Annotated in this window: 32 protein-coding genes and 2 pseudogenes (1 of these 34 running past the window's edge); 13 read left to right on the top strand and 21 right to left on the bottom strand. The window is 42.1% G+C overall.

Annotated elements, in window-relative coordinates; genetic code table 11:
- From BHV72_RS13695 to BHV72_RS13705, 3 genes and pseudogenes are all read right to left on the bottom strand, one after another.
- Positions 1 to 245, bottom strand: a pseudogene (locus tag BHV72_RS13695) (CotH kinase family protein); the annotation flags it as partial.
- Between the two features lie 91 nt (positions 246 to 336).
- Complete coding sequence (gene cysK / locus BHV72_RS13700) at positions 337 to 1,284, bottom strand: cysteine synthase A (protein WP_032855090.1); 948 nt, start codon at positions 1,282 to 1,284, stop codon at positions 337 to 339.
- A 103-nt stretch (positions 1,285 to 1,387) separates the two neighbouring features.
- Positions 1,388 to 1,726 (bottom strand): cupin domain-containing protein, encoded by a 339-nt coding sequence (locus BHV72_RS13705; protein WP_005676719.1) that lies wholly within the window; start codon positions 1,724 to 1,726, stop codon positions 1,388 to 1,390.
- Positions 1,727 to 1,949: 223 nt separating this feature from the next.
- Here BHV72_RS13705 and BHV72_RS13710 point away from each other — a divergent pair, with 223 nt between their 5' ends.
- From BHV72_RS13710 to lgt, 6 genes are all read left to right on the top strand, one after another.
- On the top strand, positions 1,950 to 3,371 hold the full coding sequence (locus BHV72_RS13710) for an alpha/beta hydrolase family protein (protein WP_122295349.1): 1,422 nt from the start codon (positions 1,950 to 1,952) through the stop codon (positions 3,369 to 3,371).
- A gap of 207 nt (positions 3,372 to 3,578) precedes the next feature.
- A complete protein-coding gene (araJ, locus tag BHV72_RS13715; protein ID WP_005676721.1) occupies positions 3,579 to 4,721 on the top strand; it encodes an MFS transporter AraJ in 1,143 nt (380 codons plus the stop codon).
- 432 nt (positions 4,722 to 5,153) lie between these two features.
- Positions 5,154 to 8,594, top strand: a complete 3,441-nt coding sequence (locus BHV72_RS13720; RefSeq protein ID WP_055255749.1) for a bifunctional proline dehydrogenase/L-glutamate gamma-semialdehyde dehydrogenase — start codon at positions 5,154 to 5,156, stop codon at positions 8,592 to 8,594.
- 236 nt (positions 8,595 to 8,830) lie between these two features.
- Positions 8,831 to 9,934 (top strand): redox-regulated ATPase YchF, encoded by a 1,104-nt coding sequence (ychF, locus tag BHV72_RS13725; RefSeq protein ID WP_005676725.1) that lies wholly within the window; start codon positions 8,831 to 8,833, stop codon positions 9,932 to 9,934.
- A gap of 42 nt (positions 9,935 to 9,976) precedes the next feature.
- The gene (locus BHV72_RS13730) at positions 9,977 to 10,888 is read left to right on the top strand and encodes a ketopantoate reductase family protein (RefSeq protein ID WP_258973841.1); all 912 of its coding nucleotides are present in this window, start codon (positions 9,977 to 9,979) and stop codon (positions 10,886 to 10,888) included.
- 28 nt (positions 10,889 to 10,916) lie between these two features.
- Positions 10,917 to 11,759 carry a prolipoprotein diacylglyceryl transferase gene (gene lgt / locus BHV72_RS13735; protein ID WP_005676728.1) on the top strand — a complete coding sequence of 281 codons (843 nt, stop codon included), beginning with the start codon at positions 10,917 to 10,919 and terminating at the stop codon, positions 11,757 to 11,759.
- A 140-nt stretch (positions 11,760 to 11,899) separates the two neighbouring features.
- Here lgt and mutS read toward each other — a convergent pair whose 3' ends face one another.
- The 6 genes from mutS to BHV72_RS13765 form a co-directional block, all read right to left on the bottom strand.
- A complete protein-coding gene (gene mutS / locus BHV72_RS13740; protein ID WP_005676729.1) occupies positions 11,900 to 14,488 on the bottom strand; it encodes a DNA mismatch repair protein MutS in 2,589 nt (862 codons plus the stop codon).
- 337 nt (positions 14,489 to 14,825) lie between these two features.
- Positions 14,826 to 16,925 (bottom strand): glycoside hydrolase family 2 protein, encoded by a 2,100-nt coding sequence (locus tag BHV72_RS13745; RefSeq protein WP_122365292.1) that lies wholly within the window; start codon positions 16,923 to 16,925, stop codon positions 14,826 to 14,828.
- A gap of 30 nt (positions 16,926 to 16,955) precedes the next feature.
- Positions 16,956 to 18,074 (bottom strand): glycoside hydrolase family 88/105 protein, encoded by a 1,119-nt coding sequence (locus tag BHV72_RS13750; protein WP_005676731.1) that lies wholly within the window; start codon positions 18,072 to 18,074, stop codon positions 16,956 to 16,958.
- Positions 18,075 to 18,302: 228 nt separating this feature from the next.
- Positions 18,303 to 20,159, bottom strand: coding sequence for a RagB/SusD family nutrient uptake outer membrane protein (locus BHV72_RS13755; protein ID WP_286856166.1), 1,857 nt, complete (start codon positions 20,157 to 20,159; stop codon positions 18,303 to 18,305).
- A 13-nt stretch (positions 20,160 to 20,172) separates the two neighbouring features.
- Positions 20,173 to 23,457: a SusC/RagA family TonB-linked outer membrane protein gene (locus tag BHV72_RS13760; protein ID WP_229066571.1), complete on the bottom strand. Its 3,285-nt coding sequence runs from the start codon at positions 23,455 to 23,457 to the stop codon at positions 20,173 to 20,175.
- Positions 23,458 to 23,781: 324 nt separating this feature from the next.
- Complete coding sequence (locus tag BHV72_RS13765; protein ID WP_258908945.1) at positions 23,782 to 24,852, bottom strand: FecR family protein; 1,071 nt, start codon at positions 24,850 to 24,852, stop codon at positions 23,782 to 23,784.
- Between the two features lie 142 nt (positions 24,853 to 24,994).
- Between BHV72_RS13765 and BHV72_RS13770 the strand changes: the two genes are divergently transcribed.
- Complete coding sequence (locus BHV72_RS13770) at positions 24,995 to 25,537, top strand: RNA polymerase sigma-70 factor (RefSeq protein WP_250539292.1); 543 nt, start codon at positions 24,995 to 24,997, stop codon at positions 25,535 to 25,537.
- A gap of 30 nt (positions 25,538 to 25,567) precedes the next feature.
- Here the strand turns inward: BHV72_RS13770 and BHV72_RS13775 are convergent, their stop codons facing one another.
- The gene (locus BHV72_RS13775; RefSeq protein ID WP_250539291.1) at positions 25,568 to 26,443 is read right to left on the bottom strand and encodes a DMT family transporter; all 876 of its coding nucleotides are present in this window, start codon (positions 26,441 to 26,443) and stop codon (positions 25,568 to 25,570) included.
- 633 nt (positions 26,444 to 27,076) lie between these two features.
- Here BHV72_RS13775 and BHV72_RS13780 point away from each other — a divergent pair.
- The 4 genes and pseudogenes from BHV72_RS13780 (at position 27,077) to BHV72_RS13795 (ending at position 32,625) form a co-directional block, all read left to right on the top strand.
- A pseudogene (locus tag BHV72_RS13780) lies at positions 27,077 to 30,077 on the top strand (leucine--tRNA ligase).
- 116 nt (positions 30,078 to 30,193) lie between these two features.
- Positions 30,194 to 31,111 (top strand): YitT family protein, encoded by a 918-nt coding sequence (locus tag BHV72_RS13785; RefSeq protein ID WP_005676739.1) that lies wholly within the window; start codon positions 30,194 to 30,196, stop codon positions 31,109 to 31,111.
- Between the two features lie 64 nt (positions 31,112 to 31,175).
- Positions 31,176 to 31,757: a non-canonical purine NTP diphosphatase gene (locus tag BHV72_RS13790; RefSeq protein ID WP_122295357.1), complete on the top strand. Its 582-nt coding sequence runs from the start codon at positions 31,176 to 31,178 to the stop codon at positions 31,755 to 31,757.
- 31 nt (positions 31,758 to 31,788) lie between these two features.
- Positions 31,789 to 32,625: an OmpA/MotB family protein gene (locus tag BHV72_RS13795; RefSeq protein ID WP_005676741.1), complete on the top strand. Its 837-nt coding sequence runs from the start codon at positions 31,789 to 31,791 to the stop codon at positions 32,623 to 32,625.
- 142 nt (positions 32,626 to 32,767) lie between these two features.
- Here BHV72_RS13795 and BHV72_RS13800 read toward each other — a convergent pair whose 3' ends face one another.
- Both BHV72_RS13800 and BHV72_RS13805 read right to left on the bottom strand, forming a co-directional pair.
- On the bottom strand, positions 32,768 to 34,003 hold the full coding sequence (locus BHV72_RS13800; protein WP_005681995.1) for a DUF2264 domain-containing protein: 1,236 nt from the start codon (positions 34,001 to 34,003) through the stop codon (positions 32,768 to 32,770).
- 11 nt (positions 34,004 to 34,014) lie between these two features.
- A complete protein-coding gene (locus tag BHV72_RS13805) occupies positions 34,015 to 35,238 on the bottom strand; it encodes a glycoside hydrolase family 88 protein (RefSeq protein ID WP_005676743.1) in 1,224 nt (407 codons plus the stop codon).
- Positions 35,239 to 35,518: 280 nt separating this feature from the next.
- Between BHV72_RS13805 and BHV72_RS13810 the strand changes: the two genes are divergently transcribed.
- The gene (locus tag BHV72_RS13810; protein WP_286856167.1) at positions 35,519 to 37,780 is read left to right on the top strand and encodes a glycosyl hydrolase family 95 catalytic domain-containing protein; all 2,262 of its coding nucleotides are present in this window, start codon (positions 35,519 to 35,521) and stop codon (positions 37,778 to 37,780) included.
- Position 37,781: 1 nt separating this feature from the next.
- Here BHV72_RS13810 and BHV72_RS13815 read toward each other — a convergent pair whose 3' ends face one another.
- From BHV72_RS13815 to BHV72_RS13855, 9 genes are all read right to left on the bottom strand, one after another.
- Entirely contained in the window at positions 37,782 to 41,804 is a 4,023-nt protein-coding gene (locus tag BHV72_RS13815) for a hybrid sensor histidine kinase/response regulator transcription factor (RefSeq protein WP_005676746.1), read from the bottom strand.
- A gap of 232 nt (positions 41,805 to 42,036) precedes the next feature.
- Positions 42,037 to 43,419 (bottom strand): alpha-L-fucosidase, encoded by a 1,383-nt coding sequence (locus BHV72_RS13820; RefSeq protein WP_055169528.1) that lies wholly within the window; start codon positions 43,417 to 43,419, stop codon positions 42,037 to 42,039.
- A 23-nt stretch (positions 43,420 to 43,442) separates the two neighbouring features.
- Positions 43,443 to 44,528 carry an alginate lyase family protein gene (locus BHV72_RS13825; RefSeq protein WP_032837936.1) on the bottom strand — a complete coding sequence of 362 codons (1,086 nt, stop codon included), beginning with the start codon at positions 44,526 to 44,528 and terminating at the stop codon, positions 43,443 to 43,445.
- 21 nt (positions 44,529 to 44,549) lie between these two features.
- Positions 44,550 to 45,278: a hypothetical protein gene (locus BHV72_RS13830; RefSeq protein ID WP_005676749.1), complete on the bottom strand. Its 729-nt coding sequence runs from the start codon at positions 45,276 to 45,278 to the stop codon at positions 44,550 to 44,552.
- Positions 45,279 to 45,394: 116 nt separating this feature from the next.
- Positions 45,395 to 47,086 (bottom strand): RagB/SusD family nutrient uptake outer membrane protein, encoded by a 1,692-nt coding sequence (locus tag BHV72_RS13835; protein ID WP_195578691.1) that lies wholly within the window; start codon positions 47,084 to 47,086, stop codon positions 45,395 to 45,397.
- 14 nt (positions 47,087 to 47,100) lie between these two features.
- Entirely contained in the window at positions 47,101 to 49,878 is a 2,778-nt protein-coding gene (locus BHV72_RS13840; RefSeq protein WP_258908975.1) for a SusC/RagA family TonB-linked outer membrane protein, read from the bottom strand.
- Positions 49,879 to 49,921: 43 nt separating this feature from the next.
- Positions 49,922 to 51,778, bottom strand: coding sequence for a RagB/SusD family nutrient uptake outer membrane protein (locus BHV72_RS13845; protein ID WP_032855076.1), 1,857 nt, complete (start codon positions 51,776 to 51,778; stop codon positions 49,922 to 49,924).
- A 17-nt stretch (positions 51,779 to 51,795) separates the two neighbouring features.
- Complete coding sequence (locus BHV72_RS13850) at positions 51,796 to 54,978, bottom strand: SusC/RagA family TonB-linked outer membrane protein (RefSeq protein ID WP_082425873.1); 3,183 nt, start codon at positions 54,976 to 54,978, stop codon at positions 51,796 to 51,798.
- Between the two features lie 441 nt (positions 54,979 to 55,419).
- Positions 55,420 to 56,328 (bottom strand): metallophosphoesterase, encoded by a 909-nt coding sequence (locus BHV72_RS13855; protein ID WP_005676755.1) that lies wholly within the window; start codon positions 56,326 to 56,328, stop codon positions 55,420 to 55,422.
- 303 nt (positions 56,329 to 56,631) lie between these two features.
- Between BHV72_RS13855 and BHV72_RS13860 the strand changes: the two genes are divergently transcribed.
- Positions 56,632 to 57,671: the 5' portion of an alpha-L-fucosidase gene (locus BHV72_RS13860; protein ID WP_005681984.1), read on the top strand. It continues 319 nt past the right edge of the window; only the first 1,040 of its 1,359 coding nucleotides appear in the window; it begins with the start codon at positions 56,632 to 56,634; the stop codon falls past the right edge of the window.

The following is a 57,671-nucleotide window of genomic DNA, read 5'->3' on the forward strand; positions in this document are numbered from 1 at the left end:
GATTTTCCATTATATTCGAATACGGCAATTAATGATTTCAAATCATCATACTTATCCAATGGCAATGTAATCACACTCCCCTGAATAGAGGCTTCCACATCATTTGCGACCTTACCTTGATTATCACTTTTCAAAATAGAAAAGTTCAGCAATTCCTTCGTTGAAGAGATTGAGGGTTCTTCGTCTTTACAGGCGGAAAATAGTAAGAGAATAGTTACTAAAATCCCTAAAGTATTGTTTAACATAGTATTAAATAAAAATGGTTACTTGGCAAATATACGATTTTGCCAAATAACCACCCGATTATTCTCTCTCTTTTTTCTAAAATTCAGTGTATCATAAAGGATATTCCTCAAAAGCATACAAAATAGTAGACAAATAACGTTCGCCTGTATCGGGCAGCAACGCCACAATCATCTTCCCTTCATTTTCCGGGCGTTTTGCCAGTTCTGTCGCCGCATAAACAGCAGCACCCGAAGATATGCCGACCAGCAATCCTTCCAGCTTCGCCAGTTCACGGCTTGTACGAATGGCATCATCATTCTGCACCCGAATAATTTCATCTACGACGGAAGCCTTGTAAGTCTTCGGAATGAAACCCGCACCGATTCCCTGAATCTTATGAGGCCCAGGCTTTCCTCCGGAAAGAACCGGCGAATCAGACGGTTCTACCGCTACCACCCTCACACTGGGGTCGCGCATCTTCAATGCTTCACCTACTCCGCTAACTGTCCCGCCAGTACCCACGCCGGCCACAAAGATATCGACTTTCCCCTCGGTATCTCTCCATATTTCCAGGCCGGTAGTACGTAAATGCATGGCGGGGTTAGCAGGATTTTCAAATTGTTGTAAGATAACAGAGTCCGGAGTTGCCGCTTTCAGTTCTTCCGCTTTGGCAATTGCTCCTTTCATACCATCCGCACCGGGAGTCAGGACCAATTCTGCTCCCAAAGCTTTCAAAAGATTGCGGCGTTCAACACTCATCGTGTCGGGCATTGTCAATATCAACTTATAACCTTTGGCAGCAGCCACAAAAGCCAGTCCTACTCCGGTGTTGCCACTAGTCGGTTCTATAATAGTAGCTCCCGCTTGCAAAACACCTTTTACCTCAGCGTCTTCAATCATCGCCAAAGCAATACGGTCTTTAACGCTTCCGGCAGGGTTAAAATATTCAAGCTTCACTACCAGGCGAGCTTTCAAATTCTTACTCTTATTATAATTACTAAGTTCCAACAACGGAGTGTTACCAACCAGGTCCGTCAATTTTCTTGCTATCTTCTCCATATATATCCGTTTTAAATTCATACGTTTTAATATATGACAAAGATAGCGCGGATTCTGTTCAGGCGAAATACCACAGATGTGGTAATTTCATACCACATCTGTCTTACAGAAAATCTGCCCGCATCGGAGTAAATGTGTCAATCAGCACGCCTGCTTCGAGACAAACACAGCCATGAGGTTTATTAGGAGCCACATAATAGCCATCTCCTGCCGATAGTATTTCTTTCTGTTCGCCAATCGTTAATTCGAACTTTCCACTTACCACATAGGTAGCCTGACTGTGATGATGTTCGTGCATTGTACCGACAGCTCCTTTTTCAAACTGCACTTTTACCATCATCAACTGTTCGTCATAACCCATTATCTGACGACGGATTCCCGGACCCGGGTTCTCCCACTTCAGTTCCTTTTCAAACTGAAAGACTTCACTACACATCTTCATATTTATCAAATATTAATCTATTAAATAAAAACAAAGATAGCCTTTTAGTCCATTGACAGCAAAATAAAGGCAGCCTTCATTAACAAATCTCATAAATTATCCTGAATATTACTCGACTTAAAACAAGATTGAGTAATGTCTTATTTTTTATGTCAGAATAATCGTTATCTTTGTACGAATCATCTGATATGCATCAATTACATTCACTATTAATCTCTCTCTTATGAACACATTGAAAACTGTCTACATAGCTACTATTATCACCGGATTATTCACCGGACTGTTCTTATCTTCTTCCGCATCCGCGCAAGATATCTCAGGAACTTGGCACGGAAAACTGACTGTTCCCACCGGGTTGCTGACTATCGTATTCCATATCAACCAAGCGGCTCAAGGAACTTATGTAACAACGCTCGACAGTCCCGACCAGGGAGCCAACGGCATAAAGACACAAGCTACCTCTTTCAGTGATTCCATATTAACTATTCAGATACCTGTTATTCATGCTTCCTACAAAGGAAAATTGAAAAGTGATAAAACGATAACCGGAACATTCACACAAGGAATGCCTATCCCATTGAACCTGGAAAAGGGAGAAGCAAACCGTCCCAAACGTCCGCAGGAACCTCAACCACCTTTCCCTTATAAAAGTGAAGAAGTTACAGTAAGAAACGAACAGGACGGAATTAACCTTGCGGGGACATTAACTCTTCCCGAAAAGGGAAATAAATTTCCGGCAGTAGTGTTGGTGACAGGAAGCGGTGCGCAGAACCGGGATGAGGAGATCATGGGACACAAGCCTTTCCTAGTCATCGCCGACTATCTGACGAGGAACGGAATCGCCGTATTACGCTGTGATGATCGTGGCACAGCCGCCTCACAAGGCAACCATGCAACAGCCACCAACGAGGATTTCGCAACAGACACGGAAGCTGCCATCAATTACCTGCGCGGCAGAAAAGAAATAAACACAAAGAAGATTGGCATTATCGGACATAGCGCAGGCGGAATCATAGCATTCATCGTAGCTGCCAAAGACCCTGCGATTGCGTTTATTGTTTCATTGGCAGGAGCCGGCGTAAGAGGTGACAGCCTGATGCTGAAACAAGTAGAGATGATTTCTAAATCCCAGGGAATGCCGGATGCGTTCTGGCAAGGAACGAAACCGTCGATACGAAACAGGTATGCCATACTGCAACAAGCAGACAAAACCACAGATGAACTTCAAAAAGAGTTATATGCAGATGTTACCAAAACCATGTCGTCCGAACAACTGAAAGACTTGAATACCGTACAGCAGATTTCCTCCCAGATAAGTTCCATGACCTCCCCCTGGTATCTTCATTTTATGAGATATGACCCGGCTAAAGCCATGAAAAAAATAAAATGTCCGGTACTTGCCTTAAACGGAGAAAAGGACATTCAAGTGGAGGCGGCTATGAACCTTACGGCTATCCAACAAAGAATCAGCGAGAACGGGAATAAGAATGTAACGGTAAAAGCCTACCCGAACTTAAATCATCTGTTTCAAACCTGTGAAAAAGGAACATTGGCGGAGTATGGGCAGCTAGAAGAAACCATTAGCCCGGAAGTTCTAAAAGATATAACAGACTGGATTCTTAAACATTCAGGAAAGAGCAATTGAAAAGGCAATCTCTATTAATAAAAAAAACCGCAATAATATTATTATAAACACAATTATTAAAATCCATAGTCTTACATACGCAGCATTGTATAAATTGACTTAAATCAAAATATTTCACACCGAACTCACTCTGCCCGATTTTGTTTTACCTTTGCACCCGCAAAAAAGAAAAAGGTAAAAAGTTACAGGTATCAGGTTAAGTTTGGTATGAAAAAGAGTCTTATCGCATTGGCGTTCGGCACCCTGGGATTAGGTATTGCCGAATTTGTAATGATGGGTATTTTGCCCGATGTGGCAAAAGATTTAGGGATCAGTATCCCTATGGCGGGACATTTCATTTCCGCTTATGCATTAGGCGTCTGTGTGGGTGCCCCCGTGTTGACATTAGCCCGCAAATATCCGTTGAAACATATTCTGCTGGTATTAGTTACCCTGATTATGATAGGTAATATCTGTGCTGCAACAGCTCCCAATTATTGGATATTGCTTGCTGCGCGCTTCATCTCCGGACTACCGCACGGAGCATATTTCGGCGTCGGCTCCATTGTTGCCGAAAGACTGGCTGATAAAGGGAAAGGTTCGGAAGCCGTTTCGATTATGATTGCCGGAATGACCATTGCCAACCTATTCGGTGTCCCATTGGGAACTTCTCTCAGCACCATGCTTTCCTGGCGTGCCACTTTCCTGTTGGTCGGCATCTGGGGAATCGTTATCCTGTATTACATCTGGCGCTGGGTACCTCACGTAGAAGGCTTGAAGGATACCGGCTTTAAAGGACAATTCCATTTCTTGAAGACTCCGGCTCCCTGGCTCATTCTCGGTGCTACGGCGTTAGGCAACGGTGGCGTATTCTGTTGGTACAGCTATATCAACCCTATGCTGACGAATATTTCCGGTTTCTCCACCGAAAGTATTACTCCGCTGATGATTCTTGCCGGATTCGGTATGGTCATGGGAAATCTTATCAGCGGGCGCCTCTCCGACCGCTATACACCCGGAAAAGTGGGAACTGCCGCACAAGCATTAATATGCCTTATGCTACTTCTCATTTTCTTCCTTTCTCCCTACAAATGGACGGCTGCTATACTGATGTGCCTTTGCACGGCAGGGTTGTTTGCCGTATCCAGCCCCGAACAAATACTGATTATCCGTGTGGCAAAAGGCGGCGAGATGTTGGGGGCTGCCTGCGTACAGGTCGCATTCAATCTGGGAAATGCCATTGGCGCTTATGCAGGGGGATTGACTGTTAGTGAAGGCTATCGTTACCCCGCCCTCACAGGTGTTCCTTTCGCACTGACCGGATTCATCCTGTTTCTGATTTTTTATAAGAAATATCAGGCCAGATACTAAAGGAGGTAACTAATTCAAAGTTAGCACATATTTACTCCTCATAGTTAATAAAGTCATGCATAACGAGTACTAATTAATAATATCCGAACAACTAAATCTTAGAGAGATTAAGATTAATTTATTTCGCTCGCGTCTTGTATCAACTCATACCATACATATTAGAATTTATCACAATTGTATTTTCTTCCCCTTTTACTTGAAAATCAATAATTTATTTTTATCTTTGTGAGAAGTGTGAGTCTTTCGTTTCTAATCACCTTCAAAAACGACGAATATGAAACAACAGTATCTGTTCGACTGCTTCTCGCAGCAAGCGTTGCAAACCCTGCATCGCTACCGTGCTGTTATGTTTAGTCCTACCCTCCGTACTATGTAAATTGCAATTTGAGATTCTTTTTTCACATTTTCTCCATTTACATAATTCAGATTCTTATGGACAAACAATATCAACCGACCCTTACCGAAGTACAGGATTGGGTACTTAAACTGTATAATACTTGTGAACAAACGATTACGAAAGCCGAACGCCTGGAACAGCATAAATATGCCGTCATGGTGCAGCGCCCGCAAGACAAGAAATTCCTCGTGAAGATGCTCGACGAATCCTCGCAAATCCGCGACCGGAAGATACTCGCCAAACGTATCAAGACTCTCCTTGACCAGTACGGTGTCCCCGAATTTCTGAACAAACGGGATGCTTTCTTATTCAAAATGTATCAGGCATTCGGACATCATTTCGACTTTATCGCTATCCCGATTATCAAAAAACGCCTGCGCATGGATACCTCGCAAGTTATTATCAATGAGGAACGCCCGCAACTCACGAAGCATCTGGCTACCCGCTTCAAAGAGAAAATCGGGCAGAACGTGAATCTTTTAGGCGAGGTGGTGCTTGGCAACGAAGAAGCCGATCACCGCTATCATCACTATCTGGAAGCTCTTGAATCACCCGACATTAATTACATCTCAGTGAAAATATCGGGAATCTACGCGCAGACACACGCTCTGAACTACGAAGAAAGTTTCCCGGAACTCGTTTCACGAATGTCCGCGCTTTATCAGAAAGCCATTGATTTTCCTTATACGGACGAAGACGGAATAAAACGCTCCAAGTTCATCAACCTGGATATGGAGGAATATAAAGACGCCCACTTCACATTGCGCCTCTTCAAAGCAGTACTCAACCTGCCGCAATTCAAGAACTATTCGGCAGGAATCGTCGTACAGGCTTATCTGCCGGATGCATACGACTTCCAAACCGAGTTGCTGGAATTTGCCAAAGCCCGCGTAGACGGAGGCGGAGCTCCTATCAAAATGCGTCTGGTGAAAGGCTGTAATCTGGAAATGGAAACGGTTATCTCCTCCCTGAAAGGCTGGCCGAACCCGATTCGTCCTTCCAAAACAGAAGTTGACGCCAATTATCTGTGCCTGTTGGAACGTGGACTGATGCCCGAAAATGCCCGGGTTTTACATCTCGGGGTTGCTTCTCATAATCTGTTCTCGATCGCTTATGCTTATCTGCTGGCTCAGAAGTACGGGACAACCGGATATATGACCTTCGAAATGCTCGAAGGAATGGCGAATCATCTTTGGAGAGCGCAGTCAATGCTCGGCAACCGGGTGATTCTATATACTCCGGTAGTGAAAAACGAACATTTCCTGAACGCCGTCTCTTATCTTGTCCGTCGCATGGACGAAAATACGGCACCCGACAATTTCCTGACTCACTCCTTCAATCTGAAACCGGATACAAAAGAGTGGGACTTCCTCGCAAAGCAGTTTGAAGAAGCATATGCTATGAAAGATCACCTCACGCATGTGTCTCCACGCGTTCAGAACCGTAATCTTCCGTACACTCCCGTCGCCCCATCGGACACAATGCAGAATGAACCGGATACGGACTTCGACTTGTCACAAAATCAGGAATGGGTGCGCCGTATCTTTGCCAAATGGAAGAAAAGCGGAACGGAAGAACCGGAAATCATTCCTTTACAGATAGGTGCGGAAACAGTAGTATGCAAAAACCGCTACAAATACCTCGACCGTTGCCAGAATGACGAGGTCTGTATCTGTGAAATGTCACAGGCGGACAGTGCTCAAGTGGAAAAGATTATCGAAATTGCCGAGACAGATCCTGCCGGGTGGAGAAAAACCACACTGGAAGAACGCCACCGGATTATGTACGAAGCAGCCAACCGGCTCGCTGATATGAGGGGTGACCTGATAGGTTGTATGTGTGCCGTAACCGGTAAAACTGTCATTGAAGGTGATGTAGAAGTATCGGAAGCGGTAGATTATGCCCGTTTCTACACGACAGCGATGAAGAAATTCGCCGCATTAGATGATATAGAGATAAAACCGAAAGGTACCATATTGGTCATTTCACCGTGGAACTTCCCGTGTGCCATTCCCGTAGGCGGTATAGTAGCCGGACTGGCGGGAGGAAACACCGTTATCCTGAAACCTGCCACCGTAGCGGCTCCGGTTGCCTGGATGTTCGCCAAAGCTTTTTGGGATGCAGGTGTACCGAAAGAGGCCTTACAAGTCATCATCACCAACCGGGAAGCGCTGAAAGTGCTGACTACCGCCCCTGCAATCAAGCATATCATTCTGACAGGAGGAACAGACACCGCCCAGAATATCGCAAGAGCCAATCCGGTAACTCCGCTATCAGCCGAAACGGGAGGCAAAAACGTCATTATCCTCACTGCATCGGGCGACCGTGACCATGCTATCATGAACATCGTCGCTTCCGCCTTCGGTAATGCCGGCCAGAAATGTTCCGCCTGTTCTCTGTTATTGGTCGAACGTTCGGTCTATGAAGACAAGAACTTCCAAAGCAAACTGAAAGATGCGGCAACGAGCCTGAAAGTAGGCAGTGTCTGGAATCCCGGAAATATTGTCGGTCCGATGATTACCAATAAGAACGACAAGTTGCTACAAGCCTTCAACCTCGAACCGGGAGAATCGTGGCTGGTTCCTCCCCGTTTCATCGATGAGAAAGAATATATGCTGGCTCCGACCGTGAAATGGGGAGTGAAACCGGAAAACTTCTCTTTCCGAACCGAGTTATTCGGCCCTCTGCTGAGTGTTGCCTGCATCGAGAACCTTGAAGAAGGAATTAAGTTAGTCAATAGCCTGGATTACGGGTTAACTTCGGGATTACAGAGTCTTGATGAAGAGGAACAAAAGCTGTGGAAAAACTCCGTAATAGCAGGCAACCTGTATATCAACCGGGGAATCACCGGAGCAATCGTCAACCGCCAGCCATTCGGTGGAATGAAACTGTCTGCTTTCGGAGGCGGTATCAAAGCGGGAGGTCCCAATTATTGTACCTGTTTTGTAGAAATCACAGACAAGCCGGACAGCCAGACTGATTACATAGACAGTTATTTCGACGCTTGTGAGGAAGAATTTATGGACCCGAGGGATGTTAATAAGCTATACGGAGAACAGAATGTCTTCCGTTACTTACCTTTGAAAAGCATGATTCTACGTCTTTTTCCGGAAGACACAGATAGAGAGGTCAATATGATCTCATACGCCTCGGAACTATGTAGAACACCTCTCACTATCAGCTTCGACCCCTCGGATGACCGTACTGCCGCACTTACCCAATATGGCTGGCCGCTTCGAAAGGAATCGCTGGAGGACTTCCTGAAAGTGATGCCGGACTATGAAAGAGTACGTACTTGTTCTCCGAATATCCCCAAATGTATGTATGAACGTGCCGCGGAAACCAATATGTATATTGTGGCAGCGCCTCCTATGAAACAGGGACGCATCGAACTTATTCGCTACTTCAAGGAACAAAGCATTTCTTTCGAATATCACCGGTATGGTAGTATTTCCGAAGTGCCGCCTTACGAATAATTAATACTAAAATCCCCTTATTCTGTGACTTTACTTTCCATACTAAAAGTAAGCCGGAATAAGGGGAAAAGACAGAAAGTATACCAAGTTTCCTTTATTAGCTCAAAAAATGATTATCTTTGCAGACTAAAAATGAACAACTTGGTAACAAACACTCTTTTTTATCCGGGTATTGCCTCCAAATCATTGTTCATATATATGTATCCTATTGATAATAATAGAAATAATAGATTAATATGGCATTGCAATGTGGTATTGTTGGACTACCGAACGTGGGTAAGTCGACACTTTTCAACTGTTTGTCGAATGCGAAAGCACAGGCGGCAAATTTCCCTTTCTGTACTATTGAACCCAATGTAGGTGTAATTACCGTTCCCGATGAACGTCTGAATGCGCTGGCAGAATTGGTACATCCCCAACGGATTGTTCCTACAACCGTAGAAATCGTAGATATCGCCGGACTGGTAAAAGGTGCAAGTAAAGGTGAAGGATTGGGAAACAAGTTCCTTGCCAATATCCGTGAGACAGACGCTATTATCCATGTACTCCGTTGCTTCGACGACGATAACGTGACACACGTAGACGGAAGTGTAAATCCTGTCCGCGACAAAGAAATCATCGACTATGAACTTCAGTTGAAAGACTTGGAAACGATCGAGAGTCGTATCCAAAAGGTACAGAAACAAGCACAAACGGGTGGCGACAAAGCTGCCAAACAGGCTTACGATGTACTGGTTCAATATAAAGAAGCGTTGGAACAAGGCAAATCGGCACGTACCGTGACTTTTGAAACAAAAGATGAACAGAAGATTGCACATGAACTGTTCCTGTTGACCAGCAAACCGGTAATGTATGTCTGCAACGTAGACGAAGCAAGTGCAGTAAACGGCAACAAATACGTAGATATGGTACGTGAAGCCGTAAAAGACGAGAATGCTGAAATACTGGTTGTTGCAGCCAAGACAGAAGCGGACATCGCCGAGCTGGAAACATACGAAGACCGTCAGATGTTCCTCGCCGAAGTAGGCTTGGAGGAATCGGGCGTAGCACGTCTTATCAAATCAGCCTATAAATTGCTGAATCTCGAAACTTACTTCACTGCCGGCGTACAGGAAGTGCGTGCCTGGACTTACGAGAAAGGTTGGAAAGCTCCGCAATGTGCCGGTGTGATCCATACCGATTTTGAAAAAGGATTCATCCGTGCGGAAGTGATAAAATACGATGATTATATCCGGTACGGTTCGGAAGCAGCAGTGAAAGAAGCCGGAAAACTGGGCGTAGAAGGCAAAGAATACGTCGTGCAGGACGGTGACATCATGCACTTCCGTTTCAACGTATAATCGCGATAACCTTGCATTTGTAATCAGCAAATTGTAATTATTATGAAGTATCTCATTGCAGGAACCGGAGGCGTTGGAGGCAGTATAGCAGGATTTCTGTCGCTTGCCGGAAAAGACGTTACTTGTATTGCCCGCGGAGCTCATTTGCAGGCAATACAGACAAACGGCTTGAAATTGAAATCGGACTTGAAGGGAGAGCACACGCTTGCTATCCCGGCAACAACAGCAGAAGAATTCAATGGAAAGGCAGACGTAATCTTTGTCTGCGTCAAGGGATATTCTGTCGACTCGATTACTGAACTGATAAAGAGGGCGGCACATGACAAGACAATCGTCATTCCTATTCTGAATGTTTACGGAACAGGACCGCGTATCCAACGTCTCGTTCCGGGAGTGACGGTACTCGACGGTTGCATCTATATTGTCGGATTCGTATCCGGTACAGGAGAGATCACTCAAATGGGAAAAATTTTCCGCCTGGTGTACGGAGCCCACAAAGGGACACAAGTTGCCCCGGGAATACTGGAAGCCGTTCAGAAAGATCTTCAGGAGAGCGGAATCAAAGCGGAAATCTCTCCGGATATCAATCGGGATACCTTCATTAAATGGTCGTTCATCTCGGCAATGGCTGTCACCGGAGCTTACTATGACGTCCCCATGGGCGAGGTACAGAAACCGGGAAAGGTGCGCGATACCTTCATCGGACTTTCTACGGAGAGTGCCGAACTGGGACGTAAACTGGGTGTAGAATTTCCCGAAGACCCGATAAGCTATAATCTGAAAGTCATCGACAAACTCGACCCGGAAAGTACCGCTTCCATGCAGAAAGACCTGGCACGGGGACATGATTCGGAGATACAAGGATTGTTATTCGACATGATTACCGCTGCGGAAGAACAAGGGATTGATATTCCTACTTACCGGATGGTAGCCGAAAAATTCACTAAATACTAATTCACCAAACCGTAAACCGTTATCCAATATGAATACCTTATTATTATCTATCAACTGGAATCCGAATCCCGAACTATTTAACCTGTTCGGCCTTTCTATCCGTTACTACGGGCTATTGTGGGCAGTAGGAATTTTTCTGGCTTACGTCATTGTTCACTACCAGTATCGCGATAAAAAAATAGATGAGAAGAAATTTGACCCCCTCTTCTTCTATTGTTTTTTCGGTATTCTGATTGGAGCACGTCTGGGGCATTGCCTGTTCTACGACCCGGGACAGTATCTGACAAGCGGTAAAGGGTTTGTAGAGATGCTGTTACCTATTAAATTCCTGCCTGCCGGTGGTTGGAAATTCACAGGATATGAAGGACTTGCCAGCCACGGGGGGACACTTGGACTGATTATTGCTCTGTGGCTCTATTGCCGCAAAACAAAACTTCATTATATGGACGTGCTGGATATGATTGCCGTAGCTACTCCAATTACCGCCTGCTGTATCCGTCTTGCCAACCTGATGAACTCCGAAATCATCGGCAAGCCGTCTGATGTGCCCTGGGCATTCATTTTCGAACGGGTAGATATGCAACCCCGTCATCCGGGACAGCTCTACGAAGCGATCGCTTATCTTATCTTGTTCTTCATCATGATTTACCTGTATAAGAATTACAGCAAGAAACTGCATCGCGGCTTCTTCTTCGGGCTCTGCCTGACCTACATATTTGTCTTCCGTTTCTTCATCGAATTTTTGAAGGAGAACCAAGAGGATTTCGAGAACAACATGATGTTCAACATGGGACAATGGCTAAGTATTCCATTCGTTATAGTCGGCATCTACTTCATGTTTTTCTACGACCGGAAGAAAAAAGTAGCCTGAACCTGATATATAAAAATCGACTGCATACTAGAAAGGCGTTTCCTCCAATCACTTAAAGGAAACGCCTTTTATACTTACAAATCGTTTTCCAGATCTCAGAAAACGTTCTATATACTATTTGTGAACACGTTAATAATCCGCTATTTTCCCCTGACTATCTTCTTTATATCATTCAACTTGTTCAGCGCTTCAATAGGAGTGAGATTATTTACATCCAAATTTAATATTTCATCGCGAATCTGACAGAGTATCGGATCGTCCAACTGGAAGAAACTTAACTGCATACCACCACGGTTCTCGCTTACTTCCGCCAACGGCTTGCCTGCTATTCCCTGCTGGCGATTATCAGATTCAAGCTGCTTCAGAATCTCATTCGCACGCTTCACAATGCTTTTCGGCATACCCGCCATTTTTGCTACATGGATACCGAAAGAGTGCTCACTACCACCACGTTCCAGTTTACGAAGGAAGATTACCTTATTATCCACCTCTTTCACCGATACGTTATAGTTCTTGATACGCTTGAAAGATTTTTCCATTTCATTCAATTCGTGGTAATGCGTGGCGAATAAAGTACGTGCTTTGGCTTTCGGATGTTCGTGGATATATTCCACAATCGCCCAGGCAATAGAGATGCCATCATACGTAGAGGTACCACGCCCCAACTCGTCAAATAGTACCAGGCTTCGGGAAGAAACATTGTTCAGAATATCCGCCGCTTCGTTCATCTCCACCATAAAAGTAGATTCACCTACGGAGATGTTATCACTTGCTCCCACACGAGTGAATATTTTATCCACCAGCCCGATATGGGCGCTCTCCGCAGGGACAAACGAACCGATTTGAGCCAACAGCGTAATCAATGCCGTCTGACGCAAAAGCGCTGACTTACCCGCCATATTGGGACCGGTTATTATGATGATCTGCTGCGTACTGCTGTCCAACATCACATTATTGGCAATATATTTCTCTCCTATCGGAAGCTGTTTCTCAATTACCGGGTGGCGGCCCTGACGAATATCCAATACGTCGTTATCCTCAATAACCGGACGGATGTAGTTATTCTCACGCGCCACATTAGCGAAAGACAACAGACAGTCCAACCGGGCAATCTGATTGGCGTTAACCTGTATCTGGGGGATAAACTCCGTCAATGCCTGTACCAAATTCGTATATAACTGCGTTTCCAGCACAAGAATCTTATCTTCGGCACCAAGAATTTTTTCTTCGTACTCTTTCAGTTCCTGTGTGATATAACGTTCCGCATTTACCAACGTCTGCTTGCGAATCCACTCTTTAGGAACCTTGTCCTTATGAACATTACGAACCTCGATATAATAGCCGAATACATTATTATAAGCCACTTTCAAACTCGGAATACCCGTTTCTTCGCTTTCCCGCTGCTGTATCTGAAGCAGATAGTCTTTTCCCGAATACGAAATCCGGCGCAATTCGTCCAAATCCGCATTCACACCGTCTTTAATCACTCCGCCCTTATTTATCAACAAAGGAGGATCATTATTAATTTCCCGGGCAATCCGGTCACGAATAGAAACACAAAGATTCAACCGCTCGCCAATACGGTTCAGACTTGCATTATCCGCTTCAAGACAAGCCTGTTTGATCGGTTCGATAGCCTGCAAAGCCACTTTCAGCTGAACCACTTCACGCGGTGACACACGTCCCACAGCCACTTTGGAGATGATACGCTCTAAATCACCGACAAGATGCAACTGTTCTTCGATCAACTCCTTAAAGTCCGGTTGACGGAAGAAATACTCCACCACATTCAGACGCTCATTGATCGGTTTCTCGTCCTTCAATGGAAAAACTATCCAACGTTTCAACAGACGTGCTCCCATTGGGCTGATCGTCCTGTCAATCACATTGAGCAGACTGCTTCCTCCATCGTTCATGCTGCCAATCAATTCGAGGCTGCGCACCGTGAATTTATCCAGCCGGACATATTTATCCTCCTCAATACGAGCCAATGAAGTAATATGCCCGATTTGAGTATGCTGTGTCATTGTCAGGTATTGAAGAATAGCCCCCGAAGCAATAATACCGTTTTTCAAATGCTCTACTCCGAATCCTTTCAGATTCTTTGTTTCAAAATGCTTCAGAAGTTTTTCGCGGGCAGTAGTTTCCGTAAACACCCAGTCGTCCAGTTCGAAAGTGAAGAATTTACTACCGAAATTGCCTTCAAACATAAGGCGCTTGCCACGCTCAAAAAGAATTTCTTTCGGGCCGAAGTTATTCAGCAGTTTGTCTATATAGTCGAAAGGTCCTTCGGCAGTCAGAAATTCACCGGTAGATATGTCGAGGAAAGCAACCCCGCAGGAAGCCTTTCCGAAATGTACGGCGGCCAGGAAGTTGTTTTCCTTATAGTTTAATATATTATCATTGATAGAGACACCGGGAGTCACCAATTCGGTAATGCCGCGCTTCACCAGTTTCTTGGTCATTTTCGGGTCTTCCAACTGGTCGCAGATAGCCACCCGTTTTCCGGCACGAACCAATTTCGGAAGATAAGTATCGAGCGCATGATGAGGAAATCCCGCCATTTCAATCGTCTTTCCTTTTCCGTTAGCACGTTTTGTCAGTGTGATTCCTAATATTTCGGCTGCAACAATGGCGTCCGTAGAGTATGTTTCATAAAAGTCACCGCAACGAAACAGCATTACCGCATCCGGATGTTTCGCCTTCAAATCCAGAAACTGTTTCATCATGGGGGTGAGCACGATTTCTTCTTCGTTCACGGTTCTCTCCTTTTCTTTTTTTATTGAGTATATACTGTGATTATCGGAACAAAGATAACGGTTTTTCGGCAGAGAATCAACGGAATCCACCGATTCAATTATCAAAATTAGTGTTGCATACCTTTAAAAAAGAACGGAGTTTTTCTTAACAAACAGGAGAAAACTATTAAAACGTGTTATAAAACATAGTATTGCTAATTTCCCAAGAGTCCGTATCTTTGCAATGTGTTTTTCATAGTATTAGATTTAAGGTTAACAAAGGTTGGAGCAAGGCGTTGCTCCTTTTTTTATGTCCATAAGCCGGGTTTTACCACCCGGCATGTTCATTTTTGTTTTCGTGCGCATCCGCATCACGTTTCTTTTCACTCTGATAATCCCATTCGATCTCGTCAACGTATTCTTTTCCATTATATACCGCAACAGCCTTGATTTTGTTTTTTCCTTTTTCAAGTGTCACCTGGTCGAAGATATAATGTACATCCGTATATCCCTTACGAATGCCTGTCAGTTCTTTGCCGTTCAAGTAAACTTTGGGAGTTCCGATATTTGAATAAACAGTGACGGAAGTCTGCTTCCGTTCGCGGTCCGTGTTACGTCGTTGCGTCAGATAGAGTACGGGAGACTTGCTCCAGTTCGCTTTATACCAGTAGTAAGAGTCCTTCTTTATTTTCCGGTCAAAGGTCATCAGCCCTTTCAGGTTCCGGGCAGGCACACCGCCACGGCTCCACATAGGCACGGCAAAGTCGAACATGTTCCATAGATAAGAAGCAATAATATAGGGATGCTCAGCTATCACACTCCACTGATATTCATGCGTCTTGGTCTGGAAAGTTTCCGGATAATAAGGCTTTCCCCAGTTCAACGCATCGCCCAGATACTCCGTCTGATGGTCAAGGTTGGCGTCGGCTCCATATTCGGTCAACATCAATTTCTGCCAGGGATAGTCTTTTTCGAGTCCTTCCACCCACGGTTTGATGTCCTGCACTTTCTTTTCGTACCAGCCGAAATAACGGTTCATGCCTTGTATATCTGTATTCTGATTCACCGGATGATTGGCGTGACCGTAACCGTTCACGGCAACCGTGTAGCGGTCAGGATCTTCCGTCTTCGCCAGATCGTGAAGAGATTGAGTCAATGACGCTGTGTATTCGTGAGGCTGATAAACCTCATTGTGCAACCCCCACACATAAATGGAGGGATGATTGAAACTCTGACGAATCAGTTCGCGGAGTTGTGTCTGCGCATTCTCCGATTCGTAGCCTGTCACCCGGTTGACAAAGGGGATTTCCGCCCAGATAATCAAGCCCAATGTATCACAACGCGAATAAAGATATTCCGACTGCTGATAATGAGCAAAACGCACGGTCGTGGCACCGACATCCATAATTTGAGCCAGGTCAAAATCATGTTCACGGTTGGTCAGCGCACTCCCCAGGCCCCACCAGTCCTGATGACGGGTAACACCATACATCGGATATTTCTCTCCATTAAGATAAAAACCTTTTCCGGCAACAATTTCGTAATGACGAACACCCAAAGGCTGCGTGACCTCGTCAATCACCTCACCATTTGCCAACAGACGGGAGACTACTTTGTAAAGATAAGGGTCCTCCCTACCTTGCCAGAGATGAGGATTCTTTAGTTTGAATGTTGATACATAGCTTTGCGTTCCTTGCGGAGTCAACTCAAGCGGCAGACGTTGGGAAACCACCTTTTTCCCTTCCTGCGTATAAATACTGTTCTCCAGAACAAGCTGCGCAGGAGCCAGACTACCATTATCCAGCTTTACTTTAACAGTTATATCCGCCGAACGTCTTGATACATTCTTCTGAGTGATGTACACACCGGGAGAGGCGCAATCGGTCACTGTGATATTATTCTGCTCCGTAGTAATCAACCATACGGGACGGTAAATACCGCCATACACCCCAAACAAACTGTGATTGACAGGAATCACATCGGGACGGGCCGTATTGTCAGCCTTCACGATAATCTCGTTCTCAGCCCCCAGTTTCAAGGCAGTGCCTATCTCGAAAGCGAAGGCACTATACCCGCCTTTATGCGTTCCCACCAACTTTCCGTTGACATAGACTTCTGTGCAAGCCCCTACTCCTTCAAAACGCAAGAATACACGTTTACCCGCCAACTCATTTCCGAAAAACTGTTTCTTTCTGTAATAACCTACACCTTCGTAGAATGCATCAGCTTTCACTTGCATATCTTTCGCATTCCAGGTATGGGGAATTGTCACTTCCTCCCACTTGCCGTCCCATTGTGCGGAAGCACGCATAGGGTCCGTAGAAAACGGCCCTTTCTTAAATTGCCAGCCGGTATTGAAAGAAATGACATCACGTGCGGACGTATCATTCATAACTGCTCCCAGTAACAGGAGCAGAAATACAATCATATTTTTTACCATTAGATTATGAGTTCTTGTTTATCTGGCCATTTTATAAATCTCACATCCGCCCATTAAAAAAGCACCCACGCCATATACTTCAGTCATATTCCGCGTCACCTTCTTCGGATCGGCCCCGATAGGCTGTACATAACCTAATTTACCGTCTGCATCGACAGCAGAAACCTGTGCATTCCAGCCTTTTACCAGTATAGGAAGGAAAGTATCCTTGTCCAGCAGTCCCTCGTTGATTCCGTAAGCCAAAGCATAGACAATAAACGTGGTACAGCTTGTTTCGGGTGACGGGTAAGAAGCCGGATCGAGCAGACTTGCATGCCAGAATCCGTCCGCATTCTGCAATTTAGCGACACGGGTACAGAGCTTCACGAACAGTTCTTCGTAAAACTTCCGGTTCTTGTCCTTTGCAGGCAGTTCTTTCAATATCTCCGCCAGCCCGCCGAGCACCCAGCCGTTGCCGCGTCCCCAGAAAACCTTCCGGCCGTTGGCCTCGCGTTGGTCAAAATACCGCCAGTCGCGATAGAAAAGATTCTCTTCCTTGTCGAAAAGGTGGTCATACGTAGCTTTGTATTCGCGGTTCATGAATTTGATATACTTTTTATCACCCGTCAGGACGTATAATTTAGTGTAGACCGGAGGAGCCATAAAGAGGGCGTCACACCAAGTCCAGCGTTCCAGTGTCTCAGGTTTGCGATAATCCAGTTTGAAATCGTCCGTCGGCGGGTTCTTCATCACCCAATCCGTGCGGGCAATGGTAGGATTGAGCATATATTTGTTCTTATATTTCCGGTAAAGGTCGATAAAGAGTTGTGAAACAGCGATGTCGTCGGCATGATACATCCGCTTGTCCGGCTGCCAGCCGTTACGGCTTCCGATACGGGTGAGCCATTTAAAATAATCCTTGTTACCGTCTTCACGTTCCGCCAATTCCGCCCAGTCGAGCATACCGACATATAGTACGGCGTTTGTCCAGCTCAGGTCACCATGTTCGGCGCCCTTGTTGGGGTTGGCTATTTGCCAGTCGGCAACTTTCTTCATCGTTTCTTTTATTTCCGCTTTACGGAAAGGAATGTTTTGTGCTTGCACGGTGAGGGTAGACAGCAGCACTGCTACGACCCCGATTTTTGTTCTTAGATTCATTCGTTTATCGTTTAAAAAATTATGAAAGTTCGGTAGTTTTTTGGTTCCAATACCCGACAAAGTACAAATATACACCAAATATCGGATATAATTGAGGGATTTATTGGAAATATATATCCACCATGGTGGATATATAGATTCAACATATTGGGCATATATGCCCAGCGTGGTGGATATATATGCCCAATAAACAGGAAGTTAATGGTACGTTATACCATTAAGAAAACGTTACTTGCTGAAGTCAATGTCCAACGGCTCGATATTGTTTTCCGAACCGGCATATCCCGGTGTCTGATTGATATGTCCCTGCACATTTGTCGAAATAGCATTCAATGCAATCGGCCACAATACATTGTGGGGAGCAATGGTATATTCATTTCCAATCAGCGTTTTCACCCCTTTGTTATAGAAATCCGTTACATCCATAATGTGGTCGTAGAAGAAGTTTTTCTCGGAGAAATTATCCATACGGTAGGTACGTCCCTTATCGTCCGCCTTGCCGGTTTTAGCATAGATAAATGCGATACGGGTCAACTCCGTCTTACGCGGTTCTTCGTAATACAGTTCGCGGGCACGTTCGTCCAGAATCGTACGGATAGTCATCTGGTCAGCATCAAGTTCATCGGCTCCCGCTCTGCGGCGTACCTTGTTCACGTCATCGGCAGCTTTCTGGAGGCTGGTTGCATCCCCCTTCCAAATGTATGCCTCAGCACGTAACAGATACGTTTCGGCAATACGGAAAATATACCAGTCGGCCCAACCACCGCGCCACCATTTATCTTTCTGGTCGGCAACGTTGGTCTTATAATGCGGCCACCCCACCCAGTCACGAATGGTATCGTTTACCAGGATGTTTCCTTTATCGTCTTTAAAGCGAACCGGTTGTCCGTACCATTCCGTACCTTTGAGTTCAGGATTATTGTAGGTCAGGTCGGTCATTTCTATCCAGTTGCCCGGAGCATGACGAAGATCTGTGTCATCCAGTGTCCAGATCATGTGCGTATGATACCAGGTAGAACGTGCTGTACATACTCCACGACCATATTGCTCAAGATAGGGATTTTTCTTTGCATCGTTATCGGTAAATCCGTTTTTGCCGTCGGGAGTTTTAATCTCGCCGTCTTTTGCAAACCAGGGAAGCACCTGCCGTTTGATTTCCAGTCCGGCTGCCGAACGAATATCCTCACCGGCATCATAACGGTCGAGCACCATGTAAAGTACTTCTTTGTTTTCAGGCAAGGATTTATTCTCAGACTGATGCAAGTCCCAAATCACATTCTTGGTAGCGTCATTCTTGTCAACACCGAAACGCTCTGTCATTAGATAGTGCACTCCGTCATTAATGACGTTATTGGCTGATTCGATTGCATCGTCAAATTCGCCCAATGCAAGATTGATCTTTGTCAGTAAGTGATAAGCCGCAGCCTGAGTCACCATACCGATATAAACGTTGTTTTTCAGATAAGGAGCCGTACGGTCCAAATCGTTTTTCAGATACCGCAAGATTGCTTCACGCTTCGTTGAATAAAAATCATAACGTGGCCCGGTGATTTCTTCTGTGATGAACGGTATATCCCCATACTGATTCACCAGACGGTAATAACGATAAGCACGATGGAAACATGCCAATCCTTCAATTTCCTTACGTTGGTCTTCATTGTCAAACTCTGCCGTTTCCGAACGGGTCAGCAATGTATTGGCGTCTTTAATACCTTTATACAGATAGGTCCAATAGTTATTAATCTGACTTGCATTTCCTGTCAGAGAAGCACTGGGAGTAATCTGTCGAACAAGATCCTGTGGAGAGTTTGCCGCGTCAGTACGTCCGTTGACACTTATATCCGAAAAGAAATATTCGGAAAGGATACAAGGGTCGGCAGAACCCGATGTGGGATAAAAATCAAAGTAACGGACGTCACGGTTCAACATATCCGTTCCGGTCTTCAGGCCGTTGTAATCCGCAAAAGAGATCTCCGGCGTATAGAATGAAAGTGGCTTCGGGTCCAGCCAATCCGAACAACTACTTACTAATACAGCTACTCCAATCATGCAGGCAATGCCTGTTTTCTTATTATTTAGTTTCATCAGTCTGTAGATATTATAAAGTCAAGTTAATACCAAAATAAATTACTCTCGGGGTATTTGCATCACTGTTTTCCGGGTCGTAACCGGGCCAACCGGAGATATAACCTGCATTCTTCATCGTAGCATTGACGTTCAGGTTCTGAATCCGCAGCGGCTCTATCAGCTTCTTCGGGAAAGTATATCCGATTGAGATATTATCAAAACGCAGGAAAGAAGCGTTCTTGTAAATGGCATATGAAACGCCTGCCGGCTTCTTGTTGGCCAGACGCGGATATTCATTGTTACGGTTTTCCGGCGTCCAGTAGTCACGTTTAATCTGGTTCGTCACGTTCAGCAAAGCATTGTCGTTGGTAAAACGTCCCAATGTCTTTTTATGTCCGATATAGGAGTACATATTGAACGAGATATTGAAGTTCTTGAACAACGTGAAATCATTACGCATACTCCAACGCAGACGCGGCATCGTAGTTCCCTGGAATTCCTTATCCGTATTGTCATATTTGTAGTTCATGTCTTTATCCAGCAGATGAACGTCACCCGGCTGCTGACCGTATTTGGCAGCTTCTTCACGTTCTTCTTCCTGCCAGATTCCCACTACCTTGTAATCCCAGATTTCATCAATATCGTGTCCGATGAAACGCTTGTTCTTGATATCGTCCGCTTCACGCTGACCGATAACGTTACCGTCCGCATCTTTCACATCTTCCATGATTCCGTACAGGTGAGTTATCTTGTTCTTGTTATAAGCCAGGCTGAAAGAAGTACGCCATGTAAGCTTATCCATTCTGATGTTGGTAGAGTTCAGTGAAAGCTCGACACCGGTATTCTGTACCTCACCGATATTAGACATCACGGAGCTGTAACCGATCAGGCTGGGCAACTCACGGCTGACAAGCAGGTCGGTCGTAATCTTCTTATATACATCCAGGTTCGCGCTCAGTCTGCCTTTCAGGAAAGTCAGGTCCGTACCGATATTCCATGAAGTCGTTGATTCCCATTTCAGGTTGGGATTAGCCATGGTAGAAGCGTAGAAAGTGTTGGCGGTCACCAGACTGCCGGTTGCCGGATCCACATAAATGTATTTGCGCGGGGCCAACTGCATGAATGCAGCATAAGTACCTACGGCACGGTTACCGTTCTTACCCCATGAGAGACGCAGTTTACCATATTCGAACCAATCCGGACGGTGCAGGAATTTCTCTTCAGAGAACACCCAACCCAATGCGATAGCCGGAAAAGTGGCACGCGGGTTGGCAAGACCGAAAGCCGAATATCCGTCACGACGTACAGTGGCGGTAATCAGGTAACGCTGGTCGTATACATAGTGCAGACGTCCCATAAAGGCGTCTCCTGTACGGTAGACATCATCACTGGATACGTTAGGGCTGGTACCGAAACCGATACCTCCATAACCCAGTTCGTCGGTAGGCAGGAAGTTTTCATTCGTCATTTCATCATGCCAACGCTGGAACTTCTCCCAGTTGGCAAGGAAAGTAAAGTCAAAAGCGTGCTTGCCGAATGTCTTGTTCCACTTCAGCATATTATCCCATTGCCAATAGAAATCCTTCGTATGCGTACGTTCCACACGGCCGTTCTGCGAACCGGAGTCGGGAGAAGCGGCTGCCTTATGGAAAAGATAGTTTGTCCATTCAAAACGCGGAGAATAAGTAGTCTGGATAGAAAAGCCCAAAGGGAGGGTGATTTTCAGATAAAGAGCTGCATTCAAGTTCTCGATGTCATTGCGTTTATTCTGGAAAGTCGGAGCAAGCAACGGGTTGCTCTGGTTATTGTTACCGGTAGGGTATTGTTTCAAAGTCACTCCATCGTCTTCGTAAAGGCTTCCGAAAGGTGAAAGAGTAGTGTAATTGCCGGATGAACTACTGATATATCCCTCATCACGTGAAGTAAACTGTGCGTTCACACCGTAAGTAAGGAAGCTCTGTATCTTATTCTCCAGGTTGATACGTGCACGGATAGCACTGTATCCTCCGCCACGCACGTTACTCTCGTTTTTCAGGTAGTTGATAGATGAATAATAAGACATTTCGTCTTTCTTTCCTGCCACGCTGACCGTGTAATCCTGACGTAACGCTACATCCTGATAAATGACATCGCGCCAGTCTACAAGACGTCCGGCCAAATAGTTGTTGACCTCCGTATTGGTAAATTCGAGACGTGTCAGCCAGATACTTGTCGGGTCGCCTTTATCGTTTCCCATCCAGTTTGCCAAGTCCGCATTGGACATGTGTGCCGGATTGTCGAAATATCCGGTAGCTGCTTTTGAAGGATTCTTGCTAACTTCCACATCCCGGCGGAAATTGATGAAATCCTCTCCTTCGTATACTTCCGGCAAAGAGTTCACCATTGAAAGTCCCCATGTACCACTGAAATTGATAATCGGTTTCGTTGAACTTGTTCCTTTCTTGGTAGTAATCAGCACAACGCCATTGGCTGCCTTCGCACCATAAACGGCTGTGGAACTGGCGTCTTTCAATACGTCTATCTGCTCAATGTCGTTAGGATTGATGTCGGTCATCTGTCCCGAATAGATTACTCCGTCCAATACAATCAGAGGTTCAAGGGAAGATTTATCCGTACTCGTTGCACGCAGGTTGTTTTTACCACGCACCATCATGCTGGTGTTACCCTTCGTGTCGGTTTCGATACCTACCGAAAGTCCGGCCACACCCGTGCGGAGCATATCCTGAACAGTTTTCGGTTGTTCTTTTTCAAGGTCGCTGGCTTTCAAGGATGCCACGGCTCCGGTCAGGTCTTTCTTCTTCATTACACCGTAACCTACCACTACGACCTCCTCCAGTGTCTTGGAGTCTTCCTTCATTTTGATGATAGACTTCTGCCCGGCTTTCACCGTCTGAGTCGTATAACCGATATACGAGATCTGAAGCGAAGATCCGAAAGGCGCTTCCAGTTTGTAGTTACCGTCAATATCGGTAATCACACCGGTCGTTGTGCCGGCTACCAAAACGTTAGCTCCGATAATGGGCTCTCCGTTCTCGTCTACAACTTTACCGATGATTGTAGTCGCCTTGCCCGTCTGTGCCGGAGTACTCTTTTGGGGGAACAAGGCAATCTGTGTGCTGGTCACTTCAAATGACAGGTCAATGCCTTTCAGCATTTCTCCTACCGCTTTGGATACAGGAACCTGTTTCACGTTCAGGCTGACTTCCTGTTTCACATTTACTTGTGTTGCATCATAAAAGAAGGTATAGCCGCTGGTTTTCTCAATGCGTGCCATAGCTTCGGACAATGGAATTTTCGAGAAGCTTATCGTTATCATCTTCTCTTTTACTTGTGCAGAAAGTACAACGCTAAAAAATAATAGCGTTAAAAGTGCAAAATGCTTTTTTAAATTCATATTTTTGCGATATTAAAAGTTAACTGTAAGGAGGCTGCATTAAAATGGGTCAGATTTTAATGTTCACTCACTTTCTTCGGTTAATAAAAAACTTGATTTGGTAGGGGGGAAAGCCGGAAGCGGAACTTCCCCCTTATTTATTCTATATCTTCATTATATCATAGGCTCGCCTTTCTCTCTTACTTATTTGTCAAAAAATTCATTTTACCGATATTGAACTCGGATATTTGCATTGTGTGTTACCACTTATTGTTTCTGCTTCGGCAAAATCGTCAACATATTCTCATCATTAAATTCATAGTTGATAGGATGAATGCGCGACATGATTCGCATGATTTCTTCCAACGGTTCGTGCCGCAAGGTGAATGTGTATCTGTACTGTTCCTGCAATTCCGGAGACAGATTTATCTTCACATTATACCATTTGGACAGAAGAGGGCAAATCTCATTCAACGGCCTGTTTTTAAATACAATCTGATTGCTTGCCCACGAGACAGCCAACTCGATATCTCCTTTTTCTATTTGAAGCCGTCCGTTACGCTTGTTGAAAGTACCGACTTCTCCCGGATGCAGAAAACGGGTTTCCGCTTTCGTCTCCAACGACACCGAACCTTCTTTCAGGCTGACAAATGTATTTTCCGAACCGAGAAAGGATTCTACATTGAATTTTGTACCGTGTACGGTGATTTTCATTCCTTCGGTTTCAACGACGAAAGGATGATCCTTATCGTGGGCCACATCAAAGTAAGCCTCTCCATTCAACCGGACATTTCTGTTTTTCGAATAATAATTCGTATTATAAGTAAGCGAAGTAGCCGAATGAATCCATACATTCGACCCGTCCGGCAAAGCTACTTCCGATTTACCTCCCCAATTGGAATAGGTTTGTTGCGCTATTTCCGGCTGACCGATCTTTATACCTATATATAAAGAAACGGAAAGGAAGACAGCCACAACTACGCAGGCAGCCGCAACATAGCGTTGAAAACGGGGGAAAGCCCACAAACGAACAGGTTGTTCCTTATCTTTGAGATTCACTTCAACTTTATCTTCAGACCTTTCCATATCTTCAGCTTGTCTCCGTTCAGCCTCCTCACACTCCTCCATGCGTTGCATCAACTCTTTCCAGTAAAAATCTACGTCCGGCGTATAATTGATAACTTTAGCACGCACCTTTTCCCAAACTCCCCGAAGTTCTTCATACACCTTCCGGTTCTCATCGATAGACACCCACTCCTCCAAGTGCTTTTTATCAGCATCGGAGATGTCTTGTTTCAGGTCGGAAATGATTAACTCCCAAGGTATTTCTTTTTTCATGCTTCGCTGTCGTTTTTAACTGTTACCGATACTAAGACACAAAAAACGAATCATACCCTTATTCAGAAAAGCATTTTTTTAGTTTCTACTAAAAAAATATTCTTTAACTTTGCAACGTCTCACTAACCTAATTACAAACACTATGGACGATATGTTCCTTTTGCAATTGATAAAGAATGGTGATAAGCAGGCGTTCAAGTACGTCTTCGATACTTATTTCACTGCTCTTTGCCGCTTTATGTATTTGTATTTAGGAGATACACAAGAAGCGGAAGATATAGCAAGTGACATCTTTGCGTCCGTATGGGAAAACAGAAAAAAACTTGAAATCAGGCTTACTTTCAAAGCTTATCTTTTTCAGGCTGCCAAAAACAGGTGTCTGAACGCTATGCGGGACAGAAAGGCTACTGTCTCACTGGACGATATCAACGGACAGGACACTCCGCAAGTAAGCATCACCGATTCACTGGAAACAGAAGAACTGAATAATTTAATTCAGGAGGCTATCCTGTCACTTCCCGAAAAATGTCGTGAGGTATTTCTGCAAAGCCGCACGAAGAATCTGACAAATCAGGAAATCGCGGAGTCAATGGATATATCTGTCAAGACAGTAGAGGCACAAATCACGAAAGCGCTGAAACAAATCCGGAAGTTCTTGGGTACACAATATCAATATTTGTTCTAAGTTTCCCGGCAGATAAAAGATGGAATGATCCTACTTCTTTTCCGCCAGATAAACCCCTAATATGATGCAAGCCGCCCCCATTAACGTAATCCATGTGATTTGTTCGTGGAGAATGAGCACCGAAGCCACCATCGTCACCAACGGATTCAAATAGATATAATTGGAGGCCCGCATCGTTCCCAGCTGTTTCAAAACCACATTCCAAAGAATATAGCAGATCAAAGAAGCCAGGACTGCCAGGAACAAGAGATTGGACAATACGAGCGGTTGCAGAAGCACATCAAAATCCGGTTGCAGCGGATGAAGAAGAAAAGCGGGAAGAATAGTCAATACCCCATAGAAAAATATCTTACGGGTAATAAATACCGTGGGATAACGTCCCGTCATCCGCTTTATTACCAGACTATAAAAAGCCCATGACAGAGCCGCAAGCAAAGTGAGCAAATCACCCACAGGAGAGAGCTTCAACACCACACTTCCGTTAAAGACGACCAGCCCTACGCCAATCAGGGCCAACAGCGAACCATAGATCAGCCCTTTCGTAGCCTTCTCACTCTTATAAAAGATCAGGGAAAGAATCGTAGTCAGCAGAGGAGCCGTGCAAATGATGAAAGCAACATTGGAGGCTTGGGTAATCCCCAAAGCTGTATTTTCTGTGAAGAAATAAAGCGATCCGCCGAATACGCCTCCCGCCACCAACCAAAGCTCATCTTTCAAATTATCGGCAAACAAGTGTTTTGGAGAAATCGCCCAAATACCTATATAGGCTATCAAAAAGCGATAAAAGAAAATTTCCTGAGGAGTGAGTCCGTGATTAATCAATACTTTCGTTGCAATAAAGGTCAGCCCCCAGATAGCAACCGTCAGTATGGCAATCAGATGATAGTATCCGTGCGTCAGTTTCATACTTATACTTTTAATAATGCCGCAAAGATACAGGGAATCACGAAAATATATACCGACTCTTATGAATATATTTCAGACAGAATCTCGACTAAACAAAACTATAAATAGTCACTTCCTGCCGAAGCACCCGGTCACTGTCAAATAAAATACCAATAAACGCAAAGGGTTCATTGTATAAACAAATCTTACCAAATAAGGAAAAAACTAAAAATCGGCAAATCCTCACGATATTTCTTCTTTACACTTTATCACCGATATTGCATAAACCCGCTTCGAGTTTTTAATAAATAATGAAATAGTTTATTATAAACGGTTCCCAAGTTTATTAAAAACTATTTTTAGGCACTTTCAGTTACTCAAATCGAATTATTGCAACAAAAATGGGCAAGAACCTTCACAGTTTCTTGCCCATTCGTTATCCTCATATGCAATTTTGCACATTCACCTATTGAACCTATGTAATAATACTTATATATTTCATGATTACTTTTCTGTTTTTAATTTCCCCAAATATACGAAATAAAAACGAGAAAGTCAATAGGTAAAGCGTGGTTATCTGAAAATAAACACGTAAATTTGTGCCTCAAATTAGAAATAACAGTATAAATCACTATAAATAAAAACTTTATCACTATGGAGTACAATTTCAGGGAGATTGAAAAGAAGTGGCAAGCAAGGTGGGTGGAAGAGAAAACCTACCAGGTTACGGAAGACGAATCGAAGCAGAAATTTTATGTATTAAACATGTTCCCCTATCCTTCAGGAGCCGGACTACACGTAGGACACCCGCTGGGATATATCGCTTCGGACATTTACGCCCGTTACAAACGACTGCAAGGCTTCAATGTACTCAATCCGATGGGATACGACGCTTACGGCTTGCCCGCCGAGCAATATGCTATCCAGACCGGACAGCATCCGGCCATCACTACCATCAACAATATCGACCGCTACCGCGAGCAACTCGACAAAATCGGTTTCTCTTTCGACTGGAACCGTGAAATCCGTACTTGCGACCCGGAATATTACCATTGGACACAATGGGCTTTCCTAAAAATGTTCAACAGTTATTATTGCAACGACGAGCAGAAAGCACGCCCTATCGAAGAACTGGAAAAAGCCTTTGCTGTCTACGGAAACGAGGGACTGAATGCCGCTTGCAGTGAAGAAATCAGTTTCACCGCCGATGAATGGAACGCAAAAAACGAAAAGGAAAAACAGGAAATCCTGATGAACTACCGCATCGCTTATCTGGGCGAAACAATGGTAAACTGGTGCGCTGAATTAGGAACGGTATTGGCGAATGACGAAGTAGTGGACGGCGTCAGCGAACGCGGCGGTTTCCCCGTCATCCAAAAGAAGATGCGCCAGTGGTGTCTGCGTGTATCCGCCTACGCACAACGTTTGCTTGACGGACTGGATACTATCGACTGGACAGATTCTCTGAAAGAAACTCAAAGAAACTGGATCGGACGCTCGGAAGGTGCTGAAGTTCAATTCAAGGTAAAAGACAGTGATCTCGAATTTACAATCTTTACCACCCGCGCAGATACCATGTTCGGTGTTACCTTTATGGTGTTGGCCCCGGAAAGTGAATTGGTGGCACAATTAACCACTCCTGCACAAAAAGCGGAAGTAGACGCTTACCTCGACCGTACTAAGAAACGTACGGAACGTGAACGTATTGCCGACCGCAGCGTTACCGGTGTATTCAGTGGTTCGTATGCGATCAACCCGTTCACAGGCGAAGCAGTACCTATCTGGATCAGCGACTACGTATTGGCCGGTTACGGAACGGGAGCTATCATGGCCGTACCTGCTCACGACAGCCGCGACTACGCCTTTGCCAAGCATTTCGGATTGGAAATCCGCCCGTTGGTAGAAGGTTGTGATGTCAGCGAAGAAAGTTTCGACGCCAAAGAAGGTATCGTCTGCAACTCTCCGCGTCCGGACGTCACTCCTTACTGTGACCTCTCCCTGAACGGGCTGACTATCAAAGAAGCAATTGAAAAAACCAAGAACTATGTAAAAGAACATAATCTGGGTCGCGTGAAAGTAAACTACCGTTTACGTGACGCTATCTTCTCACGTCAACGTTACTGGGGTGAACCCTTCCCGGTTTACTACAAAGACGGAATGCCTTATGTAATCGAAGAAAGCTGTCTGCCACTGGAACTTCCGGAAGTTGCCAAGTTCCTGCCTACCGAAACAGGCGAGCCTCCATTGGGACACGCTACGAAATGGGCGTGGGACACAGCGAACAAATGCGTGGTAGAAAACGAAAAGATTGATAATGTAACCGTTTTCCCATTGGAACTGAATACCATGCCGGGATTCGCCGGCTCTTCCGCATATTATCTGCGCTACATGGACCCGCGCAATCATAAAGCATTGGTTGACCCGAAAATTGACCGGTACTGGAAGAATGTAGACTTATATGTAGGGGGTACCGAACATGCTACGGGACACTTGATTTATTCTCGTTTCTGGAATAAATTCCTTTATGATATGGGTGTATCCATAATGGAAGAACCATTCCAAAAATTAGTAAACCAAGGAATGATTCAGGGCATTCCAAAAATTAGTAAACCAAGGAATGATTCAGGGGCGCAGTAACTTTGTATATCGTATGATTTTAGTTAGAAAAAATAATATGTTCAACGAAGTTGCTGAACTGATTGAACCCACCAATATATATGTATCTTATAACATAGTAAAAAAGGTAGAAAGTATTGACAACATTGACAAAAAAATCCAATATATTTCCTCTCTAAATTGCCAAAAAGATATTGAAGGAACACATATTATCAATTTTCAACAGCTTCACGTAGACGTTAACATCGTATCCAATGACATTCTCGACCTGGAAGCATTCAAGGCATGGCGTCCCGAATATAAAACGGCAGAGTTTATCCTCGAAGACGGAAAATATGTCTGTGGTTGGGTTGAAAAGATGAGTAAGTCAATGTTCAACGTTGTCAACCCGGATATGATTGTTGAGAAATACGGTGCGGACACACTTCGTATGTACGAAATGTTCCTCGGCCCGGTAGAACAGTCCAAACCCTGGGATACAAACGGTATCGATGGTGTACACCGCTTTATCCGCAAATTCTGGTCGCTGTTCTACAGCCGCACGGATGAATATCTGGTGACGGACGAACCGGCAACGAAGGAAGAACTGAAAAGCCTCCACAAACTTATCAAGAAGGTGACCGGTGACATTGAGCAGTTCTCTTACAATACCTCTATCAGTGCATTCATGATTTGCGTAAACGAGCTTTTCAACCTGAAATGCAGTAAGAAAGAGATTCTGGAACAACTCGTCATCACGCTTGCTCCTTTCGCTCCGCACGTTTGCGAAGAATTGTGGGACGTACTGGGACACGAAACTTCCGTATGCGACGCCCAATGGCCGGCATACAACGAAGAATATCTGAAAGAAGATACAATCAACTACACGATCTCTTTCAACGGAAAGGCACGTTTCAATATGGAATTTGCTGCAGATGAAACTTCAGACGCCATCCAGGCAGCCGTATTGGCTGACGAACGTTCACAGAAATGGATCGAAGGAAAGACTCCAAAAAAGATCATCGTCGTTCCGAAGAAGATTGTAAACGTTGTTATTTAAACAGGCATTAAGTAATAAGTATTAAGTATCACCACGGCTATGATTCAAATATATATCCGCAAGGTGAATACTTAATACTTGATACCTGATACTTTGACACCTAATACTTAAAATCAATGCATAAACTAGCAAAAGCGGGAATAATGAGAGAAGTGAAAGATTATGCTTACATCACTCTCGGACTAATCAGCTATTCTTTGGGCTGGGCGGCATTCTTACTGCCCTATCAGATAACGACCGGAGGAACTACCGGTATCAGTGCTATCATCTACTACTCAACCGGATTCCCTATCCAATGGTCATATTTCATTATCAACGCCGTTCTGATGACATTTGCTATCCGGATATTAGGCCCGCGATTCAGTATAAAAACGACGTATGCTATCTTTATGCTAACTTTCCTGCTCTGGTTGTTCCAACTACTGGTCAACAATTATGTGGAAGTACCGGACATGACAGCCGACGGTAAACCGCTACTGCTCGGTCCCGGACAGGATTTCATGGCCTGTATCATCGGTGCCGCCATGTGTGGCGTAGGTCTGGGCATTGTGTTCAACTATAACGGAAGTACGGGAGGAACAGATATTATCGCCGCCATAGTTAACAAATATAAAGATGTGACACTCGGAAGAATGATTATGATTTGCGATGTATTCATCATCAGTTCCTGTTACTTTATATTCCATGACTGGCGTCGTGTTATCTTCGGTTTCGTCACCCTGTTCATCATTGGCGTCGTGCTCGACTGGATTATCAACAGTGCACGCCAATCGGTCCAATTCTTCATTTTCTCCAAGAAGTATGACGAAATAGCCGACCGTATCATCAAAGATGCCGATCGCGGAGTAACCGTGCTCGATGGCACAGGCTGGTACAGTAAAGCCAATGTAAAAGTACTGGTAGTACTTGCCAAGAAACGCCAGTCACTCGACATCTTCCGTCTGGTGAAACGTATCGACCCGAATGCTTTTATCTCCCAAAGTTCAGTTATCGGAGTATATGGCGAAGGATTCGAAAAACTGAAAGTAAAATAACCGGTTCCAAGCTTTGATTGGCCCGATAAGTATTGAACAACCCCGTTAAAAACAAAATAAGATGATGAAACGCAAACTGGTATTTGCTACCAACAACGCTCATAAACTGGAAGAAGTAGCCGCTATCTTAGGAGACCAAATAGAACTGCTGAGCCTCAACGATATCGGTTGCCATACGGATATTCCCGAAACAGCCGAGACGCTGGAGGGAAATGCTCTGTTGAAATCGTCGTTTATCTTTAAAAACTACGGCCTGGATTGCTTTGCCGATGATACCGGACTGGAAGTAGAAGCCTTAGACGGGGCCCCCGGAGTCTATTCCGCCCGCTATGCAGGCGGCGAAGGACACGACGCCCAAGCCAATATGCTCAAACTGCTTCACGAACTGGAAGGCAAAGAAAATCGCAAAGCACAATTCCGTACTGCCATTTCGTTGATATTGGATGGAAAGGAATATCTTTTTGAAGGAGTGATAAAGGGCGAGATAATCAGAGAAAAACGGGGCGATTCGGGTTTTGGTTATGATCCCGTGTTCAAACCGGAAGGCTATGAACGGACGTTCGCCGAACTGGGAAATGATATCAAGAATAAAATCAGCCACCGTGCACTGGCTGTGCAAAAACTATGTGAATTTCTACAAAACTAATTGTATATATCCTTTTAAAACATAAAACACAATGAAGAAAATTACTTTATTTACTTTCCTTACGATCCTATTATGTACTTCATGTGTAACGAAAAAGAAGTTCATGCTTGCAGAGCTGGCAGCTACCGCAAGCAAAGATAGTTTGCAAGGACTACTGACCGACTGCCGTAACACGGGCAACCAAATGTCGGTACAAATCAAAAACCTCATGCGTGATACAACAAAAATGGGAAACAGTATCCGCCAGTATCAAAGTATGCTGAATGTGAACATGACCGAACAGGAAAAACTGAACGCCCTGTTGAACCAGAAGAAAAACGAGTTGAACGAAAGAGAGCGTACTATCAACGAGTTGCAGCAGATGATCAATGCGCAGAATGAGAAAGTCCGGAAACTGTTGAGTAGCGTAAAAGATGCGTTATTAGGCTTCAGCAGCGATGAACTGACCGTTCGCGAAAAAGACGGAAAAGTATATGTGGCAATGTCGGATAAATTATTATTCCAATCAGGAAGCGCCCGTCTGGATAAGCGTGGTGAAGAAGCTCTTGGCAAATTGGCCGAAGTACTGAACAAACAGACGGATATTGATGTGTTTATTGAAGGACATACGGACAATAAGCCTATCAACACTGTACAATTCAAGGATAACTGGGATTTGAGTGTGATTCGTGCTACCTCCGTCGTACGTATTCTGATTAAAAACTATAACGTGAATCCTTTGCAGATACAACCGAGCGGCCGCGGCGAATATATGCCTGTCGATGACAACGAAACGGCAGAAGGCAGAAGTAAGAACCGCCGTACGGAGATTATCATGGCTCCGAAGTTAGACAAACTGTTCCAAATGCTCCAAAGCACGGAAGAGTAAAATTAAAAATTCTTATATCGAAAAAGAGGCTGACCTAACGTTAGCCTCTTTTTCGATATTTAGTGTTTCAAGCCATTAAACTATCTATTTTTTAGAAGGATGTGTCATTACCCGCGTTGAACGGATAATGACGGGGGAAACATCACTTCTTTAATGACTGGTGTCCATCAATTGGAAAAGCTTTTCCCGCCCATGCCTTTTGAGATGTCCATTCCTCGGCCGGATCACTCCAAAAAGGATGATCGGCAGGAAGACCCAAAGGCAAGAAAACGAGTGAAGTCATATACAAGCTACCATTATTAGTATAATAGTTGGCCAAATCCGGCTGATGTCCCGCAAAACCAAGTGCCAGGAATCCTTTATCATCAAAATTTCCATCTACTGAAAACATATTTCTCATCACTGCACTTAATGCACTCCGGACTTGTCCGTTAGTCAGTCCTTCAGGAAGGCCATATTTCCAGGCAGCCAATGCCAACGATTGGAATGCTCCCATACGATAGACTACGGAACGCCCGAAAGCCGGGAAGGTACCTTCCGGAGAAATAAGACGTTCGATGAAGGTATTAAAACGTTGCATACGACTGATTGCCAGCTTATAACTGATTGGGGTAGGAAAACGGTTCTTGCTGCACGTTTCCAGTATCTCGACATACATGGGATGAATAACGAAAGAATTATAATAATCCAACGAAAATTCCGCTCCGTCGGAATACCATCCATCACTAAGATACCATTCATTTATTTTATTAAGGCCGGTAGTCAAGGCATAACCGTCAGGTTCTTCACCGACGGAAAGCAAGAAAGCCTCTACCATGTCACGAAACAGTAACCAGTTATTATAGGCAGGACGGATGACACGCACCTTCTTAAAACATTCAATATAACGTTCTTTTGTCGTATCATCCAACTGTCCCCAAGTGGCCTTAGGAGCACGGATGAAACTTTCCGCAAGATAAGCGGCATCTACCAAAAGCTGCTGATGTCCTTTCCACAGCAAATAATCCGGACTCTGCGGGTCAACAGCATTTTGATAAGCCTTCAAAGCCCACTCACGTATTTGCTTGCGTTGCTTTCCTTCTGCCGTATCATCATCAGGCAGCTCCAGCCAGGGAGAAATGCCTGCCATGAGCCGACCGAATGCTTCCATATAAGCCACCCGCTTGTCTCTTCCGTCCCACGTAGGACTCAACTCCAGTTGCATATTCTTTTGCAACTCGCCTTTACTCATATTCTCCAAAACGGGTTGCGCTATTTTATAACATAAGTCAACCCACTGTGTTCTGTCGTTCACCGGTTGATTCTTTTTCTTATCAGCGGCATTTACACTCAGGAAACAAAAAGAAATAAGAGCTAATAAAACAATTCTCATTTTCATAATCATTCTTTTTAAATGGCAGTTTTTTCAATATCCGTTTTACGTTTCAAAGCTTCCAGATAATAATAATCCGCATAGTTCAACGGAACATCCACTTCGCTGTTATGAGGAATACTACCTACACTGTGCATCAGGATAAACCGTCCGTTTTCTCCCAATTTGGCAGTATAGCTCTCTGATGCAAGCGACTCCATTATTTTGTCGGCATACGCCCGGTAAGAAGCAGCGTCCGGCAGGTCATAAGTACTCATCTCATATAAGGCGGATGCTATGACAGAAGCCGAAGAAGCATCTCGCGGGGCGGCAGGAACATCGGGCGCGTCCATATCCCAATATGGAACAAGGTCCTCCGGCATATTCTTAAGATTTTTCATAAATTCGAAAGTCTTGATTGCCTGGTCAAGGTAAGTACGATTCTTTGTTTCTCTATAACATACGGTATATCCATAGATCGCCCATGCTTGTCCTCTAGACCAAACAGATTCATCGGAATAGCCTTGAGCAGTCTGACGATGACGTACGGTTCCGTCCTCAATACTGTAATCAATAACGTGATAACAGCTTCCGTCCGGGCGGAATTGCTCTTTCAATGTACGGTCTGCGTGCATCACCGCTACGTTATAGAAAGTAGAATCACCGGAAAGTTTGGTTGCTTCAAACAACAATTCAAGATTCATCATGTTGTCTATAATCACAGGACATTCCCAGCCCCGTTTCGACTGCCAGCTATTTCCTTTCACATCCCAGCTTTGAATCACTTGAGGCTTTTCACGAAAACGGGTACAAAGAGATTTTGCTGCTTGGATCATTACCTCCTTATAACCGGGTTTATCAATCAGGCGCAAGCCATTGCCAAAGCTGCAATTAATGATAAAACCAATATCGTGATGCCAAGTAAGATTTTGTGCTTCGCTAATAGCCTCGGTATATTTCTGGGCAAGCGGAAGCAAAGCAGTGTCGCCTGTCAGTTCATACAAATACCATACACTGCCGGGGAAAAAGCCGCTCCGCCAGTCAGCGTATCCGCAATAATAGACACCACCCTTATTATTGAGCGTCACCGGATTCAGAAATCTGCCGCTACTTTCAATAGTATCAATTTCCAATCCAATTTGAGCGTGTGCGTTTTCAATAGCTTTTTCAACCCATGTTTGTTTCTCGACAGCTCTTTGGGTGCAAGATGTGGCTACCACAAGAGCAGTACATCCTGCAAGAATAGAGTTTTTCAATTTCATGATATAGATTCTTTATTATAAATGAATAATTTCCTTTTCTGAATGACCGAATACATATAATTGTATAAAATAATGAGAACACAAATATAAGTATTTTTTCTATCATCTAATTAAGATATTAATGTATGGCAAAATAGCACCATTTATTTTTATCTTATCTGACTAAATTGTCCTCAATAGTTGCATCTATTTTCCAAATCATCCAAATCAACGGGGAAAATATTGATTAATACAGATATAATTTTCATCTTTGCCTGCGACATAATAATCATACAACATCATGAAGAACATTAAAATACGCTTTTTTATTTTATGCCTTTGTCTGTCAGTAACAGGATATACATCCGCATCCGCCCGAACAGAAAAAGTAAAAACGGATATAGACTGGCCTGCTTTCATGCAAAAACAAGATTTGATCTGGGAAATACTGCCCGAATACTGGTATGAATCGGCTTATATGGGCAACGGTATGTTGGGACTTATGATTTATAAGGAACCGGGACAGAACTATATCCGGTTTGAAACCGGCAACTGCTCGGTACACGACCACAAAGCGGGATCGGACTTATTTGCCATTCCCCGACTGCTCACCGGGCACTTCGCCTTACATCCTGAAGGTACAATCGTAAATGGAACGATGCATCTTGACATCTGGAATGCCGAAACAAAAGCAGAGATAACCACCACAAAAGGAATCATCCGTCTGCACGCCTATGTACACGCCAATGATATGGTAATGCTGGTTCAGACTAACGCCACCGATGGAGAGAAAAACTTCCGTTGGGAATGGATACCTGCCTCCGCCCAAAGCCCGCGATATCTTTATGCAAAAGGAGAAGGAAAATGGATAAAGGTGCCTGAAGACTACTCTCTTAACCCGGCACCGGAGGTAAAACCGGAAGTATCCGTTCAGAAATTGCGGGCAGGAGGTGAAACAGCCGTTGCATGGAAAGAAACCCGAACTAAAAAAAATGAACGCACATACTGGATTACCGTAACTCATTCGTATCCCGAAGCCACGGCCGAAAAGGATGCCGCTCAAATTTTGGATAAGGCATTAGCAACAGGAACCGGAAAATTACAGAAACAACACCGTACCTGGTGGAATCATTACTATCCGAGCAGTTTCCTTACGTTACCGGATGGTATGAAAGAGAATTTCTATTGGATACAGATGTATAAGCTTGCCAGTGCCACGCGCGGCGACCGTGCACTAATAGACAACACCGGCCCATGGCTGACCGTCACTCCATGGCCCAATGCATGGTGGAACTTGAACGTACAACTGACCTATTGGGCACTCAATGCATCCAATCATCTCGATTTGGCAGCCTCTCTGGAGAATGCTATTTACAACAATATAGAAAACCTTAAGAAAAACGTACCGGAAGCCTATCGCAAAGACGCATTGGCAATAGGACGCTCGTCAAATCTGGTATGCGAATCCGGCGAAATCGGAATCCCCGGTGTGGACAAAGCAGCGGAAGTCGGGCTTTTGCCTTGGGTATGCCATAGCTTATGGTTGATTTATCGCCACAAAATGGATGACGAGCTATTACGCAACAAACTCTTTCCTGTACTTAAACAAGCTATCAACTACTACCTGCACTTTACCTACAAAGGAAAAGACGGCAAGATACATCTGCCCCAAACATATTCTCCGGAATATGGCAGTGCGGAAGATTGTAACTTCGACCTGGCATTATTATCTTGGGGTTGCCGGACATTACTTGAGATTACCGGCCGGCTGAACATAGACGATCCGCTTATCCCGCGTTGGAGAACGACTTTGGAGGAACTTACACCGTTCCCCACAGACCCGGCCAACGGGCTTATGATAGGACGGGATGTTCCTTATGCTTTCTCGCACCGCCATTATTCGCATCTATTGGCTGCCTATCCTCTATATCTTATCAATAAGGAAAATCCCGAAGAATACGACCTCATAGAGAAATCACTCCTCTATTGGCAAGGCAAATCCGGGGCACATCAGGGATATTTATGTACGGGAGCATCCTCTATATCATCCGCTTTGGGTAAAGGCAATGAAGCGCTTACATACCTTGACAAGTTGTTTACTAAATTCTTATCTGTCAATACACTTTATCGTGAATCGGGCCCGGTCATAGAAACACCATTATCTGCCGCCCAGTCTATCCATGATATGTTGCTTCAAAGTTGGGGAGGAAAGCTGCGCATCTTCCCTGCCGTTCCCGACAGTTGGAAAGACATTGCTTATAAAGACTTCCGTGCTGAAGGTGCTTTTCTTATCACTGCCAGCCGGAAAAACGGTAAGACTGAGTTTATCACTATCAAAAGCCTTGCAGGCGAACCTTGCATTGTAGTGACTGACATATCTTCACCTGTCTTCAAAGGAAAACGCCAATTTGAGGCCACAGCTTTATCCGAATCTATGTACAAAATAGATTTACAGAAAGGCGAAGAAGTAATCATTTACTCCAAAGGTACTCAGCCGGACTTCACCATTCGTCCTGTGAATAATAGCAGAACGAATTGTTTCGGAAAAAAGAAACAGTCCTGAATCAGTCTGCCTGTTTCTTTTCTTTCCGGTAATTCTGAGGTGTACATCCGAACTGGTTTTTGAAGCAACGGCTGAAATATACGGGCGCATTGAACCCACTACGGTCACTAACCTCTGCAATGGGAAGATCAGGGTATTGCTTCAATAAAGTGGCTGCGTGCTTCAGGCGATAATTTAGCAAGAAGTTATTGGGTGTCATGCCGGTTAATGCTTTGAACTTAGTATAAAGCAATGACCGACCGACACCTACTTCTTTACAAAGAGCCGGAATATCAAATTCCGTATCGTCAATATGTTGCTCAATCACCTGTGAAGCCCGTTTCAACAGATCTTTGTCCAAAGGATTTATGCTGGCCAAATCAATCTCGGACATCGGTTTCTTATCAAATTGATGTTGCATCAGCAAGCGGCTGCGTATCAGGTTATTGGCACGTGCCAGTAACAACTGTGCATGAAAGGGTTTCGTGATATAATCATCGGCACCACGGCTGAGTCCCTCAATGTTCTGCTCGGTAGAGTTGAGTGCAGTCAACAGAATTACAGGTATATGACATAAATCTATATTATTCTTAATTTGCAGACACATTTCTGTTCCGGTCATCTCAGGCATCATGACGTCACTGATAACTAAATCAGGAGAGTTCTCATAAATCTGACTGAGTCCTTCTTTCCCGTCATGGGCACAAATGATCTTATAGAAAGGCTCGAAAAGCTCTTTCAGCACTTGGAGCAACTCATCATTGTCTTCCACAAGAAGCACCGTATGAGTCTTGTTTTCCGTATCTTTAGTCTCAATAAGTTCTATGGGCGAATTCCCCTCATCTACAAATACAGGCATTGAATCGGGGATAATATCACTTTCAGAATCCTGAGTATAAAATTGTACATTCTTATCGTTCAGGAATACATCTTTCCGGCGGGGCAGCCGCACTGTAAATGTACTACCTTCACCAACAACACTTTTCACTGTTATCTCTCCATGATGTTTTTCCACAATTGTTCTGGTCAATGCCAATCCGATACCGGTTCCGCTAAACAGGCTTCCTTTCTTTTCTTGATTGTCAGCCTGAAAGAATCGTGCAAATATTTTATCTTTATCTTGTTCAGAAATACCGATACCGGTATCCGTTATATTAATTTTTATATCACTATTCGTTATCTCTCCCGACAGAATAATATTCCCTTTGTCGGAGGTATACTTAAAGGCATTGGACAAAAGATTGAAGAATACTTTCTCCATTAATTGCGGTTCAAACCAACATAAGACAGACAATTCCGGTAATTTGAATTCATAATTTATATTCCTTTGCTGTGCATAATCGACAAAAGAAAGATAGATTTCCTTCAAAAATACAATTATATCCTGTTGCTTTATTTGTATCGTTCCATAATTCTGTTCCAATTTCCTGAATTCAAGCAACTCAGAGATCAACTTATTCATTTGTTGCGCATTTTTCCTAATCTTCGTTATCTGATTGTATATAGAAGGATTCAATGAATATTTTTGTAATAGGATATCAATATGACTGATAATCAGAGTTAGAGGTGTTCGGAACTCATGGCTCACATTTGTAAAGAAAACTAGTTTTTCCTGGTTAAGCTGCTTTATCTGTTGTTTCTCAAAACGTTCCTTTTCCAAAGAAAGAGCCAATGTGCGTTTTGCTATTTTACTATATACATAATAGAAAACGCACGCAATGAAAGCTGTCACATAGATTATCCATGCCCACCACGTATCATACCACGGAGAGGCAATGACAAGCTGCATCGTTATTTCCTCCAAACTTTGCCCGCTCTTTTCATTTATCGAAGCCACATGCAACGTATATTTTCCCGGATCCAGATTAGTGTAATACAATTCCGTCTGTTTAGTCTTAATCCAATTCTTGTCCAAACCTTCAAGCTTATATTGAAACCATTTTTCCGATAATTGTTGTCCGTAATCGGACAAAGCAAAATGAATAATCAGATTATTCTGATCATAATTAAGTTTAAGTTCACGAGTGTACGGGAGCGACTGAGACAATATCCCTGTATCATCTCCCGGAATAATCGTCTTATTATCGACCCAAAGTTCTGAAAAGTAAAAGTTAGAATTCTCATTAGCAGTACCGGTTTTGTTAAACTCATTTTCTGAGAATACGGTTACTCCTTTTGTATCTCCAATGTAAATACTTCCCTCTCCGGATACCAAAATTCCACATCCGTTGATAATATGAGTCGAGGGAAAGTTTCTCATCAAATCAATCGTTGTGAAAGTGCCCTCGGAAGGAACAAAGCAGGTGACTCCCTTATCACCTGTTATCAGAATCTTTCCATCCTGGGTCCGGCAAAGATTATAGCAGAAATCACCCGGCAACTGATTGTTTCGGGAAGTATAATGAGCCATGTTACGCGTCTGCCTATCATAAAAAAAGAGCCCCATTCCTAACGTACCGATATAGACACCATCGGAGGTGGCAAGCACACGGGTAGGAGTTGCTTTACTATCTCCTTCTGCCAATGGAACATAGACTATAGACTCGGGATGTTCTACATGAGTACACAAAACATTTTTCCAACCCACCATATACAAATTACCTTCCGCATCAATATCGAAATGCTCATAAAATGCAAAAGGAATGTTGATCCTATGGAATTTCTGTGTCTGAGTATCCAACCGAAAAAAGCCATTATGGGCAGATATATATATTTGATCTTTCCATATCTTCACATGATAAACAATTTCATCAGGCATATCGGAAGAGTGACTCTCTTCTTTCCAATAATTATAAAAACGACCTGTATTCAAGTCATAACGTGACAAACCACCCAAATAGGTTCCTATATACAGACAATTCTTCTTTTCATCATAACAAATACTTTTCACATTATTATGAGAAATAGAGTTTTTTCCACCGGCTGTAAACTGCTGAAGAGTATTCCATTTCTTATCTACACAAGTGATACCGCCCCCATCTGTACTAAGCCATAAATGCTCATTCTTATCAATAACAATTTCTCCGATATAAGAATAATATGAGTTTATCTTTCTCCCATAGTCATAATGTACAAAAGTATCATGTTGAGGGCTGAAATAATTAACTCCTCCATAGTAACTACCTACCCAGATAGTTCCGGCAACATCTTTATACAATGCAAAGATAGAGGGATGATTCAGCCCGCCCACATATTGGGGAATTTGAATGAGAGAATACTGTTTGTTACCAATACTGTAGCGATGAAGTCCGTCAAAAGTACCGAACCATATATTTCCCTCGTTATCTTCTACAAAATCACGAATCTGTTCGCTACTGATACCTTCCGAAGTTCCCGGCAAATAAGGAACTTTCGACAATTGTTGTTTGTCGTTCATTCGATATAATCCATGCATGCGGGTACCAATCCATAGCTCTTTTTGAGAACTTTCAAATATGCGATAAATCTCCACCCCTTCCAATAGTTGCTTTTGCTGATATGTACGGCGATCAATCAGATAAACTCCGTTATATGTCCCGATACCAATCTGATCGTCCATCATGGTCAGGCAACAAATACGTGAAGTGATATTCGTTTTTAATACAAAAGTTGGTTCTTTATCTGCTTTCAAACAAAATAAAGAATCATGTTTCATATACCACACTTGTCCTTCGGACGAAGTAAGCGCGGTGATAATACTTTCATTCGTGAGTCGGGAGAATTTCTCTGTTTGTATGTCATATTTGATTAAATTCTTATCAATTAAGAAATATAGATTATCCAAGCTGTCACCAACGATAAACGAAACTTCATTGCCCAACCAGACCGGTGGTTCTTCACCTACAGATTTTATCCAGCCTTTGAATATTCTTACACGGTTTCCATCATATTGGCTTATTCCTTCCTTTGTTCCAAACCACATTCTGCCCAACCTATCCTGATAAATAGCCATCACAGAGGGCTGTGTTAAACCTTCCGACAAACCAATATGTTTGAAATATTCAGCATATAATGGCAAAACAAAGAAAAAAGAAATAAACAACAGTAATAAATGACGTAACTTCATATTATTTTTTATTTGGTGTTGTTCTGTTAATCACAAATTAATCGCTTAAATATACTAACAATTTGCAATATTCGAAAAAATACTGGACATAAACAACATTTTTATAGGCGAATCAATCTATAATCCTGCCTTTACGATTCTAACAAAGGTTTTCTTCACTTATGTCAGATATAATAAAAAAGGTTGCAAATTTTATAGAAATTCACAACCTTTACTCTCAATTTTATAAGTATCAGAAATATTCTACTTTTAGCACATAAACAGGAAAAGAGTCTTTAGTAGAACGATGTATATTACTTATTTTTAACCCGTCATCATCCAATTCCCAGTCTACCTTCTTATGATTCTCCAATAATGTAACTTTCCTGATTTTATCCTTTTCCGAAGAAAAGGAACGCAATGTATAAGAAGCTTTAGTAACATGACGTACGATAATATATACACTTTTACCTCTCATGGTGAAGCGGACATCAGGTACAATATCTTTAGGAGTTCCATCATATACTGCATCGTGAAAAGGTTTCTGTTCAGTATCTTCTACTCTATTTACCGTAAAATCTTCTCCAAAGATACGCCAGGGAGTTGTTCCATAAATAGCCTCGCCATTACTCTTCAGCCACTTATGAAAAGTTTTCAATATTATATCCGTTTGCTCCGGAAAACATCCTGCTTGGTCTGGTCCCACATTCAACAATAAATTTCCACCTTTACTGACAATGTCTACAAAATTTCTGATTAATATATCCGGCTTTTTATAAACAGTATCATAACGATTGTACCCCCAGTTCTTACCCATCGTCAGGCAAGCCTCCCAAGGTTTATTATTTATGCTGTTAGAAAGTTTCTGTTCGATAATTGAATAGTCTCCTAATCCGTTCCCAATGCGACTATTGATTAAACACCCCGGTTGCAACGAATGAATCAATTCACGTAATTCCTTACTCTGTTGCCTGGTAACCAGTTCAGGCGTATCGAACCAGATAACTGCTATTTCACCGTAATTCGTAAGTAATTCTTTTAATTGTGGTTTTACTTTGCGTTCAATATAAGCCGGTAACTGCTTGCTATCTTCATCCGGATAATCCCAAGTATTGCTGCGGCCTGCTTTTACAGGCCAGTTAGTAGGAACATCCGGATCTTCCCAATCACGTCCTAATGAATAATAAAGTCCCAGCTTGATTCCCTCTTTTTTGCAAACTTCCGCCAGTTCTTTTAAAGGATCTTTGGCAAAAGGAGTACACTTCACTATGTTATAATCACTGCAAGCTGAATTATACATGGCAAATCCATCATGATGTTTAGTCGTATATACCAAATATTTCATTCCTGCGTGCTTGGCAGCCCGTACCCATTTCTTCGCATCAAATTTTACCGGATTAAAATCTTTGGCTATTGTTGCATATTCTTTTAACGGAATACGCTCATAAAGCATAAAGTGTTCGCCACCTTCGGTTGGATGGCCTTTCCATTCACCGGCTGTCTGAGAATATAATCCCCAATGTATAAACAAACCGAATTTTGCATCTTTGAACCAATGCAAATTGTCTTCGGTAGTAGCCATAGAATAATTGGATATAACTGTCAAAAGAACAATTACTATAAAAATTCTTTTCATACAAAACTTATTTTATACAACCATTAATGCCAACGTAAAGAACTTAATCCCAATTTCAAAGAAACATCCGGATTACGTTTATAATAATCTAATACCTCTTTAAGTTCCTTATCTATTTCGTACAATTCATCGATCACATATAAAGTTCCCGAAGGATTGTAAGCTTTATTGTAATCCGAACGTTTCTTATCGGGTTCATATTCTGTACCTACAAATTCAAGGTGAGTATATTTCTTGGAATCCAACAGAAAAGGTTTCCAGAAAACCACACTATTCCGGATAGAAGCTCCCCAATGTACATCCTTCTTATAGAAAGCTTCAGCAGCTTCATAACCTTCATACATCGCCTTCAAATGACAAAGACGAGCGAAGAACAATAAATCATAAGCATGATAAGCAAAAGCATCACGACCGAGTAAATCCGTAGTCGTTCCGTTAGGAAACAGGTTACCCTTCACCCAATCGTCATATGAGGAACGGAATTTATCGACTATAGCCTCATCTTCCAATACCGTGCCGAACAGATAAAATTGATATAACAGACAAGTACCCCAGTTATTGACCCTCAAGTCATTATCTTTAATAAATACCTCCGCCCTCTTACGTAGCCAGGTATCAATCAATTCCCGGTCAGACTGTCCGATTACTTTACGAATCAACGAATAACCTTCGACAGCAATATTATATGATTCTTCATGAATATTTCTTTTCGACAAGGCAACATTGATTTCAGACCATGCTTTCAGATATTCAACCGCTTTATTCAGATACGTCCTATCCTGTGTAAAAGCATACGCGAGACATAATTGATGAATAGCTTTCATTTCATTACTAATGTCTATCTTATCCGGATTTTCATCAATAGATTTAACCGGAGTCGTTTTCCGGTTACTCTCTACAATATTTTTAGCGGGAGTTTCTATCTGTTTGATATACCAATTCATCGGAAAAGCGGTATTATCAGCCTTCTCCAATGCTGTTTTCACTTTATCATAGTTTTCACGTGTGAGCACGACATTCGGAAACATTTTATCCACGTCCGAGGTTTGAGCCTTTACACAAGACATCCCCCATAATAACATACATATTAGAAAACATTTTCCTTTCATCCTTTTCCTCTCCTTCCGTTCTTATAAAATTTCAATATCATCTATGTAACATTTATACTTATTTCCCTCGGCCAAAGTGACTCCCGAACTATACGTTGGCAGAATGACTATACCTGCTATACCATTCTTCAACTGTGTAGCGGCAGCACTGTATTCTCTTTTACTAAAAGCAAACGTATATGTTTTCCATGCTCCTTCTTCTTTGAAATCAACCAACGAATTGGTTAACAAAACTCCTTCTTCCTGCTCGTAATCATTCACCGAATTAAACCTTCCTATCAGTTTAACTCCTAATTGTTGAGATACTGCTTTGGAAGTACCCTTCCACGTTTCTTTTCCTATCACATTGGCAGGTTGATAAATTCGGAAACGGATTCCTCTTAGTTCATCAATATCTACTGTTTCGGAAAAACGGAATTTCAAACCGTAATTCCGGGCTTCCATCGAAGTATATTCCAGCACTTTGGAGGAAGTGTTTTCTTCACTTTGAACCGGATTATCTATCACTATATGGGAATATGCCCAACGCGGATAATAATCGTCTATCTTACTACTGCCTGAATTGCCATAACGAAAGAAATAGGGGGTTGTATCATACGTTTCAAAGTCGGCGAATAAAGTTCCTTTATCGGGAAGAGGATCTTCTTTATCATCTTTCCCTTCGTTAGAATCAACCGCAGGATCATCGCTTGAACAGGATATAAAAAGTCCCCATAATATAATGAAAAATACATTGTAGCTATATTTCATAATTTACCTTAGATTTTAGTTAATGCCGGAAATTCATGTTTTAAATATAATGAGGGTGCCTTTCCTCGAATGAACTGACACCCTCATCGGTATATACTCGTTATCTCATTCCAAATTTACCACCCTGTGTTCTGTACCAGTTTATGGTTTTTGAAAAGTTCGGTATTCGAAATCGGATAGAAATACATTTTATCCTGAATATTGTAAGTGGCATGCAAAGCTTTCGTATATTGAATAGTACCGTCAGTTTGCTTAACTACTTTCACTTTATAAATATTCTGCATATCATCTAATTCTTTCCAGCGACGAAGATCCCAGAAACGTTGTCCCTCGAATGCAAATTCTACACGGCGTTCGTTTTTCAATCGTTTCAAAAAGGCATCTTTACTCATGTCGGCAGGATACGCCGGCATTTTCACATCTCCACGATTACGTACTTGGTTAACTGCATCGCGTGCACTCAGGCTATAAGAACCTGTGTAGTCAGGATCACCATAAGCATTTACCATTGCTTCTGCATAGTTCAACAGAATTTCTGCATAACGGAACAAGATCCAGTTATGCTGCTGGCTGGTAGTAGTTTCACCCGGTTCAAAAGTGACACTGTTATTCACATATTTTCTCAAGTAATATCCGGTAGTCGTGGCATTTTTTATAGGCTGCCCGTTCTTACCTCCTTCAAACACTTCTACCGGGGTCGTTTTAGGCCATGCCATACCATTATATACTACGGTCATTCCCAGACGCGGGTCACGATTCGCATACGGGTCTTTAGCCATTTCTGCATTACTCCAGTCAAAAGCTGTACCATCTGTCATTTCATAAGCACTTACCAAGTTTTCTGTCGGACAAGTGGTAGTAGAGCCTTTAGTAACTCCCATCGGGAAGTTTGCAGACTCAAAACTTGTACTTGCTCCCGTGGGACGGCACATGATGACTTCTTTACTTTGGTTATTGGTAGCACCGTACAAATTAGAATATTTCGGGTCCAGACTATATCCTAAAGTACCGGCCTGACTGATAAGATCGTATGCTGCCTGAGCGGCATTTTTCCATTTCTGCGTATCATCGGCAGAATACAAAGGGCTGGCAAGATACAGAGATGCACGAGACTTCAATGCAAGAGCCATACCTTTAGTAGCACGTTGCAAGTTACCTTCTCCACCAGGCATATTGTTATAATTAACAGGCAATTTGTCATTAGCCAGATCAGTACATTCACTGATGATGAAGTTCAGGATAGTAACTGCATCCGAAGGTTCTGCTTCGTTGGCTTCTTCCTGTGTCAGTGTCTTCGTTATCAGAGGTATATTCTGATAACGTTTCACCAACTCAAAGTAATAGAATGCACGCAGAAAGCGAACTTCATGCTCATAATTCAGGTAACTTTTATAATCATCAGCAAAACCGTCGGAATATTTCCATTCATCGAACGTCAGTCCGACACAGTTCTCAAGATAGAAGTTAGCATCATGAATAGCGTTGTAGTAAGTACCGAATACGTCATTGACCGTATAATTGGCTGACCACGTACCATTGACAAAACGTTGGATAGCAGATGATTCGTAAACATGGATAGCATCATCCGTAGCTGCGTCTTGCATAGCTCCCGATGTATTACAGAAGTCATGCGGCAAATAACTATATACCTGTGTAGCCAGTTGTTTCACACGGTCCATGTTATCCAGAATTTGTTGCTTTGAATAATAATCTGTTTCGCTGCAATCCATAAAATCACAAGCTGTGTACAGAGGAGCGGATGTAACCGCAAGCAACAAGGCAATATGTTTGATTTTAAAATACTTCATGTTCATTTTACTTTTTAGAATGATAAGTTAACACCAAAAGTATACTGAGTCATGGTCGGATGATTTGTTCCGATATTTTCAGGATCTAATACTTTAATCTTATCTACACAGAAAAGGTCGTGACCGCGCGCAAAGACTTTGGCACCTTTGATGAATTTACTCTTCTTCATCATTTCCTGTGAGAAATTATAATAAAGTTCCAATGTACGCAATTTCATATAAGACGCATCAGCCACCCACAAGGAGTTAGTCGTATAGTTATTGGCGGAACCTTCTGAAGTCAGACGCGGATATTTAGCATTCGGAGTATCCGGAGTCCAACGATTGTTATAATATTCGGTGGAAATAGTACTGTTACTAATCAAAGGCCAATACACACTTGAAGTGTTCAAAAGACGGCTCTGATTTCCCGTTCCTTGGAACAAAGCATAGATACCGAAACCTTTATATTCCAGATTCAAGTCGAATGAGTAATAGATTTCCGGCATAGCACTGTATCCTAAAGCTACCTGGTCATAAGCGTCAACAACTCCGTCATTGTTCTGGTCTTTATACTTCAAATCACCCGGACGAACATCTGAAAGGTTTTGTTTAACACCGCGGTTATCAATCTCTTCCTGACTCTGGTAAATACCTTCCACTTCATAACCGAAGAACTGTCCCAAACGCTTGCCTGTACGTTTCAAGTAGTCATGAGGGCGATATTCTTCGTTCTGGTTAATAATCTTGTTACGGTTGAAAGTCAGCATACCGCCAATTTGATAATTAAAATCACCGATTTTATCCGCCCAGCGTACGCTTGTTTCTACTCCATAACTATTCACAACTCCATTATTGATATTGGGAGCTGTCAAACCAAATATAGAAGACACGGCATTATCTCCGCTTACTAAAATATCCGTGCGGTGATCGTAAAAACCGTCAATAGTAACAGATAACTTGTTGAAAGCTATGAAATCGAATCCTACATTCAATTTGTGAGACTTCTCATAGGTCATGTCAGTGATACCCAGTTGAGTAATTTTCATACCACTGATGCTTGCCGGATTTTTTCCGAAATAATAACTTCCCCCTGTACCATACACATCAAGATAAAGGTCAGTACCATAATCAGCACGTCCGGAAATACCGTAGGAAGCACGAAGTTTCAACAGGTTTAACCAGTCGCTTTTCAAGGCAGCTTCTTCCGACATAATCCATGCGGCACCTACCGACGGAAAGATTCCCCATCTATGTCCCGGTTCCAGAATGCTGGCGGCAGAACCGGATAAAGATGCGTCCAGTACATAACGATGGTCATATACATAATGGGCCTGTGCCACTACATCCATAAATGCCTTCGAGTTGTTCTGACCTTTGGCATTTGTTTTATCCATATTGTATTGCAGAGTTGCAACCAGACTATGCTTATTCCAGTCCTTAGCATAGTTGGCATAGGCCCCAAAATTGAAATGATTGACCGAAGATCCTACACTTTTACTGAATGAAAGAGTACCTTCATTACGTAAAGTATTATAAGTAGTTTCTCCGGTTTCCCAATTCATCGTTGCTTGTTCATATCCGAAGTTCATGGTATTGTTGTCCCAATAAGAAGCACTGTTGTCCAAACCTACCTGAAAGCCTACTGATAATCCTTTCACAAGAGCACTCAAATCTTGATTCAATTTCATATCAGCATACATATTACGGGTTTGAGAGCGAGCATAGCCTCTACCGGAAATACTTGCAATCGGATTGTTGGAATATACAGTTGTACCACCCCATACATTGCGAGACGTTTTTACAGGAAATGCTCCAGAAGGAACTTGATACAATGCACTGAAAATGTTCGATGTCGTTTCTCCCGGACGGTTATGTTCGGAGAAATTTCCAAACAGGTTCAGCTGTACGGTAGTTGTAGGACTGACAGTAATATCCAAATTGGTACGAATATTCAGTTTTGAGTATTTGAACTGAGTGGAGTAACCGTCATTATCACTTGTCGGTTCCAATATACCATTATCATTCAAATAATTCAACTGAGTGAAATAACGTACAAATTCTCCACCACCTCTTGCCGAGAAGGTTACATTGTTCCCATAGCTATGATCTCGTAATGCTTCGTCCCACCAATCTACATTCGGATATACATCCGGATTACTTTGAGTTCTGAAAGCTTCCAGTTCTTTAGCCGAATAACGTGCCGACAATCCATCGTTGGTCAATCCTTCATTCAAAGCTTTGGCATAAGTATATCCATCAACAAATTCCGGCAGACGTTGTGGGGTAGCCATATTGAATTGATAAGAGAAATTAATCTCCGGCTTACCCATCCTTCCACGTTTCGTTTTCACCAAGATAACACCATTGGCACCTTTCATTCCGTAAAGAGCCGTAGAAGCTGCATCTTTTAAAACAGTGACAGACTCTATTTCATCAGCACTTATTTGATCCAGTGAACGTTCAAAACCGTCTACCAACACTAATGGAGTAGTAGAACTGCTGGTTCCATATCCGCGTACTCTCAATGTTGCAGCGTCATCCCAGGCATTACCGGAATTTTGCAACACTTGCAATCCGGGAATCAAGCCATAAAGCATATTAGAGTTATTGATGCTTTTCTTATGCGAAAGTTCCTCCTCACTTGCTACTGCAGTTGCCGTAGTCGATTCTTTCAGATTGAAAGAAATGCCGCGTCCATACTCTATAGCCACTTTACTTTTGCGTGCAAACAAGCTGTCCTGTTCCTGAGCTACAATAGCTAACGGAGAACACAACATACACGCTACTAATAACTTGATACTTTTTCTCATGAGTATATTGTTATTTCTATTTTCTGTTAATATCATTAATTAATTATTCCCAACCCGGATTCTGAACAAGGCCATATCCTTTATTGATTTCTACTGAAGGAAAGGCGCTCAAGCACCATCTAGGTTCGAAACCGCTAGTCCACCATACACGCGGATATTTGGTCAATTCATATGGAACAAATTTATATTCGCCTGTATCTTTATGTTTATATACATGCAAACCATGTAACTGCTTCTCAAAAACATTATAAAGCTTCCAACGAATCAAATCAAAGAAACGAACTTCTTCGTAACCGAACTCACAAGCACGTTCACGCAATAAAGCTTCACGAAATTCTTTTTGCCCCAATCCTTTTTTAAGTCCAGGCAAGTTTACACGAGCACGTACTTTATCAACAGCATCGTATGCTTGCGCATTGGGAGAACCATTATACTCATTCAACGCTTCTGCATAACTAAGATAAATTTCTGCTAAGCGCAGGAACGGCCATTGTATAGGACGGTTTTTCCATTCCGTATTCCGATCCAAACCCCATTTACGGCATGCCAGTCCCGTACCCAAACTCAATACATGCGTGCTTCCACCTTGTGCCCAGTCTGCTCCCTGTGGATAATTTACAGGATCACTAGCCAATGCTTCTGTCAATGCAGCTGTTCTACCATTGTATTTGTCTCCATCCAAAATAAATGTTTCATATAAACGAGGATCACGATTCAAAAATGGATTCTTAGCTTGTTCAGGATTATCCCAACTAAAATCAGTACCATCGCTCATCTGGAACATATCAAAGTATTCTTTAGTAGGACAATAACCTCCCCAACGAATAGAATTGCTTAATATCGAATTAGCGTTGGCATTTAATATATTTCTTCTAACAGAAATTAAAGTTTCTGTTGTCCCACGATCATAATATGCACTAGTATATGCCCCACGAACATCAGATGTACCATTATCACCAACTTCTACTAACTTATAATAACCATTTTGATTCAATGCAGTGAAAAACTCTTCACAAGCATTAATAGCATCTTTCCAACGTTCTTTATTATATCCACCAAACCAAGTCATCAAACTAGATGAAGCTTCTCCATCACAGTAGGGAGCATTATCATTGAATAATGGACTGGCTACAAACAGTAAAACACGTGCCTTAAGGGCCATAGCTCCAGCTTTTGTCATGCGACCATCCCAGTTTGCCAAATCATTATCTGATATTCTCCATGGAAAATCAGGACAGTTAATAGCATCGTTAAGCAAACCTATGATAAAATCTACCGTAGCTTGTAAAGTGGCCCTCCCTGGTAGATTCACATCTTCAGGGTCAATAGCGTGATCTACAATAGGCAAAGCACCAAAGTGACGCAACATATGAGAATAATAAATAGCAACTATCATTTTAGCTTCCGCTTTCAGGCGAGATTTTTCAGTTGCATCCATATCAGGTACACGGTCAACATTTTCATAAAGAAGCCAAGCGTGACGGATACCTGTCCACATATGCGAATCAGCATCGTTAAAACGACATTTAGTTCTCTGTCCCGTAGGATATGAACTTTTTCTATCTTCTATAGAAGCATTATAATTACCCGGATAATAAACTTTAGCTAATCCAGAATAACCTACGTTATCATAGTTCAAATCTGTCAAACCTTCAAGAGTCCCCAACCACATTTGCGTCCAATAACCTGAAGTTTCCATTCCATAAGGAAGATATTGATAACTCTTCCACAAGATACGACGGGCGTATTCTGAAGTGGAAAAAATAGTATCAATCGTTACATCTGAACTAGGTGGCTTTTGCAAGAACTTGTCTCCGAAAGCCAAGTCTTCGCAGGAAACCCCGACAAACAAAGTACCCATCAAAAGGGTTGTATATAATAATTTTCTTAATGACCTCATGATTCTACATTATTAAATTAGAAACCAACTTTTAATCCTACATTTACGACTTTGATAAGCGGATAGGCTGTTCCATCCGGATTAGCTTCCGGATCACTTACTTTCAATTTGTCGAAAGTCAGCAGATTGTAACCTGAAACAAAGAGCCGAAGTGAACCAATGTGCGCCTTCTTCATTAATGAAGAAGGAAATGAATAACCAAGCTCTATATTTTTCAAACGTACGTAAGATGCATCTCTTAACCACAAATCAGAATCCTGATAATTGTGTGATTTACTCTTAAAGGAAAGCGCAGGTGCTTTAGCAGAATTTCCTTTCTCTGGTGTCCAGGCATCTTCAATCATGTATTTCATGACAGCTGAATTATTACTTTCACCAAACGGTACCCGATACATAGAACTCAAAAGACGAGAAGTTTTGAATGCGGCAGACCAAGTCATACTAAAATCAAATCCTTTCCAAGAGACGCCTAAATTCATACCAGCTGTATAAAGAGGATATTTCGGATAACCGATATCTCTTACATCTTTTTCATCAATTTTTCCATCTTTATTCAAATCTTTGTATTTTACATCACCAGCTAAAGGTACATAACCAGAACCTTGGTCAGGAATCCCTCCTTCAATATTTCCTTTCAGATTCTCATAATTGGCAGCTTCTTCTTCTGTAAAATATCCATCAAAAACATAGCCAAATTGCTGACCAACAGGTTTTCCTTCAGTTTGCATCCATTCATAGGGGTATGTAATCTCATCGATAAATACAACCTTATTCTTGGCGTAGGAAAGATTAGCTCCGATGTTATAACGCACCTCATTGATACGATCTTCCCACTTTAGATTGATTTCATAACCCTTATTATCAACTTTACCAATATTTGCAATAGGCAAGCTAACTGCCAAGTAATCGGGAGTTACAGTTCGTGCCTTTAATATATTTTTACGATGTTCAACAAAATAGTCAAAGTTTAAACTCAATCGATCTTTGAGAAACTTCATATCAACACCATAGTTTTGCTTAGCCGCTGTTTCCCATGTGACATTAGGATTCCCCTTCTTAGATTCTACCGCTCCGGCAATATTAGTTGAAGTATTTATACCAAAATTATAACTTCCTGAGCTAATCAAATATTTATCAGGTAAATATAGAAAACGGGAATAATCACTAACACGATCATTTCCTACAATACCATAAGAACCACGAATTTTAAAGTAATTAATTACCTTCTTTATTGGCTGAAAGAAATTCTCTTCTGAAATAATCCATCCCAATGATCCAGCAGGGAAAAGACCAAATCGTTGTCCCTCTGCAAAGTTTTCAGAACCATTATAACCTAAACTTAAATCTAGCAAATATTTAGTTTTATAATCATAAGTTGCACGTCCTACCAAACCAACATAACTTCTTGGAATACCAATAAATTCTGATGGACTACTACCTTCATAAGGATAATAAGTCATAGATTGATTATACATAGCTAGTGCAGACACGTGATGATTTCCAAAATCACGCTTATAGTTTACAGCAGCCTCTAAATACCAGTTTCTTGTTTGACCTGTACTTTCAGAATATCCCAGCTTTTGGTAATCCTGACTCTTTTTATATATCAGCTCATTATTTGTATTATAAATCGCTTCATACTTATTGGCACGCCCTTCCCGACGCTTTGTGATAGTTACACCACTGTTGTATGCTCCTTTCACATGTACCTTTAACCCTTTAGTTAAAAAATCCAATTTTTGATCTAATTGAAAATCAAAGTTTAATGTGTTTTGAGTACGGTTATTATATCCTTTCCCATAATAAGTATTTAATGCATCATAATAATTACCAATAGAAAAAAGATCAGTATCCGATACTACCCATTTACCATCTACAATACCTGCACCAGCAAAAGGAACAGCGGTATAAATATCCCGAAATAAGTATTTTAACTGCGTGTAAGTACCATTATTGTAATTTGGTTCTTGTTTATCATTAAGATAACCTCCTAAATTAATCTGCATAGAGGTTGTCGAGGTTACATTAATATCCATATTAATACGGTAGTTATAACGATTATACTTAAATCCTTTATCATTACCGTTTTCTTCAAATGTTTTAAAGAGTCCATCTTGAGTAAACACTCCTAATGAAGCAAAATACTTAACTCTTTCCGAACCTCCTGATATATTAAAATTATGTTGTGTTTGTAAAGCTGATTTCTTAATCAACATATCTGTCCAATCAGTATTTGGATACACAAGAGGATCACTATTGGTACGGAATTTCTCAATTATATCAGAAGAAAAAGCTAGTTGATCCTCTGAGACACCATCATGTAGTTGAGCATTATTATAAGCATTTGCATAACCATAGCTATCTGCAAATTCCGGTACTCTTGAAGGCATTTGCCAAGCATAAGTAGTTGAAAAATTTACTTTTGCTTTTCCCGATGTACCACGTTTGGTTGTAACCAGAATAACACCATTTGCACCTCGTACACCAAATACGGCAGTAGCAGAAGCATCTTTCAATACTGTTATACTTTCGACTTCATTCGGATCTAATTGAAAGAAGGAACGTTCTACACCGTCCACCAACATCAAAGGCTGAGATAAGTCAGTACTTAAAGAACCGACACCACGCACATACAAAGTTGCATCATCGGCACCAGGCTGTCCACTAGATTGCACACTGGCCAAACCTGTGACCTTACCGGTCAAAGCATTAGCCATACTTGCAACTGGAGATTTTAATAGTTCTTCATTATTAATAGAAGAAAGAGCACCAGTCACAGTTACTTTCTTTTGAGAACCGTAAGCGATAATTTGTACCTCCTCAAGTTCCTGAACATTCTCATTCAATTTAATTTTCAGACTTCTTTCTCCTTTATAATGGATTTCTTTATTTTCATATCCAATATAAGAAACCATAATAGTAGCTCCTACCGGAACTTTCAGCTTAAAATTACCGTCTGTATCGGTAATTACTCCTGCACTCATGCCTTTTACTGTAACAGTTGCCCCAATCACAGGACCAAAATTATCAGTAACAGTACCAGTAACTTCAATTACCTTCTTTTGTTGTGCTATATCTTGGCCCGTCGAAAAGGAAATAGTTTCCATTTCCGTTGAAAAAGCCGCTTGCCCTACAGACAATGTGGCTGCCAATAGCCATATTCTACAAGGTATTTTCATAGAACTGACTCGTCTTTTCATACACTTTTAATTTTTTAGTAGTTAATAATAAATAAAGGTTAATAACAGAATACTTGTCATGTTAAATACTTAGATAGAATCTTACTATTTGATGGTAAGCGAATTGTTGAATGTCTTTTCATACGTAATAGATTTTATTGTTGTTTAACTTTTCGCTTCAAAGGACGCGTTTTATTTTAAATTATATCTGCTAGAATTTTCCTTTATAACTGCACAAATTGTATACGGACGATTTATATTATACCCGGACAATTTATATACACCGAACAACATCCGATATAACTACCTGATTATAAATACAATTACTAGTAAAAGCACATTTTTCCTCCAACTATAATTTAAGTGTTAAACGTAACCGGATAGACTAAGAAAAAATAAAAGGAACACCTTATTAAAGTTGTGCCCCTAGCTACAAATACTGTAATGTGATGAAGTATTTTCCTATGGTTGAAGCATGAAAAGTCGAGAAGTCATTCGCTCTTTTCCTTCCAATTCAATTCGGTCTTTGTATATTCTAACAATGCCGAATGAATTTTTATCCGGAGTTTCAATCATACCTTCTACAGTATTACATGGAATATGATCGAAGTATCCAAAAGCTCCCGAATGATGATGGCCGGAAAATATAGCTTTTACGCAATTATAGCGATTAATAACATCTAATATTTCCATATTATTTAATGCAGTAAATTGACTTCTGGGATATAACGGATGATGACAGAAAATCAATACGTTTCTATTTTTCTTTTCGCTTTTCTTCAAAAGGTTGTCCAGCCACTGCAATTGCCGGCTGCTTACGCCTCCATTCCACCTAGCGCCTTGAATTTCTTTATTTACTTTAATCTGATTCTGTATTCTCAAAAGTTCCTGCTCTTTTGCTGTTCCGACAACATTTGAATAAGCTGCTATTTCGTTTGTATTCAGAAATACAAACACCCAGTTCTTTTTCATAAATGAATAGTATTCTGAAGGCATTTTAAGCTTCTTATATAATACTTTATTATCTGTAATACCTTTATAATCATGATTTCCAGTAGTATGGAATATTTTTTTGTTTAAATGTTTCAGACATATTAATACTGAATCTAAATCTTTTTGATCTCTATCAATGATATCACCCAAATTAACTGTAAACTGTACCTTTTGATTATTAAAATAATCAATACTTTCATGTAATTTACCTAAAGAGTTTCGATAAAATCGAGTTTTTCCAGATTCACAGTCAGCATATTGTGTATCTGCAATCAAACCAAACACGATAAGCGGAGGACTACTTTGAGCAAAAATATTATTTAAGGAGAAGAATATACCTACTATAAATACGGCCCATGAAATATTAATATTTTTCATTACTTAATTTTATTTGATGTTCATACTTAGTTTATCTCATTCAAATGCCTATTAAGTATTTCTCTATCCATTTATTAACCCATAAGCAAAGGTAGAAAAAAAGATACTGAAATGCAAAGAAAGAATTGAATATCATTTCATATACTAAATTTAATCAAATATAGAAATCTTGAATGTGCTGATTAATTCATCAAACTCTTCTTCTTAATATCGAAGATTAATAAAAGAATTTGCTTTAAAATTTAATATCTCTTATCTTTGCTATATCATAACACAAGTATGTATATACTAAATCATTATACAATGAAAACATTCATTCAATGCATAATCTTTGCTATTCTGACATTTACCAGTCCTTTTCTCGATGCCCAAGAGAAAATAATTGTATGTCCGAATGAATTACAACAAGAATGGGCAAATGCCGAAATAGGAGTTATCATTCACTTTGATATGCCGGTATTCCACCCCGACTATAATTGGCGACAATTTGGTACCCATCCTTCACCATCTACATTTAATCCTTCTTCCCTTGATACCGATCAATGGATACACACAGCCAAAAGCCTTGGAGCCAAATATGCAGTGTTAGTAGCCAAACATTGCAGCGGTTTTTCATTATGGCCAACAACGGCTCATGAATACAGTATAAAAAATTCACCTTACAAAAATGGAAAGGGAGACATTGTAGCCGAATTTGTCGCTTCTTGCCGAAAATACGGAATTAAACCAGGAATCTATGCCAGTACTACCGCTAATGGTTTTCTACATGTCGACAACCCTGGACTTGTCAAGAAAGGAAGTCCGGTCACCCAAGAAGAATATAACAAAATAGTAGAGACACAATTGACCGAACTTTGGAGTAATTACGGAAAACTGTTTGAAATATGGTTTGATGGCGGCGTACTCTCTCAGCAAAATGGAGGAGCTGATATATTGACACTTATTCAACGTTTACAGCCCAATTCCATTGCATTTCAAGGCCCTTATGGATATCCGAATTTAATCCGCTGGGTAGGCAATGAAGAAGGTAACTCTCCTTATCCCTGTTGGGCAACAGCCGATGCAACAACTTCCGCCGATGGCGTACAGAAGATAAAAGGCTTATACGGTAATCCACACGGAAACTACTGGTGTCCCGGAGAAGCTGATTTCACACTACGCCGTAATGACTCATTCCAAGGTGGTTGGTTTTGGCGCGCTAATGAAGATCATCTGATATTTTCTACTGATGAGCTTTTACTTAAATATGAAACCAGTGTAGGACGTAATACCAATATGCTGCTTGGTTTAGTAATAGATAAGAACGGCTTGGTTCCTGATGCTGATGTAAAAAGAGCGAAAGA

The sequence above is a fragment of the Bacteroides sp. 43_46 genome (assembly GCF_001915455.1).
GTDB lineage: Bacteria > Bacteroidota > Bacteroidia > Bacteroidales > Bacteroidaceae > Bacteroides > Bacteroides caccae.

Excerpts from the sequence above, each read along its gene's own strand:
- cysK (WP_032855090.1), bottom strand. The coding sequence starts at position 1,284 with ATGGAGAAGATAGCAAGAAAATTGACGGACCTGGTTGGTAACACTCCG.
- BHV72_RS13705 (WP_005676719.1), bottom strand. The coding sequence starts at position 1,726 with ATGAAGATGTGTAGTGAAGTCTTTCAGTTTGAAAAGGAACTGAAGTGG.
- BHV72_RS13710 (WP_122295349.1), top strand. The coding sequence starts at position 1,950 with ATGAACACATTGAAAACTGTCTACATAGCTACTATTATCACCGGATTA.
- araJ (WP_005676721.1), top strand. The coding sequence starts at position 3,579 with ATGAAAAAGAGTCTTATCGCATTGGCGTTCGGCACCCTGGGATTAGGT.
- BHV72_RS13720 (WP_055255749.1), top strand. The coding sequence starts at position 5,154 with ATGGACAAACAATATCAACCGACCCTTACCGAAGTACAGGATTGGGTA.
- ychF (WP_005676725.1), top strand. The coding sequence starts at position 8,831 with ATGGCATTGCAATGTGGTATTGTTGGACTACCGAACGTGGGTAAGTCG.
- BHV72_RS13730 (WP_258973841.1), top strand. The coding sequence starts at position 9,977 with ATGAAGTATCTCATTGCAGGAACCGGAGGCGTTGGAGGCAGTATAGCA.
- lgt (WP_005676728.1), top strand. The coding sequence starts at position 10,917 with ATGAATACCTTATTATTATCTATCAACTGGAATCCGAATCCCGAACTA.
- mutS (WP_005676729.1), bottom strand. The coding sequence starts at position 14,488 with ATGATGAAACAGTTTCTGGATTTGAAGGCGAAACATCCGGATGCGGTA.
- BHV72_RS13745 (WP_122365292.1), bottom strand. The coding sequence starts at position 16,925 with ATGATTGTATTTCTGCTCCTGTTACTGGGAGCAGTTATGAATGATACG.
- BHV72_RS13750 (WP_005676731.1), bottom strand. The coding sequence starts at position 18,074 with ATGAATCTAAGAACAAAAATCGGGGTCGTAGCAGTGCTGCTGTCTACC.
- BHV72_RS13755 (WP_286856166.1), bottom strand. The coding sequence starts at position 20,159 with ATGAAACTAAATAATAAGAAAACAGGCATTGCCTGCATGATTGGAGTA.
- BHV72_RS13760 (WP_229066571.1), bottom strand. The coding sequence starts at position 23,457 with ATGATAACGATAAGCTTCTCGAAAATTCCATTGTCCGAAGCTATGGCA.
- BHV72_RS13765 (WP_258908945.1), bottom strand. The coding sequence starts at position 24,852 with ATGAAAAAAGAAATACCTTGGGAGTTAATCATTTCCGACCTGAAACAA.
- BHV72_RS13770 (WP_250539292.1), top strand. The coding sequence starts at position 24,995 with ATGGACGATATGTTCCTTTTGCAATTGATAAAGAATGGTGATAAGCAG.
- BHV72_RS13775 (WP_250539291.1), bottom strand. The coding sequence starts at position 26,443 with ATGAAACTGACGCACGGATACTATCATCTGATTGCCATACTGACGGTT.
- BHV72_RS13785 (WP_005676739.1), top strand. The coding sequence starts at position 30,194 with ATGCATAAACTAGCAAAAGCGGGAATAATGAGAGAAGTGAAAGATTAT.
- BHV72_RS13790 (WP_122295357.1), top strand. The coding sequence starts at position 31,176 with ATGAAACGCAAACTGGTATTTGCTACCAACAACGCTCATAAACTGGAA.
- BHV72_RS13795 (WP_005676741.1), top strand. The coding sequence starts at position 31,789 with ATGAAGAAAATTACTTTATTTACTTTCCTTACGATCCTATTATGTACT.
- BHV72_RS13800 (WP_005681995.1), bottom strand. The coding sequence starts at position 34,003 with ATGAAAATGAGAATTGTTTTATTAGCTCTTATTTCTTTTTGTTTCCTG.
- BHV72_RS13805 (WP_005676743.1), bottom strand. The coding sequence starts at position 35,238 with ATGAAATTGAAAAACTCTATTCTTGCAGGATGTACTGCTCTTGTGGTA.
- BHV72_RS13810 (WP_286856167.1), top strand. The coding sequence starts at position 35,519 with ATGAAGAACATTAAAATACGCTTTTTTATTTTATGCCTTTGTCTGTCA.
- BHV72_RS13815 (WP_005676746.1), bottom strand. The coding sequence starts at position 41,804 with ATGAAGTTACGTCATTTATTACTGTTGTTTATTTCTTTTTTCTTTGTT.
- BHV72_RS13820 (WP_055169528.1), bottom strand. The coding sequence starts at position 43,419 with ATGAAAAGAATTTTTATAGTAATTGTTCTTTTGACAGTTATATCCAAT.
- BHV72_RS13825 (WP_032837936.1), bottom strand. The coding sequence starts at position 44,528 with ATGAAAGGAAAATGTTTTCTAATATGTATGTTATTATGGGGGATGTCT.
- BHV72_RS13830 (WP_005676749.1), bottom strand. The coding sequence starts at position 45,278 with ATGAAATATAGCTACAATGTATTTTTCATTATATTATGGGGACTTTTT.
- BHV72_RS13835 (WP_195578691.1), bottom strand. The coding sequence starts at position 47,086 with ATGAAGTATTTTAAAATCAAACATATTGCCTTGTTGCTTGCGGTTACA.
- BHV72_RS13840 (WP_258908975.1), bottom strand. The coding sequence starts at position 49,878 with ATGAGAAAAAGTATCAAGTTATTAGTAGCGTGTATGTTGTGTTCTCCG.
- BHV72_RS13845 (WP_032855076.1), bottom strand. The coding sequence starts at position 51,778 with ATGAGGTCATTAAGAAAATTATTATATACAACCCTTTTGATGGGTACT.
- BHV72_RS13850 (WP_082425873.1), bottom strand. The coding sequence starts at position 54,978 with ATGAAAAGACGAGTCAGTTCTATGAAAATACCTTGTAGAATATGGCTA.
- BHV72_RS13855 (WP_005676755.1), bottom strand. The coding sequence starts at position 56,328 with ATGAAAAATATTAATATTTCATGGGCCGTATTTATAGTAGGTATATTC.